The sequence below is a fragment of the Salinifilum aidingensis genome, assembly GCF_054782015.1.
Genome location: NZ_BAAGTH010000002.1, coordinates 1 through 54784, shown reverse-complemented (window position 1 = coordinate 54784; position 54784 = coordinate 1). Strand labels below are relative to the sequence as shown.

Here is a 54784-nt window from a genome sequence, read left to right as displayed (position 1 = left end):
GTAGGTCCCGCGCAGGAACCAGTACCACGCCGCGGCGGTGGCCAGGCGCAGCGCCAGCACCGGCTCGCAGTGGTGGACCGTGGTGGCCAGCGCCGTGCGGAGGTTGGCCGCTTCGGTGTCGAGGCGCTGCAACCAGTGCCGCTGTTCGGGACCGCGCAGCGAGTGGTCGGCCCGCTCGGTGAGATCGGCGTAGTAGCGCGCGTGCCGCAGCTGCACCCGCTCGGTTTCGCCGGCTTCGTCCAGGCGCTCGCGGGCGTAGGCGGCGATGGTTTCGAGCAGGCGGTAGCGGCGTCCCCCTGCGGTGTCCGACACGGCCACGAGCGACCGGTCGACCAGGCGGGCGAGCACCCCCGCCACCTGGTCGGAAGGAACGTCCTCGCCGGCGCAGACCGCCTCGGCGGAATCGAGCTCGCAGTCGCCGCCGTGCGCGGAGAGCCGTCGCAGCACCGCGCGTTCGCCCTCGTCGAGCAGTTCCCAGCTCCAGTCGATCATCGCCCGCAGCGTCCGCTGCCGCGCGGGAGCATCGCGGTGACCGGCGGTGAGCAGCTGGAAGCGGTCGCACAACCGGACGGCGAGGTCGTGAACGCCGAGCGCGCGCACGCGGGTGACGGCGAGTTCCACGGCCAGGGGCAGCCCGTCGAGCTGCCGGCAGATCGAGGTGATCGCGCGCGCGTTGTCCGGGGTGAGCCGGAAACCGGGCACCGCCGCGGCCGCGCGCGCCACGAACAGCTCGACGGCCGCGGAGCGTCCCGCGGCGTCCACCTCGGCCTCGTCCGCCTCGGGCTCCGGAAGCACCAGCGGCGGCACCGGCTGCAGCCGCTCACCGGCGAGGCCCACGGGTTCGCGGCTGGTGGCCAGGACCTGCAACCGCGGCGCCGCGGCCAGCAGCGCCGCGGTGATCCGCGCGACCGGTTCGACGGCGTGCTCGCAGTTGTCGAGCACGAGCAGCACGTGCCGCGGCGCGAGCGCCTGCGCCAGCCGCTCTGCGGCGGGGCAGGGCTCACCCGGCGGGGGAGCGGCCGCGGCCACGTCATCGCGCACCCCGAGGGTGGAACCGACCAGATCGGCCAGCGCGCCGACCGCGTCGGTGTGCGCCGTCGGGTCGAACGCGGCGAGGTCGACGACCCAGACGCCGTCGGGCAGCGCGTCCGGTCGTTCCGCCGCGCGCCGTGCCGCCACCTCCAGTGCGAGGCGCGTCTTGCCCACGCCGCCCGGCCCCGTCAGGGTCACCAGGCGCGCGGAGTCCAGCTCGCGCGACAGCTCGGCGGCGGCCGACTCCCGGCCGACCAGCGGGCCGAGCGGTGCCGGCAGGTTGGTGCGCACCGCCGTTCCGCTGTCCGCTCCGCTGCGCTGCTCGCCCTGCAGGCCCGGGTCGTGGGCGAGGACGGCCTGCTGCAGCTCGGTGAGCTCCGGGCCGGGGTCCAGTCCCAGCTCCTCGGCGAGCCGGGTGCGCAGCCGGCTGTAGGTCTCCAGCGCTTCGGCCTGGCGGCCGCACCGGTACAGCGCCCGCATGTGCGCGGCGTGCAGCCGCTCCCGCAGCGGGTGTTCGTCGAGCAACCGGCCCAGTTCGGGCACGAGCGCGTGGTGCTCACCGAGCGCCAGGCGCGCGTCGACGCGGTCCTCCACCGCGGCCAGCCACTGCTCGGTCAGCTCCTCGATCGCGGCGCGGGCGAAGGCGTCCTCGGTGAACTCGGCGAAGGCGGGGCCGCGCCACAGGGCCAGCGCCTCGCCCAGCGCCGCGGCCCGCTGCGCGGGGTCGGGCAGGGCGCGCGCGGAGGTGAGCAGCGCGGTGAACCGCCCGGCGTCCACGGCTTCCGGCGCGGCGTCCAGGCGGTAGCCGGCGTCGGTGGAGACCACCAGCCCGCGCGCCCCGGCCTCGGCGCTGCCCAGCGCCCTGCGCAGCTGCGAGACCTTGGCCTGCAGGGCCGCGGCCGGGTCCCGGGGTGCCGCGGCTCCCCACAGGTCGTCGACCAGCCGCTCGGCGGGGACACCGCGGCCGGGGCGCACCAGCAGGCAGGCGAGCAGGGCGCGGACCTTGCGGCCGGGCACGGTCACGGCCGCGCCCTCCTCGGTCCACACCGCCAGTGGTCCCAGCACACCGAACCGCATGGGCCCAGGTTACGGCGTGGACCGGCCGCACCGACCGCCGACGTCAGTCGACGAGCAGTGCTCCGCAAGTGCCGGCGCGCACGCTCAGGGGCGCAGTCGACAGCACGGCGAGGGAGGCAGCGATGAGCACTGAGACGGCCGGTGACGGCGCGGTCCGGGTCCTGGGGATCTCCGGGAGCCTGCGGTCCGGCTCCTACAGCACGGCCGTGCTGCGGGCCGCGGCCGCACTGGCGGAGCCGGGCGTGCGGTTGTCGCGGTGGCGGGGGCTCGGGGAGGTCCCGCCGTTCAACGAGGACGACGAGGAGCACCCCGCGGAGGCGGTGCGCCGCATGCGCGCCGCGGTCGACTCCGCGGACGCGTTGCTGATCGCGACCCCGGAGTACAACACCACCGTTCCCGGGCAGTTGAAGAACGCGGTCGACTGGGCATCCCGACCCGAGGGGGAGGGCGTGCTGCTCGGCAAGCCGATCGCCGTGGTCGGCGCGAGCCCCTCCGACTACGGCGCCGCGTGGGCGCAGGCCGCATTGCGCAAGGCGGTGGCCTCCTGCGGCGCGCAGGTGGTCGAGCGGCACCTGTGCCTCGCCCGTGTCGACGAGGCGTTCGGTCCCGGCGAGGAGCTCCGGGACCCGGGGCAGCGGGCGCAGTTGGCGGAGATCCTCACCGAGCTCGGCGCGGAGGCGCGTCGCGCCCTCCGCACTTCCGGTGCCGCGTGAGCGGGGCACGTCCCGACAACGCGAGATGACCAGCACACCGCGCGAAGGAGCAACCATGACCGTCGAGCTCAACCACACCATCATCACCGCCAGCGACAAGGCGGCTTCGGCCGCTTTCCTCGCCGACCTGCTCGGGCTGCAGGTCGGTGAGCCCTACGGCCCCTTCCTGCCCGTGGAAACGCACAACCGGGTCACGTTGGACTACCTCGACGCCGGCCAGGAGCGGATCAGCCCGCAGCACTACGCCTTCCTCGTCTCCGAGGCCGAGTTCGACGTCGTCCTCGACCGCGTCCAGCGGGCGGGCGTGACCTTCTACGCCGACCCCGCGTACGAGCAGCCCGGGCGGATCAACCACGGCGACGGCGGGCGCGGGGCGTACTTCAGGGACCCCGACGGGCACAGCATGGAGATCCTCACCCGCCCCTACGGCAGCGGGCAGACGCAGCGGTGACCCCCGAACAGCGGAGAGGAGGAGACGACGATGCGGCAGATCCGGAACGACCTGTGGGAGACGGAGGCCGAGTACCCGGCTCCCGGACTGAGCACGCACGCCTACCTGTGGCTCGCCCCGGGCGGGAACGTGCTGTTCTACAACACGACCCTGGGCACCGAGCTCGACCGCGTGGCCGAGCTCGGCGGGGTGAACCACCAGTACCTGAGCCACCAGGACGAGATCGCGCCCTCGCTGCGCACGATCAGGGACCGGTTCGGCGCGTCCCTGCACGCCAGCGCGGCCGAGGCGGCCGCCGTGCGGGAGACCTGCCCGGTCGACGACGCGTTCGACGGGCCGCGCACCCGGGACGGGATCGACGTGATCCCCACTCCGGGGCACACCCCGGGCAGCACCTGCTTCCTCGTGCACTCGCCCGCGGGGGAGACCTACCTGCTCACCGGTGACACGATCGTGCGCGACGCCGAGGGAGGGTGGTTCGCGGGCCACATCCCCGGCATGAGCGACCGCGAGGCGCTGGAGCGGAGCCTGGCCGAGCTCGCGGCGCTGCGCCCGGACGTCGTGATCTCCAGCGGTTTCGTCGGGGAGACCGGGGTGACCGAGCTGGGCGAGCGGGCCTGGGCCGACTGCGTCGAGCAAGCGCTGCGGTCGCTGGGCCCCGAGCGCAGCCGGCGGTGAGTTGCCGCGCGCAGCGTCGGCGCGGACCTGCGGTGGCCGGACCGGCCACCGCAGGTCCGCGCACCACCGGTCGAGGCCCGCGGCGGTGCTCCGGTGGAGCCGCACCGCTGCGGGCGGCGATACCGTGGGGCCCGTGATTCCGAGGATTGCGCTACGCGACAGCACGACCATTCCGCAGTTGGGATTCGGCACGTACAAGGTGCCGCCGGAGGAGACGGCGGAAGCCGTCGGCCACGCGCTCGAACTGGGCTACCGCCACATCGACACCGCTCAGATGTACGGCAACGAGCGGGGAGTCGGAGAAGCGATCGCGAAATCCGGCATCCCCCGCGACGAGCTCTACATCACCAGCAAGCTCAACAACGACAAGCACGACCCGGCCGATGTGCGCAGCTCGTTCGACGAGACGCTCGACGCGCTCGGAGTCGACCACCTCGACCTGTTCCTGGTGCACTGGCCGCTGCCCACGCGCTACGACGGCGACTACGTCTCGACGTGGCGGGCGATGGCGGACCTGGTCGGGGACGGGCGCCTGCGCAGCGCCGGGGTGTCCAACTTCCAGCCCGAGCACCTGGACCGGATCGTCGGCGAGACCGGGATCGCGCCCGTGGTCAACCAGATCGAGGTCCACCCCCACTTCCGCAACGAGGCGGCCCGCGCCGCCACGGCCCGCCACGGCGCCGCGGTGGAGGCGTGGAGTCCGCTGGGGCAGGGCACGCTGCTCGACGACGAGGTCATCGGTCGGATCGCCACCGCGCGCGGCAAGGAGCCCTCGCAGGTCGTGCTGCGCTGGCACGTCCAGCGCGGTGACGTGATCTTCCCGAAGTCGGTGCACCGCGAGCGCATGGCCTCCAACACCGCCCTGTTCGACTTCGAGCTCTCCGCCGAGGAGATGTCCGAGATCGACGCGCTGGACCGGGGTGAGAGCGGCCGCGTCGGCCCCAACCCGGACACCTTCGACCGCATCGGCTGAACGCGCCCGGTGCCGGGAGCCACCGCGGAAGGCGCTTCCGGCACCGGTCCGCGGAGCGGGCGCCCGAGCGGCGCCCGCTACTCGCGCCCGCGGACGTGCAGCGCGTCGTGCAGCTTGAGCGCCACGTGCAGGGACGCGGCGCGCCAGCCGTCCTCCAGCACCCCGCCCCCGAGGAGATCGCGGATGCGCTCGAGCCGGTAGTACAGCGTGGACCGGTGGACCGCCAGCGCCCGGCACGTCGGCACGGCGCTGCGCCCGTGGTCGAGGTAGGCCAGCGCGGTCCGCTGCTGCTCCCGCGTGCCCCGGTCCAGCAACCGGGCGGCGTCCTCGCTGAGCTCGCGGACGGTGGCCGGTTCCAGCGGCCAGCCGTGCAGCAGGCGCCACGATCCGAGCTCGGACCAGTCGAGCGCGCGCTCCCGGCCGAGCAGTTCGGCGACGGCGGCCGCGAACCCGGCGCGGGCCGCGGTGCTCTCCACCGCGAGCGGTGCGGCGGCCGCGGCCCGGCCGATGACCTGGACGCGGTAGCCCGCGTTCCGGAGGCGCTGCCGGAGGTGGTTCTCCAGCGCCTCGGCCTCGCGCGGGCAGGTGTGCCGGGCGATCGCGGTGAGCCGGTGCGCGTCGCAGCGGGCGAGGTGCGGCCGGCCGATCGGGGAGCGCGCGAGTTCGAGCTGGGGGTCCGTGGTGAAGCACGTCGCCGCGGGCTGCGGGTGCAGTTCCGCGACGTGCACGACGAGCTCGCCGTCCTCGGGCAGGAGCGCGCGCGCCCGCGCCTCCTCCACCGCGGACTCGGACGTGGCCCGGACCAGCGCCGCGCCGGCGAGGCGCCGCACCTCGTCGGCGCGGTCGCGCAGCGCGGCGTCCTCGGTGCCGATGAGCGGCGCCAGCTGCCGCACGGTGCGGGACGTCGCCTCCCCCTCCTCGGCGGTGACCGGCGGCTCGTCGAACAGCCAGAGGTAGCCGGCGAGGGCGCCCTCCTGGCGGATCGGGAAGCACACCCGCGCGAGCATCCCGTGCTCCTCGTTGTCCGGCAGGCGCACCGGCTGGCGGGCGGTCTCGATGCCGTGGCTGAGGATCCACGGCACCGGGTCGGGCGGTGGTGCCCGGTCGATGATCGCGGCCACGCGCTTGTGGTCGATCGCGCCGATCTGAGCGCTCGCGCAGAGGAACTCCAGCGCCGCGTTGTCCACGACCACGGAGCGCCCCAGCTGCTGGGACAGCTCGTCGACCAAGGACTGCACGCGGCTCAGGTTCTCCCCGACCCCCGGTTTCGACATGTGTCCAACCTAGTTCCGCCCCGTGTTCGGGGACAACTGCGCGTGCGCGGCGCGAGGATGAAATCGGCTCCGGGCACCCCGGGGCGAGATCCGCCTCAGCACACGGGAGGAGGGCTGATGACCACCGTTTCCGCGGCGGTCGCCGAGGTCGTCGCCGAGCACGCCACCGAGGTCTTCGCCCTGATGGGCAACGGGAACGCCCACGTCACCGACGCGCTGGCGCGGCACGGCCGCACCACGATCACCGCGGTGCGCCACGAGGCCGCGACGGTCGCCTCCGCCGACGCCCACCACCGCATCAGCCGCCGCACCGCCGTGGCCACCACCACCTACGGCCCGGGCTTCACCAACGCGCTGACCGCGCTCGCCGAAGCCCGCATGGCCCGCACGCCCCTGGTGTACGTGGTCGGCGACGCCCCCACCACGGGGCCCCGCGCCGCCGACGTCGACCAGCGGGGACTGGCCGCGGCCGTCGGTGCGCCCGCGGTGGCGGTGGATGCGACCGGCCCGCGCGCTGCCGCGCGCCGCGCCTTCGAGATCGCCGCCGCCCGGAGGGTCCCGGTGGTGCTCCTGGTCCCGTACGACATCGCCACGAGCGAAGCCGCCGAGGAGGAACCGCGGGCCGGGATGCCGCTGCCCGCGCCGACCCCGGAGGTGGACCGCGCCGCCGTGGCCGAGGTGGGCTCCGCGCTCGCCGCCGCGCGGCGCCCGCTCGTCCTGGCCGGCCGGGGAGCGCGCCGCGCCGCGGGGCGGCTCGGCGAACTCGCCGACCGCCTCGGCGCGCTGACCGCCAGCACCGCACCCGCTCGGGGAACCTTCGCCGGACGGGAGTGGGACCTGGGCGTGTGCGGCGGGTTCGCCTCGGAGGAGAGCTCCAAGCTCATCCACCAGGCCGACGTGGTCCTCGCCGTCGGAGCTGGGCTGAACCAGTTCACCACCGCGTTCGGCACCCAGTTCGCCCGCGGGGCGACGGTCGTCCAGGTCGACCTCGAACCGGCGTGCCCGCAGGCGCACCGGCACCTGGCCGGCGACGCCGAGGAGGTCACCACCGCGCTGCTGGAGGAACTCGGCGCGGGGGCGCCCCCGGAGGAGCGCTGGGACGGCCTGGCGCAGCACGCCCGCAGCTCGCAGCTGCACCGCAGCCGCGACCGGGGCGAGGAGTGCGCCCAGGACGGGCGGCTCGACCCCCGCAGCGCCATGGCGCGGCTCGACGAGGTCCTGCCGCGCGAGCGCCAGGTCGTCACCGATGGCGGGCACTTCCTCGAGTGGCCCAGCACCTACCTGGACGTGGCCGCACCGGACGAGCTGGCCATGGTCGGCACCCACTACCAGTCGATCGGGCTGGGGTTCCCGTCGGCCCCCGGTGCCGTCCGCGCCCGGCCGGAGGCGACGACGGTCGTGGTCACCGGCGACGGCGGCGGCCTCATGGGACTGCCCGACCTGCACTCGCTCGTGCGCGCGGCGCGCAGCGCGGTCGTGCTCGTCGTCAACGACGCCTGCTACGGCGCCGAGATCCACCAGTACGGCTCGCGCGGGCTCGACGAGCGGGTCATGAACATCGACCGGACCGACTTCGCGGCGCTCGCCCGCGGTTTCGGCGCGAGCGGCGTGACCGCCGCGACGTTGCGCGACCTCGACGCCGTCGAGGACTGGGTGCGCTCCGGTGCGCGCGGCACCCTCGTCGTCGACGTGCTGATCACCCGCACCGTCGTGGCACCGCACATGCGGGAGGTCGTCGAGAAGGCGCTGGCGGGGTGACCGGGACCGGGGACCGCACCCGGCGGCGCCGCGGGATGACCACGCTCAGGAGCCGACCACGGCCAGGACGCTCGGCCCGAGCGCGCAGAAGCGGTGCCGGGCGCCCCCGCTTCACCCGTGCGCAGCAGGATGCTGCCCGTCCTCGACCGGACGAGCGCCGCCCTCCGTCCACTGCGGCGAGGGCAGCAGCTTCGGCGCGGTCTCGCTGATCGTGGACACCGCGGACGTGACCAGCGGGTGCTCGCTGCGGCCGCGCCGCGTCGCGGCGATGATGCGGCGCGCCGGGGCGGGTTCGCCGTGCAGCGGGATCCGCACCACGGGCCGGTCGTGCAGCCGTGCGAGACGCGGGACGAGGATGATGCCGAAACCGTGCGCCACCAGGGCCGTTCCGGTGTCCCACTCGTCGGCGTAGTGGGCGATGTTCGGCGTGAACCCCGCGGACATGCACGCGGTCAGCACCAGCTGGTGGTACGTGCTGCCGATGTTCCCGACGATCCACGGCTCGTCCGCGGCGTCGGCGAGCGTGGCGCGGGACAGCTCCGCCAGCCGGTGCCCGCCGGGCACGACCAGGTCCAGGGGGTCGTCGAGCAGCGGTTGCTGGTCGAAGCGCTCGTCGCTCGTCGACGGCGTGCCGGCGGTGTTGATCACCAGGGCGAGGTCGGCGTCGCCGGACAGCAGCAGGTCGAAGCAGTGCGCCGGTTCGGCCTCGATCACGCGCAGGTGCACCTGGGGGAAGCGCTCCCGCAGATGCGCGGCCGCGGGCGGCAGCAGGTGCGTGGCCGCGGTGGAGAACCCGCAGAGGGTGAACGACCCGGCGGGTTCCTCGGTGGCCGAGGCGAGCTCGGCGTAGGCGCGTTCGGCCTGGGCCTGCAGCGCTTCCGCGTGCCGCAGCACGGTGCGGGCGGCAGCGGTCAGCTGGACGCCCCGTCCGGACTGGACCAGCAGCTCGACGCCGAGCTCCTCGGCCAGCTGGCGCAGCTGGTACGAGACCGCCGAGGGCGTGTAGTGCAGCGCCGCCGCGGCGGCGGTGACCGTGCCGTGGCGGGCGAGCATCTGCAGCACCTTGAGCTTCGCATCAACCATGCAACCATTTTGCACGGTCCACCGGCGAAACGTCTGATTCTCTTCAGCGGTGTTCCGCGGCAAGCTGGACGCGTGATGACGAAGCTGGGGCTTGCTGATGACCGCGGAACCCTCCCGAAAGCGCGCGCCACCGGATGCGAGGAGGTGCGCACCGGGCTGTACGTGCTCGTCGTGCTCACCGCCGGGGCCTACCTGCCGAGCCCGCTGTACCCGGGCTACCAGGAGGCCTTCGGCAGCAGCGATCTCGTGATGACGCTCATCTACGCCACGTTCGCCCTGGTCAGCGCGCCGGCGCTGCTGCTGTTCGGCTCCGCTTCGGACGCGGTGGGGCCGCGCTCGGTGCTGCGGATCAGCCTCCTGCTCGCCGCTGCCGGCTCGGCGGGCTTCGCGTTCGCCTCCGGATCCGCGTGGCTGCTCGCCGCGCGCGCCGCGCAGGGGCTCGCGCTGGGAGCGGTCACCGGGGCGGCGAGCGCGCTGATCAGCACCGGTGCGGGTGACCGGAGCAGCAGCCGGGGGAGCAGCGCAGGTGTGCTGACGAGCACCGCGTTCGTGGCCGGCACGGCCGCCGGCCCGATCGCCGCCGGGGTGCTGGCCGAGTACGCCCCCGCGCCGCACCTGCTGCCGTTCCTGCTGCACCTGGCGCTGCTGTGGACGGCCTGGCTGCGCGTCTCGGCGCTGCCCGCGGTGCGGCGGAAGCGGCGGTGGAAACCGACCCGCCCGCACGTCCCGGCCGGCATGCGCCTGCTGTTCACGACCGCCGCGCTGACCGGGTTCCTGGCCTGGGCGGTGGCCGGGCTGTTCCTGTCGGTCATCCCGACGCTGCTCGGCCGCTCCGACCAGACCAACCTGGCCGTCACCGGCGGAGTCCTCGGCGCGGTGCTGATCTGCTCGGTGCTCACCCAGCCGCTCGTGCCCCGGCTCGGCGTGCGGCGCGCGCAGCTCCTCGGGCTCGCCGCCCTGCTGGCCGGTCTCCTCGTCCTGGCCCTGACAGCGGCGGAGTCGACGGCGCTGACGCTGTGCGCCGCGGTCGTCGCCGGCGCCGGGCACGGACTGGCCTTCGGCGGCGCGGCGGCCGTCGTCGACGAGGTGTCCCCGCAGGAGCAGCGCGGCGCGATCACCGGTGCGCTCTACCTCGCCTTCTACCTCGGTTCCGGGGTCCCCGCCGTGGCCATCGGTCTGATCACGCTCGGCACCTCGCTGGCGGTGGCGACGACGTGGGTCACGGGCGTGGCCGCGGTGCTCGTGCCGCTCGCCGGCGCCGCGGTGGTGCTCACGCGCCACCGGCGGCGCGCGGCGCTCGCGGCCTGACGGGCAGCGCACCGCGGCGCCGGTTCGCCGGTGCCGCGGTGCGGCGGTCGCCCGGTGGCCGGCGGTGGTGCCTCCCGGGCTCCTTCCACAGTGGAACTGCCGCCCGCGGTGGAACTGCGGCCCGGCGCGGCCGCGGACGCGCGGACGGCCGGATCGTTCCGGCTCGTGCCGCTCCTGCTCCGGCCCCGGGGGAGCGCAGCGAACCGGGCAGCAGGGCGAGCGAGCCGGTGAGGAGCGTCACTCCCTCCTCGTCGAGAAATAGTGCGGCTGCTGCGCGGGTTTCGCGAGGGGGACTCTGCAACGGAGTGGTTCGACGATCCCGACGAAAGGCCTGCGTCTATGTCCGTCCCGCTGTCCATCCTCGACCTGGCGACGGTCGGCAAGGGGGAGACCGTCGGTGAAGGCTTGCGCAACAGCGTTGCGCTGGCCCAGCGAGCCGAGGAGCTCGGCTACCGGCGGGTGTGGTACGCCGAGCACCACAACATGCCGTCGATCGCTTCGTCGGCGACGAGCGTGCTCATCGCGCACGTCGCGGCGCACACCGGCACGATCCGCCTCGGTTCCGGCGGCGTCATGCTGCCCAACCACGCGCCGCTGACCATCGCCGAGCAGTTCGGAACGCTGGAAACCCTGCACCCGAACCGGATCGACCTGGGACTGGGGCGCGCGCCGGGCACCGACCAGAACACCCTCCGGGCGCTGCGCCGCGATGCGAGCTCGGCGGAGGGCTTCCCGCGCGACGTGCAGGAGCTGCAGGGCTACCTCGGCGAGCAGACCCTGGTCTCCGGGGTGAACGCGACGCCGGGCAAGAACACCAACATCCCCCTCTACGTGCTCGGCTCCTCGCTGTTCGGCGCCAAGCTGGCCGCTTCGCTGGGGCTGCCGTACTCGGTCGCCTCGCACTTCTCGCCGGACGCGCTCGAGGAGGCCGTCGCTGCCTACCGGTCCGAGTTCCAGCCCTCGCAGCAGCTGGCCGAACCGCACGTGATCGCCGGTGTCAACGTGCTCGCCTCCGACACCCTGGAACAGGCGCGCGCGGACTTCCAGATCGTCAAGCGCGCCCGGTTGAAGATGCTGGCGGGCGGAGGCCGCAGGTTGACCGACGCGGAAGCCGACCAGATCCTGGACTCCCCGCAGGGCAGGCCGGTGACCCAGATGGTCAAGTACTCCGCGGTCGGGACGGCCGGCGATGTCGCGGAGTACCTCGACTGGTTCACCAAGCACGCCGACGCGGACGAGCTCATCGTCGCCCACCAGCCGCCCACGTTGGACAAGCGGCTGCGTTCGGCCGAGCTGCTGGCCGAGGAGTGGGGCCTGCAACCGAGCTGAGTTCCCGCGGGCCGTGAAGCGGTTGCGGCTGCGCGGCAGTCGCTCCGGCGCTCGGCGCAGTGCTCCGCGGACGAGCACGGCTCCGGGGCTGCGGCCCCGCCCGCCGGCAGCGGGACGCGGCCGGACTCCGGGGAACTCGGTGGGGAAGTCGGTGCGGTGCCGAGGGCGTCCCGTGCCCGGAGTCCTTATCGTGCGGCGGTGACTTCTTTCGCGCTGCTGCTCGCCTTCGGGGTGCTGACAGGAGTGACCACCGCGCTGTTCGGCTTCGGCGGGGGTTTCCTCACCGTGCCGGTGGTCTTCGGGTTCACGGCGGCCACCGCCGGTGCCGCGACCATGCACGTCGCGGTCGCCACCTCGACGGCGGTGATGGTGGTGAACTCGCTGACCGCGACCGCGGCGCACGCGCGTGCGGGCCGGATCCGGCGGGAGTACGTGTGGCCGATGACCGCCTTCATCGCCGTCGGCGCGGCGCTCGGCTCGTTGGCCGCCGCACGGATGGAGGACCGGGTGCTGCACGCCGCGTTCGTGGTCTACATGGTGCTCACCATCGTCGATTGCGTGGTGCGCTCCGGTTTCCTCACCCGGAGCGGGGACGGCGCCCCGCGGCCGCTGGGTCCGGTCGGCGGCACGGTCGGCGGCATCGGCATCGGTGCGATCGCGAGCGCCCTCGGCGTCGGCGGCAGCGTGCTCACCGTGCCGCTGCTGCGCCGCAGAGGATTGCCGATGAGCGCGGCCACTTCGATGGCCAGTCCGCTCAGCGCGCCGGTCGCCGTGGTCGCCACGGTCATCTACGCGTGGTCCGGGACCGCGGCATCCCGGGCAGGCCGGATCGGCTACGTCGACCTCGTCGCCGCGGCCGCGTTGCTGTGCGGTTCGATCCCGACGATCGCGCTCCTCCGGAGGCTCCCCGGCCGCATCCCGGATCGCGTGCACGCCGCCACCTACCTCGCCCTGCTCATCGCCGTGACGAGCACGATGCTCGCGATTCCCGCGAGCGGCTGACGTGCCGTCGTATCCGGACACGCCGCGTCGCAGTGCTCGTGCGGCGCTGCCGCCGCTCCGGGTGCGATTCCGACACATCAGCTCAGCCCGAGATGCACGACGACCCGCGCGACCTCGGCGCGGTCGTCACCGGTGAGCTCGCGCACCCGTATTCTGGCCGGGTGACTGGCGAGACGACTCCTGCCGAACCGCGCGCTCCGATCGACATGAGCCTGCTGCCGCGCACCGCCGCAGTGGATGAGCGAGGACGGCTCAGCATCGGGGGAGTGGACGTGCTGGATGCGGCCGCGGAGTTCGGCACCCCGCTCTTCCTGTACGACGCGGCCGAACTGCAGCACAACTTCCGCGAGGCCGTCGAGGTCTTCGGCGAGGGGGTCTCCTACGCCACCAAGGCGTTCCTCACCCCGCACCTGGCCCGGCTGGCGGCGCAGGAGGGGATGTCGTTCGACGTGTCCACCGCCGGCGAGTACGAGTGCTGCCGGCGGGCCGGGGTCCCGGCCTCCAAACTGGTGCTGCACGGGAACAACAAGCAGCCGGACGAGTTGGTCCGGGCCGTCGAGGAGGGCGTCCAGGGGATCGTCGTCGATAACTTCGACGAGCTCGACCGCATCGACGCGATCACCCGCGAGCGGGAGAAGTCGGCGAACGTCATGGTCCGGATCAACCCCGGCATCGAGGTGCACACCCACGAGTACGTGGCCACCGGCAACCGGGAGTCGAAGTTCGGATTCCCCGCGTGGACCGGCGACGCCGACGAGGCGATCGGCCGGGTGCGCGCGGCCCCGTACGCGGAGTTCCAGGGCTTGCACATGCACATCGGTAGCTTTGTGCTCCAGCTCGACAACTTCCTGCAGGCACTGGAGGCCGCTGCGCCGCTGGTGGAGGCGCACGATCCCGACGTGCTCGTGGTCGGGGGCGGACTGGGCCTCCGGTACCTGCACGACGACGAGTGCCCGACCTTCCGCGAGTGGGGCGAGGCGATCGTGTCCTGGGGGCGGCATCGGTTCCCCGGAACCCGCATCCTCGCCGAACCCGGACGCGCGATGGTCGCCCGCGCCGGGATCACCCTGTACACCGCGGGCGTGGTCCAGCAGAAGGGCGATCTGACCTTCGTGGCCGTGGACGGCGGGATGAGCGACAACCCCCGCCCCGTGCTCTACGGATCGGGCTACGAGGTGTTTCACGCCGGTGCCCCGCTGGCCCGGCGGGAGCGGTCGGTGCGGGTGGTGGGCCGGCACTGCGAATCCGGCGACACCCTGCTGGAGCACGGCCACCTGCCCGGTGCGACCGGGGTCGGCGACATCATCTGCACGCCGGTCACCGGCGCCTACGGCTACTCGATGTCCTCGAACTACAACCTCGTCCCGCGCGCGGCCGTCGTCTTCGCCGCGGGCGGTGAAGCCCGGTTGACCACTCGGCGAGAGACCCTCGACGACCTGTTCGCCCGCGAGGTCGGCTGACCCCGCAGGTGGCCCATGTTCCGCGCCCGCTGGCGCGATTCCCGCCGAGGTTCCGCAACGTGTTTGCCACGAGCTCCGTCGCGGAGGCTCACCGGTGCGGCCCGGGCTCGTGCCGCGCGGCGGCGAGTGCTGCTTCGTCGGCGGCGGTGTCGGCTTCGGTCCAGGTGGATCCGGCGGGTGGGTGGGCGAGGTGCCAGCGCACGGATTCGGTGACGCGCTCGGCGGGGGTGGCCGGGGCCCAGTTGAGCAGGACCTGAGCCCGGGCGACCGAGATCAGCAGGTGTTGGGCCGGGGCAGCGGTCAGCGCCAGGTCCGCCGGCAGCGCTGCCTCGGGGACCCGGACGAGTTCGGCCTCGGCCTCGGCGGCCTCGAGGATCTGGGTGAACCACGTGGACAGCGGCCAGGTCTCGGTCTCGCCGAGGTTGATCGTGCTCCCGTCCGCCCTCCGGGAGTCGAGGGCGGCCAGCACACCGGTGGCGAGGTCGTCGACGTGCCCGCGGGTCCACAGCAGGTTGGCCGCCCCCACCGGGATGCGCCGCCGTCCGGCGCGCAGCCGGCGCAGCACGACGTCTTCGCGCCGTTGCCAGTCGTGCGGGCCGTAGACCAGCGGCAGGCGCAGCACGGTGGCCCCGCGGGGCCGCCACCGGTCCTCGACGTCGAGCTTGTCGTAGTCCTCGGGTACGTGGGCGAACCCGGCACCGCGGTAGGGGTAGCGCTGGCGGCGCAGCTCGGCCTCTTCGGTCACGGGAACCGGTGCCTCGCAGCGCCCGCTGCGCAGGCCGGTGTGGGCCTGGTACACGTCCTGACTGGACAGCACCACCGCCGGCACCTCGGGCAGCGCGGGCAGCACAGCCTCGACATCGGCCGCGGTGAACGCGCAGGTGTCCACCACCGCCTGCGGGGCGAACCGGCGCACCGCCGCGGCGTGGTCGGCCAGCTCGCGCCGGTCGGTCCGCAGCTGCTCCACGGGCACCCACGGATCGGGCGCGCTGCGGCCCCGGTGGACGACCAGAACCTCGTCACCGCGCTCGTGCAACCGCTCGACGACGCGGCGGCCCACGAACCACGTTCCTCCCAGCACCAGTACCCGCACCCGCTGACGGTCGCACAGCGGGCCCGCGGAGGACAGTCGCGCTCGCCGACGGCGAACCGCGAACCCGCAGTGCGGTTGCCGATCCTCCGGCGACGTGCTGGCCACGTGCGGTGCTCGTGGTGGCGCGGCCGGGGTGGTGCGCTGCGCCGGGCCGTGCGAAAACCGGTTGCCGGAGCGGTGCGCTCCGCTCGTAGGATTCCGGCGTGAGCGAGAGCAGCGACGTCACCGACCTGATCAGGACCAACCGGCACCACTGGGACGAGCGGGTCCCCATCAACGCCGCGAGCTCGTTCTACGACCTCGACGGGTTCCGGGCGGGTGCCGAGGACCTCGACCAGTTCCAGCTCGACGAACTCGGTGACGTCACCGACCTCGATGTGGCCCACCTGCAGTGCCACATCGGGCTGGACGCCCTGTCCTGGGCCCGCCGCGGTGCCCGCGTGGTCGGCCTGGACTTCTCCGCCCCGGCCACCCACGTGGCGACCGGCCTCGCCGCCGATCTCGGTCTCGGCCACCGGGCCCGATTCGTGACCGCCGACGTCGATGCTGCCGTCGACGTGCTGGGTGCGGGTGCGTTCGACGTCGTCTACACCGGCAACGGGGCGCTGATGTGGCTGCCCGATATCGAGCGCTGGGCCCGCACCGCAGCCGGCCTGCTGCGCCCCGGAGGACGGCTCTACCTCGCCGAGTTCCACCCGCTGACCGACGTGCTCGACGACGACCGCGGTGCGACCGTCACCCGCGACTACTTCCTCCGCGGCGCGCGCACCTACGACTCCCCGGGCTCGTACGCCGACTGGCGGGCCGAGACCGCGCACAACACCGCGACCGAGTGGCACCACACCCTCGGCGACGTCATCAGCGCCGTCGCGGGATCCGGGTTGCGGATCGAGTTCTTCCACGAGCACGGAACGATCCCGTTCCAGCGCTATGCCGCGCTCGTCGCCGAGGGGGCGCGCTTCCGCTACCCCGAGCGGTCTGCACGCCTGCCCCTGATGTACTCGCTGGCCGCTGCGAAGACCGCGCCGTGAAGATCTCGCACTTCGATCCCGGCCCCGTTCGTTCAGCAGCAGCACCCGGCGTCCGAGCGTGGCGCGCGGAGGGGTCGGTGCACGGACGCGGCCTCGGCCGGACCGTTCCGCCGCGTCAGCCCAGCCCGAGCTGCTCGACGACCCGCGCGACCTCGGCGCGGTCGTCACCGGTGAGCTCGCGCACCGGGCGCGGGAGGTTGGGGTGGCCGATCAGCCCGAGCACCTCCGCGACCGCGGAGATCACCCGCAGGCTGCCGTGGCGCGCGAACAGGTCCCACAGCGGTTGCAGGCGCCGCGAGACCGCCATGGCGGTCTCCGGGTCGTGCGCCTGGGCCGCGCGGGTGAGCGCCAAGGCCGGTTCCGGAAGGGTGCCGCCGATGGCGGAGTACCAGGCCTGGCAGCCGCTGGCGAGTCCGGTCGCGGCATCCGGGTCGCCGCTGACTCCGATGGTGACGTCCGCGGGCAGCAGCGAGCGCAGGTGGGAGACGCGCTCCGCGGCCGCTTCCGGGCAGGTCGGCACACCGGGGATCTTGATCGAGGCCACGCGCGGCAGCTCGGCGATGCGGCCGTGGAGCTCGCCGGTGAAGGTGAAGTGGGTCGTGCCGGGATTGTCGTAGACCACCAGCGGCACCGACAGGTTGGCGGTCACGTCGGCGTAGAGGCCGAAGACCTCCTCGTCGGTCAGCGCCTGGTACGACACCGGGGCGAGCAGGACGGCCGCGGCGCCGGCGTTCTGCGCGTCCTCGGCCAATTCGAGCACGTGCCGTGTGGACAGCGCGCCGATGCCGGCGATGACGGGGACGTCCCCCGCGTGCTCGACGGCCAGGCGCGTGGTGCGGGAGCGCTGCTGCCGGGTGAGGTACGGGTACGAGCCCGTGGAACCGAGCGCGGTGATCGAATCGACGCCCGCGGTGGCGAGCCGTCCGACGAGGCCGGTGAACGAGGCTGCGTCGATACCGTCGGCGGTGAGCGGCGTGAGCGGGAACGCGCTGAGTCCGGTGAACACGCGGGTCGCCTCCACGGAGCGGGAGCGGGCGGACAACGTTCAGCACACTCTGCCACCTCGTGCGAGCGGTGGCCGGTGCGGTGCCCGCGCGGAACCGGGTGGCTCCGGTGCACCGCCCACGGTGCCGGCGGTCGCGCAGCGCCGTCACGGGCCCGGAATCGGAGGCGCCCGGACCCGGGTGCTGCGCCCGGGATCTCCTCGTCCTCATCCGCGTTCGCGCGGCCAGGGGTTGCCCTCGAGCTCCTCGATGCTGAGGTTGAAGCTGGTGAGCAGCTCGGTGAAGGTGGCTATCCGCTCCTGCGGCCAGTCGGCGACGACCATCTCCACGCCCTCGCGGTTGCGTTCGCGGTCGGTGGCGAGCTGCGCCAGTCCCTCCCGGGTGGGGCGCAGCCTGCGCACCATGCCTCCCTCCGGATCGGCGAACCGTTCGAGCAGTCCCCGTTGCAGCGGAGCGCGGCGGCAGCATCGTCAACTTCGCCTCCGGGGCGGGGCTGAACGGGCAGCCCCACCAGGCTTCCTACGCCGCGGCGAAGGAGGCCATCCGGGGGATCAGCAGGGTCGCGGCCCACGAATGGGCCCCGGACGGCATCCGCGTCAACCTGATCTCCCCCATCGCCCGCACGCCGGGGGTGGAGGCCTGGGCGCAGACCCACCCCCAGCAGCACGAGCAGGTGCTGGCCGGGATCCCGCTGGGCGGGATGGGCGATCCCGAGCACGACATCGCTCCCGTCGTGGTCTTCCTCGCCAGCGACGACAGCCGCTACATGACCGGGCAGACCCTCATGGCCGACGGTGGTTCGATCATGCTGCGCTGAACCACCGCGGGTCAGCCCAACAGCGAGCGCGCCATGACCATGCGCTGGATCTGGTTGGTGCCCTCGTAGATCTGGGTGATCTTGGCGTCGCGCATCATGCGCTCCACCGGGAAGTCGCGCGTGTAGCCGGCGCCGCCGAGCAGCTGCACGGCGTCGGTGGTGACGTCCATGGCCACGTCGGAGGCGTAGCACTTGGCCGCGGCGGAGATGAACCCGAGATCGCCCTCCCCGCGCTCGGCTCGCGCGGCGGCGACGTAGACCATGTGCCGCGCGGCCTCGGTGCGCATCGCCATGTCGGCGAGCATGAACTGCACGCCCTGGAAGTCGGAGATCGGCTTGCCGAACTGGCGGCGCTCCTGCACGTAGTTCGTGGCCTCGTCCAGCGCCCCCTGGGCCAGACCCACGGCCTGCGCGCCGATCGTCGGGCGGGTGTGGTCGAGCGTCTTCAGCGCGGTCTTGAAGCCGGTGCCCGGTTCGCCGATGATCCGGTCACCGGGGATGGTGCAGTCCTCGAAGTGCAGCTCGACGGTGGGCGATCCCTTGATGCCGAGCTTCTTCTCCTTGCCGCCGACGACGAAGCCGGGGTCGTCGCGGTGCACGGCGAACGCGCTGATGCCGTTGGCGCCCTTGTCCGGATCGGTCACGGCCATGACCGTGTACCAGGCCGACTCGCCGCCGTTGGTGATCCAGCACTTGGTGCCGTTGAGCACCCAGTTGTCGCCGTCGGCGTGCGCCCGCGTCTTCATCGAGGCGGCGTCGGAACCGGCCTCCCGCTCGGACAGGGCGTACGAGGCGGTGGCCGCGCCTGAGGCGATGTCGCCGAAGACGCGCTGCTTGAGCTCCTCCGAGGCGGACAGCAGCATCGGCACCGTGCCGAGCTTGTTCACCGCGGGGATGAGCGAGGAGGAGCCGCACACCCGCGCGACCTCCTCGATGACGATGCAGGTCGCCACGGAGTCGGCGCCCTGGCCGCCGTACTCCTCCGGGATGTGCACGGCGTTGAACCCGGCCCGGGTCAGCGCGTCGCGCGCCTCGTGCGGGTAGCGCTCCTGCTCGTCGACCTCCGCCGCGTGCGGGGCGATCTCCTTCTCGGCGAGAGCGCGGATCGCCTGGCGCAGCTCCTCGTGCTCCTCGGCGAGCTGGTAGGTGTCGAATTCGGGGTTCACCGGGGCCTCCGTAAGTTCACCGCCGCGCGACCGCGTCGCGGCGCGCGAATCCTGCACACGTTGCGATGCCAGCGATGTTAGCGGCACTGAGTGCCACGAACAACCGGAGTCGGTGCTACGGTGCGCCCATGTGCGCGGCGACCGACCACGACCCTGCACCGGGTGCGCGGGCCGAGCGGGCCGAGCGGGTGCGGCGCGCCCTCACGCTGGCCGCCCTGCAGCACTTCGACGAGCAGGGGTTCGAGGCGACCACGGTGGACCAGATCGCGGCCACGGCGGGAGTGGGGCGGCGGACGTTCTTCCGCTACTTCCGTTCCAAGGAGGACGCGGTCTTCCCGGGGCACGACCAGTGCGTGCGGGAGGTCTCGGAGATGCTCGACGCGGCCGACCCCGAGGCGGACCCGTGGGCGGTCGTCACCCGGGCCAGCGAGCGAGTGCTGGAGATGTACCTGGCGGAGCCGGAGATCTCGCTGCGGCGGTTCGCGCTGACCAGGGCGGTGCCCTCGCTGCGGGAGAGGGAGATCACCGGCACCGACCAGTACCAGCGGGTCTTCGGACGGTTCCTGCGCGGGCGCTTCGCCGGGCGCAGGCGGGGTGAGCTGTGGGGGACCGTGGCCGCGTCCGCGATCGTGACCGGGCACAACCACGTGCTGCGGCAGTGGCTCAAGAGCGGGGGAGAGGTCGACGCGCGGGCGCTGCTGCACGAGGCGCTGGCCGAGCTCGGGGAGGTTTTCGCGGCGGTGGGTGCGGAGGAAGCGGCCGAGCAGCGGGACGACGAGGTGATCGTCGGCGTCGTGCGCACGTCCTCGACCGGCGGTGCGGTGCTGCGGAAGGTCCGCGAGGCGCTGCGCGAGGCCGCGACCGACTGAACCCGAGCAGCCGGAAGGGGGCGGCACTCGATGCCATCTTTGCGTGTTTATTGCATTGATTACTTCAGTGTTGAATGAAATTAAATCCCGATCCTGCTCCGGAACCACAGCAACGACGGAGAAGAGGCCCGCCCGGGCCCCGCTGGGAGTGCCGGTAGCGCACGCCGATCTCGCTGAGTCGAGCGCTCCGGACCAGATCGCGCGGGCAGCGTGTCGTTGAGCTGTTCAGGCGTTGAGGAAACGCCGGGTCAGCCCCGGGGCCAACCAGGGGCGTCGGCCCCACGCGGTCACCCTGCCGGTCAGGGCCGGCCGGATCGGCCCCACGCGGCCGTAGCTGAGCAGCAGCTGCGTGACCGGTTCAGCACTGATGTGCACGTCAACACCGACATCGCCCGGCGGATCGACGTCGAGATGCCCCTCGGTGAAGCGGTACACGTAGTGCTCGTAGCCGCGCAGCCTGAGCTCGTACGTCGCGCTGTGGCCCTCGGCCTCGTCCGGGTCCACCCACCCCGGAAGCACCTGGTGCAGCCCTGCCATCACCAGCGGGACGTGGGCGGGGTCGATGGGCCAGGGGCGGCGCAGGACCGCACCGATGTCGTGGCCGTGGACGATGAACTCCCCCAGCAGCGTGCAGCGTGCCCAGTGCGAGGTCGGAGCGGATTTCCTGATTCCCGTCGAACATCATCGTTGAGGCGCCGCCGTCCTCGTTCCGCGCCAACAGCTTGTCCGTGTCCCGCAGCAGGATGGTGCTGAGCTCGCCGAGGTCGCGGGTAGGCAGGTCACGAACCTGCCTGTCGTTGAACGCCGGCAGATCGCGGACTCGAGCGGGCCAATCCCCCTCGCCGCGACTCAGCGCAAGGTAGCGCCCTGGTTCCGAGGCGACGTGCCCCACCACATCGGTGATGCTCCAAGCCGGGGTGGCAGGTACTCGCTCGTCCGGATTCGGCACGGACATCACGAGCTCGCAAAAGCGACGCGACATCGAAGCGGTCGCTGCGGCGAGACGAGGGATCACGGACTCCATGAACCGAAGGATATTCAGCCCCCGCATCTGGCAAGTCGACCGACACACCGAGGCCTGGCTCAGCGCCCGCAAGTACCTGGGCCCTGGCAGCGAGAAGTGGCCAGATCGGTTCCGCGAGGCGTTCGACGATCCGACAGCGCGTCTCATCTCACTGGTGCCGACCCGCCCTCGGCCGAAGCGCGGGACATGGCCCGCGAGTGGATGGAACTGCTGGAGCAGTTCCACGGTGGCGACGAAGGACTGCGTGACTCCCTGGACCGCATGCATGACGACAACGCCGCCGATGGCCAGCAGCAGTACGGCGGGCCCACCCCGCAACAGATGGAGTTCATCCAGCGCGCCAACGCGGCAAGCACTTGAAGCGCCCGCTCGAGCGGGCACTTCTCCGTCTCCCGGTCGACCGCACCCCGCAGCGGGAATCGACTTCAGCCGCGGGACCGGGCGTTGGCGGTGTGGGGCGTGGTGTTGCGCGGATCGCGGCCTTCGGCGGAGCGCTCCGGCGTCACCGCTCGGTGCTCGCCTCCGCGCGCGGGGAGTCGAACACGGTCGCGCCGGTGCGCTGCGTCCGCTCGTGGGTGATGCCGAGGTCGATCCCGGGGCGGTCGCGCAGGCACAGCACGGCCGCGGTGGCGAGCACGAACATCACCACCAGATACGTGGCGACGGCGAGCACCGTGCCGGTGGACTGCACGAGGAAGGCGGCGATCGTCGGCGCGAACGCGCCCCCGAGGATCGAACCGAGCGCGTAGGCGATCGCCACACCGGAGTAGCGCACCGAAGCCGGGAACAGCTCGGCGTACCAGGCGGACTGCGGACCGTAGGTCAGTCCGAGGCCGAGGGTGAACAGGGCGAGTCCCAGCATCAGCAGACCGGCGCTGCCGGTGGCGGTGAGCAGGAACAGCGGGAAAACGGTGATCAGCAGCGCCGCGTAGCCGTACAGGTAGGAGCGCTTGCGCCCGAGGAGGTCGGCGGTGATGCCGGACAGGTACGTCGTGATCAGCCACAGGAAGGCCGTGGCGGACACGATCAGCAGCACGGGCGTGCGGTCGAGCCGGGCCGGGCCGCTCGGATCGGTGGCGTAGTTGGTGATGAACCCGCCGGTGACCATGTAGCCGGCCGCGTTGTTGCCCGCGAAGACCAGGGCGGCCAGCAGTACCAGCAGCCAGTGGTGCCGCGCCAGCTGCAGCACCGGTGCGGTGGTCCGGCGCCGCCGCTCGGCGAGGTCGGCGAAGACGGGGCTCTCGTCCACGGCGCGGCGCACGACGTAGCCCACGCCGATGAGCACGATGCTGAGCAGGAACGGCACTCGCCAACCCCACTGGAGGAACTGCTCACCGGGGGAGAGGACGCCGGTCATGAGCGCCATCACCCCGGAGGCCAGCAGCATGCCCAGCGGCACGCCGAGCTGGGGCACGGCACCGGAGCGGCCCCGGCGGTGCGGATCGGCGTGCTCGACCGCCATGAGCACCGCACCTCCCCACTCGCCGCCGGCGGAGATGCCCTGCAGCACGCGCAGCACGATCAGGGCGACGGGGGCGAGCACGCCGATGCTGCCGTGCGTGGGCAGCAGGCCGATGAGGCTCGTGGCGCCGCCCATGAGCAGCAGCGTGATCACGAGCATCGCGCGCCGGCCGATGCGGTCGCCGAAGTGCCCGGCCAGGAACGCGCCCAGCGGGCGGAAGACGAAGCTGATGCCGACCGTGGCGAACGACAGCAGCAGCCCGATCCGCTCGCCGGCCGGGGCGAAGAACAGGTCGGTGAACACCAGGGCGGCGGCCGTGCCGTAGATGAAGAAGTCGTACCACTCGATCGTCGTGCCGATGACGGTCGCTGCCGCGACCCGCCGCTGGTTGGTCGCTGCCCGGTGGTGTGCCTGCTCCGCGGTCATCGTGCCCCTTGCTCGGCTGCGCTTCCGTTCGGCGCCCACCCGGGCGAACCGGGCGGAGATCGCGTGGCGGATGAGCCTGGCAACGCCGCGGGACGGCGTGAAGAGCGCTCCTTCGCCCAGCGGAAGGCGCGGCGGCCCGCTCGTCGCCGCCCCGGGCGCCGCGGCCCCAGGGGCGGCCGGTCCGCCGCGTTAGGCTGCGTGCATGGACTGGATCACCACGCCCCTGTCCGCGGATCTCGTGCGCGGCGCGTTCGAGCTGGAGACCACCGAGCGCGGGGTGCTGCCGCACCGGCTGCCCGCGTGGGCGCGCGCCCAGTGCGGCGATCCGCAGCTGGCGAGGGCGGAGGCCCAGCCGTCCGGGGTGCGGTTGGTGCTGCGCACTCGCGCGACCGCGGTGGAGCTGGACACGCTGCGCACGCGGATCGCCTATCGGGGCGTGGGGCCGCGCCCGGAGGGCGTGTACGACCTGCTCGTCGACGGGGAGTTGGTGGCTCGGGCGAGCACGACCGGCGGTGACGTGGAGACCGTGGACATGACCACCGGGGCCGTGGACAGCGAGTCCGGAGCGGTCGGCACGGTCCGGTTCACCGGTCTGCCCGCGCGGGACAAGGACGTGGAGGTCTGGCTGCCGCACAACGAGCTGACCGAGCTGGTCGCGTTGCGCAGCGACGCGCCGGTCGAGCCCGTGCCGCGGGGGCGGCGCCGGGTGTGGGTGCACCACGGCAGTTCGATCAGCCACGGCTCCGATGCGGCGAGTCCGACGACGACGTGGCCGGCGGTGGCCGCCGCGCGCGGCGGGGTGGAGCTGGTCAACCTCGGGTTCGGCGGCAGTGCGCTGCTCGATCCGTTCATCGCGCGCACGCTGCGCGACACCCCGGCGGAGCTGATCAGCCTCAAGCTCGGCATCAACCTGGTCAACATCGACCTGATGCGGCTGCGCGCCTTCGGGCCCGCCGTGCACGGTTACCTCGACACCATCCGCGAGGGCCATCCTGCCACGCCGCTGCTGGTGGTCTCGCCCCTGTACTGCCCGATCCACGAGGACACGCCGGGGCCGGGCGCGCCGGACTTCAGCGGGGAGCAGATCCGGTTCCGCGCCACGGGAGATCCCGCGGAGCGCGCCGCGGGCAAGTTGACGCTGGGCGTGATCCGGGAGGAGTTGGCCCGCGTCGTCAAGCAGCGGGCGGACGACGATCCGAACCTGCACTACCTCGACGGGCGCGAGCTCTACGGGGAGGCGGACTTCGCCGACCTGCCGCTGCCGGACCAGCTCCACCCGGATGCGGCGGCGCACCGGCGCATCGGCGGGCGTTTCGCGGAGTTCGCCTTCGGCGCGGGCGGCCCGTTCGGAGGGTGAGCAGGGGCCTCGCTGGCTCCGCTGCGGCCCGGCTCGATGTGACCGGCTTCGAACTGGTGGCGGGTCGCGGCAGGGGTGAGCGCGTCCGAAGGCCGGGCGCGGGGGAGCGCCGCGCGGTGTTCGGGTGCACGGTGCGGACGACGGGCGCGTCACCCAGCGACGCGCCGCTGTCCGGGGCGGAGACCGCTGGCTCAGTCGTAGCCGCGGATGAGGTGGTGCTCGTCCTCGGCGTCGGCCAGACGGGAGTGGGGGAGCTGGCGGGGCAGTTGGGGCGGGTGCGCCGGGGCCTCGGGGTCTCCGGCGGGGCTCGTGCTCCGCCGGTGGGTCAGCTGTGCGGTTTCCGCCTCCGTGGTTCGCATCGTTCGGCTCCTCTCGACAACGCTCGACGCTCCTCATGATGGTGGCGCAGGCCACAGAACGCATGCTTTCTCCCCCGTCCTGGCGTGCCATCAATATATTTTCCTCTGTCATTTCAGTGTTGACTAAAATAAAATCGAACACAGGTGCTCGGCCTCACCCGCGGTACAGGAATTTCGCACGGAGGAGAGGGTTGATCCGGGCAGGTTGCCTTGCGAGTCGAGCAGGAGGGTCGTGTGCACGGGGAGTACAAGGTTCCGGACGGGAAGCTCGTGAAGGTCGACGCCGCCGTCGTCGACGGGCGGTTGAGCGAGGTGCGGGTCAGCGGTGACTTCTTCCTGGAGCCGGACGACGCGCTGGAGCAGCTCAACCGGAGCTTGACGGGCGCGTCCTCCGACGCGGAGCTGGGCGAGCTCGTGGAGCGGATGCGGTCCGGGCTGCCCTCCGACGCGCGGCTGGTGGGGTTCTCGCCGGAGGCGGTGGCGATCGCGGTGCGCCGCGGGGTCACGCAGGCGTCGCAGTGGACCGACCACCGGTGGGGCGTGGTGCACGAGGCGGCACGGCCGCCGCTGATGCACATGGCGCTGGACCAGGTGCTCGCCGAGGAGGTCGCCGAGGGGCGCCGCGCGCCCACGTTGCGGATCTGGGAGTGGTCCCGGCCGTCGGTGATCCTGGGCAGTTTCCAGTCGGTGAGCAACGAGGTCGACCTGGAGGCCGCCGAGCGCTACGGCATCGAGGTGGTCCGCCGCATCACCGGGGGCGGGGCGATGTTCACCGAGCCGGGCAACGCGGTGACGTATTCGCTGTACGCGCCGGTGTCGCTGGTGGCGGGCATGCCGTTCGCCGAGTCGTACGCGTTCCTGGACGACTGGGTGCTGCAGGTGCTGCGCGAGCTGGGGTTGAACGTCTGGTACGAGCCGCTGAACGACATCGCCTCGGACGGCGGCAAGATCGGTGGTGCGGCGCAGCGGCGCGTGGCCTCGGGAGCGGTGCTGCACCACGCGACGCTGTCCTACGACGTCGATGTCGACAAACTGGGCGACGTGCTGCGCGTCGGCGGGGAGAAGCTGTCGGACAAGGGCGTGGCCAGCGCGAAGAAGCGGGTGGACCCGTTGCGGCGGCAGACCGGGTTGGAGCGGTCGGTGATCATCGACCGGCTCGTGGACGGGTTCCGCAGCCGGTACGGGCTCAGCGACATGCCGGTCACGGCGGCGGAGGAGAAGCGGGCCCAGGAGCTGATCGAGGAGAAGTTCGCCACCGGGGGTTGGTTCTACCGCGTGCCCTGAGACGGGTGCTGCGGCGGCACCGCTCTCTCGGGGGAGACGTCCGGGTCGTTCCGGATGGTGCGGCGGTGCTGCGGAGCGATGCTGGGGGCATGGATCGGTGCAACGGTGCTTCCTGGCCGCTGGCCCTGGCGCTGGGCGCGTTCGCCCTGGTGCGGCCGCTGCTGTCGATGACCGGGGTGATGGATGACCTGGGCAGGCCGGTGGCTCCGCTCGCGGTCACCGCGGTGATCTCAGCGGTGTGGATCGTGGTGGTGGGCCTCTCGCGGGTGCGGCACCCGGTGGTCACGCTCGTGGGGGCGGGGCTGGTCTACGGCGTGCTGGCGGTGGTGTTGAGCGCGGTCTGGTCCCTGCTGCTGACGGGGCAGCTGCAGGGGCCGTTGACCACGCCGTGGGGAGTGGGCGTGGTCGCCACGCTGGTGGTCAACGTCGTCTGGGGCGCGGTGACGGGCGTGTTCGCCGCGCTGCTGCAGCAGGGCCTGCACCGGCGGCCGGTGCGGCGCTGACGTGGCCGGTGAGCACGGCGCCACCGCGCCGGGGAGCGCTGCTCGGGTCAGGGCAGGGGGTTGGCGACCCCGGGGCTCCCGGCCTTGCGGCGCAGCCAGACCTTGCGGGTGCCGTCGGCGTAGAGCAGCACGCGGGAGAGCTCCCAGTCGGCGAACTCGGCGTGCACGGACAGCTGGGTCGCTGCGCTGAGCCGGGTCGTCCCGGGCGGCAGGCGCAGCGGTTGGTATTCCCACTTGGAATCGGCCTCAGCGGCGTCCTGGGGGTTGTTGCGTCTCACGGTTCCACCACCTGTACTCCGGCGCCGCCCGCGGAGGTGATGTAGGCGGCGCCGGTTCGGGAGTCGACGGCCACCGTATGCGGTTGGGCCACGGTGCGGAACCGGTGGCGCAGTTCGGGTTCTCCGCCGGCCACGTCGTAGGCGAGGACTTCGTTGCGGTCGGTGAGGGTGATCCAGGCGAGGTCGCGGCGCGCGTCGTAGGCGATGCCGTAGGGGCTGCCGGGCAGCGGGTAGCGCTGCTTGAGGATCAGGTTGTTGGTGTCGAAGGCGAGCAGTTCGTTCTTGCGGGTGTCGACGGTGAGTACCCGGCCGTAGCGGTCGGCGACGCCGTTGGTGGCGCCTTGCCCGGCGCGCAGCGCCTCGCCCTCGTCGCCGGTGCGGGGGTCGACGGAGGTCAGCGAGGTGGTCAGCCGGTCGAGCACCTGGATTTCGCCGTTCTGCGCGAACAGGCGCGCCGGCCCGTCGAACTCGCCGGTGGTGCGGGGTCGCCCGTCGCCGTGGATGGTGATCGAACCGGCGTCGCGCTGGGCCACGGCCAGGGCGCCGTCGTCGAGGCGGATCGCGTCGACGGGCCCGCCGGGGACGGGGGTGGTGCCGGTGCGGTGGCCGGTGCGGATGTCGATGTGGGCGATCTCGCCGCGGTCGGGCACGGCTACCAGGGCGGTGCCGCCGTCGGCGGTGACGTTGGCGGCGGGTGCGCCGAGCGGGACGGTGCGCTGCTGGTTCGTGCGCGGGTCGAGGAGGGTCAGCCCCTGGTCGCCGGCCAGCAGCAGGGTGCCGGTGGTGGTGTCGAACGCGCTGGTGCCGGCGGCGGGTGCGGGCCGGACGGTGCCCTGCGGATCGGCGGGGGCGCGTGCGGGTGCGGGGGTGGCGGCGCTGAGCTGGTCGGTGGCTTGCAGCGGGTCACCTGCGTCCATGCTGCCGCATCCGGCGAGCAGGGTGGCTGCCAGGCAGGTGATCAGTAGCCGACGCAACGCGTACCTCCCGTGCGGTGCGCCGCGCCGCGGGCGGCGCACGTGGTGTTGGCCCGTGCCCAGCATCCCCGACGGAGGTGCGGGCGTGGTGGGCGGGTTGGGCGTGCGGTCGGTGCGGGTGTGGTCCGGCGCGCGCGGTGGGTGACTACCCTCGCGGGGCGTGGCGACTCTGGTTCTGGTGCGGCATGCGCGGTCGACGTCGAACGGGTCCGGCACGTTGGCCGGGCGCACTCCGGGTGTGGAGTTGGACGAGACCGGTCGGGGGCAGGCGGCGGGTCTGCCGGGGCGGTTGCGGGGATTGCCGTTGCACCGGGTGGTGGCTTCGCCGTTGCGGCGGTGCGGCGACACGGTGCGGGGGGTGGCCGCCGAGCGCGGGTTGCGGGTGGTCACCGACGAGCGGTGGTCTGAGGTGGACTACGGCGACTGGACGGGGTGCCGGTTGGCGGAGTTGACCGAGCTGCCGCTGTGGAGGGTGGTGCAGCAGCAGCCGGCGGGGGCGGTGTTCCCCGGTGGTGAGGGGTTGGCGGCGATGCAGGCGCGGGCGGTGGCGGCCGCGCGCGAGTGCGACCGCTCGTTGGAGTCCGAGGTCGGTGAGCACGGGGTTGCGGTGGTGTGTTCGCACGGTGATGTGCTCAAGTCGGTGCTGGCCGACGCGCTCGGTGCGCACCTGGACCTGTTCCAGCGGATCGTGGTGGAGCCCGCGTCGGTGAGCGTGGTGCGCTACACCGCTTCGCGGCCGTTCGTGCTGCGGCTCAACGACACCGGTGGTGACCTGTCCGGGTTGGCGCCGCAGGAGGGGTCGAGTGGTGGTGAGGCCACTGTGGGGGGTGACACCGGTCGGGCCGGGGGTACCTCGGGGGCGTGACCGGGTGGCTGTTTCCGCTGCGGTGCGCCGGCGGCGACAATGGGGGCGTGTACTTCTCGGTGACGGATGTGCGGCGGTTCCTGGTGGGGGACTGGTCGTTGGAGCGCGAGATCGTGGACACGAGCGGTGGTCCGGCGGGGGATTTCTCCGGTGCTGCGCAGGCGCGGGTCGAGGGCGGTGTCGTGGTCTACCGGGAGCGGGGTCGGATGCGGCTGGGCGGGCACGAGGGCCCGGCGTCGCGGTGCTTGCACTACCACGTCACGGGGCCGGGGCAGGCGCGCGTGTTCTTCGACTACGGGGACTTCTTCCACGAGTTGGATCTGCGCAGCGGGTACGCCACGGCGCGGCACCCGTGCCGGGCGGACGTGTACCGGGGTGAGTTCGGCGTGGTGGACGTGGACCACTGGTGGCAGCGGTGGGTGGTCACCGGGCCGGAGAAGAACCACGTGATCACCACGCGGTTGTGCCGCGTCGGCTGAGGTGCTGGAGGCGCAGGTGTACACGACGGTGCCGGGTGGGCGCGTGCCGGTCCGGTTGTGGGTGCCGCCGGAGGAGGTCGAACCGGCGGCGATGGGCCAGTTGCGGGCGGCTGCGGCGTTGCCGTGGGTGCACGGGGTGGCGGCGATGCCGGATGTGCACGTGGGCAAGGGCGCCACGGTCGGCAGCGTGCTGGCGTTGCGGGGTGCGGTCGCTCCGGCCGCGGTGGGGGTGGACATCGGTTGTGGTGTGGACGCGGTGCGGTTGGGCCTGTCCGCGGAGGATCTGCCTGCTGATCTGGGGCGGTTGCGGCGGCGGATCGAGAGGGCGGTGCCGGTGGGGTTCGGCATGCACTCCGATCCGGTGGATGCGGAGCGGTGGGGCGTGCCGGGCGGGTGGAACCGGTTCTGGGACGCCTTCGACGCGTTGGACTCGGCGGTGGCCGATCGGCGGGCGCGGGCGCGGTGCCAGATGGGCACGCTCGGCGGTGGCAACCACTTCCTTGAGGTGTGCGCCGAGGAGGAGGGGCCGCGGCCGGGGCGGGTGTGGCTGGTGCTGCACTCCGGATCGCGCAACATCGGCAAGGAGTTGGCCGAGCGCCACATCGAGGTGGCCCGCGGGTTGCCGCACAACCGGGATCTGCCGGATCGGGACTTGGCGGTGCTGCTGGAGGGCACCGAGCAGATGCGGCAGTACCGGCACGACCTGTTCTGGGCCCAGGAGTACGCCTGGCGCAACCGGGCGGTGATGATGGCGCTGCTGCGGGAGTGCGTGGTGGGGGAGTTCGGTGCGGCGCCGGTGGAGGAGTCGGTCTCGTGCCACCACAACTACGTCGCCGAGGAGGTCCACGACGGCGTGGAGGTGCTGGTCACGCGGAAGGGCGCGATCCGCGCCGGTGCCGGCCAGGCCGGGGTGGTGCCGGGCAGCATGGGGGTCGGTTCGTACGTGGTGCGTGGTCGGGGCAGTGGTGAGTCGTTCTGCTCGGCCGCGCACGGGGCGGGGCGGCGCATGTCGCGGGCGAAGGCGCGCAAGACGTTTTCCACCGCCGATCTTCAGGGCCAGACCCGCGGGGTGTGCTGCCGCACCGACCGGGGTGTGCTGGATGAGATTCCCGCTGCGTACAAGGATTTGGATGCGGTGATGGCCGCGCAGCGGGACCTGGTGGATCCGGTGGCGCGGGTGCGGCCGCTGGTGTGCGTGAAGGGCTGACGCGCGTGTTGGCCGCACGGTGGGGCGCGGTGGCCGGTCGTCCGGTGGAGTGGAAGACCCCGGAGGAGCGTGTGCGGGTGTGCGCCGCGGGGCGCGTGGTGGCTGCGGCGTTGGCCGCTGCCCGGGAGCGGGTGGCGGCCGGGGTGGAGCTCGTCGAGGTGGACGCGGCGGCTGCGGCGGTGGTGGCCGAGCACGGTGCGACGCCGGTGGGGCCGGGGTTGCGGCCGGGTGGGGCGTTGTCCGCGTCGGTGGGGGAGGTGCTGGTGCGGGGCGTGCCGGACGGGCGGCGGTTGGCCGCGGGGGAGGTGGTGTCGCTGTCGTGCGCGGTGCGCTGCGGCGGGTGGCACGCGTTGGCGGCGGAGACGGTGCCGGTCGGCGCCGTGGGCGAGGTCGGGCGGGGTTTGCTCGGGGCGGTGGAGCAGGCGCTGGTCGACGGGGTGGCGGCGGTGCGGCCGGGTGGCGCGGTGGCGGATGTGGCCTACGCGGTCGGCGTGCCGGGGCTGCTGTGCGGGCACGGCGTCGGTCGGGAGTTGTGGGAGCCGCCGGTGGTGCCGAGCGAGGTCGACGCGGCCGGGCGGGTGCCGTTGCGGCCGGGTGTGGTCTGCACCGTTGAACCCGTGCTCGTCGCCGGTGGCGATGCGGCGGTGACCTGGGGCGGTGACGGGTCGGTGCGATCGGGTTCGGGCGCGTGGGCGGCGCACGCGGCGCACACGGTCGTCGTCACCGAGGACGGGCCGGTGGTGGCCACCCGGGTGTAGGCCGTTCAGCTGCGCCAGTACTCGCCCACGCGGTCGGGGGTGTAGGCGCCGCGGTCGGTGACGATGGTGGTGACCAGTTGCGGGTCGGTCACGTCGAATGCCGGGTAGAGCCCGGTGGCGCGGTGGCTGGCGGTGCGTGTGCCGAGGGCGTGCAGCACGTCGTCGCCGTCGCGGTATTCGATGGGCACGTCGGCGCCGGTGGCGGCCTGCGGGTCGGGCGCGTGGCACAGGGCGTGGAAGGGCACGTCGAAGGTGTGCGCGGCGGTGGCCAGCTGCAGCGTGCCGACCTTGTTGATGACGTGCCCGTCGAGGGTGACGCGGTCGCTGGCGGTGACGAGCGCGTCGATCTCGCCGGCGCGCATGAGCGCGGCCGGCATGCCGTCGGTGACGACGGTGACCTCGGTGCCCATTTCGGCCAGGGTTTCGGCGGTCAGCCGGGCGCCTTGCAGGTAGGGGCGGGTTTCGGTGCAGGTGAACGCGGGGGTTTTGCCGGCCTGCTGGGCGGCGCGGACGGTTTCGACCAGGTACAGGTCGCCCCAGCAGTGGGTGAGCACCCGGCCGGTGTGCGGCAGCAGCGCGGCGGCGGCCCGGCCGAGGGCGGCGCTGCGGTCGCGGTAGTCGGTCTCGCCGGCGTGGGCGCCGCGGGCCGCGGCGGTGAGCACGTCCGCATCGGTGTCCTCGGCCAGGGCGGTGTCGACGGTGTCGAGCACCCACCCGGCGGCCAGCCGCGGTTGTTCGTTGGTGGGGCGGGTGGCGATGAGCCGGTCGGCCGCGGCGGCCAGGTGGGCGCGGGCGTGCTGCGGTGGTTGGCCGGTGGTGTCGCGGGCGGCCAGCACCAGGCCGGCGAGCACGGCGAAGTAGGGCCCGGAGGACTGGGTGACCATGTCCTCGATGGCGCGGGCGACGTCCTCGACGGTGCGCGCGTGCACCCACCGGTGTTCGAAGGGGAACACGCGCCGGTCGAGCAGGTGCACGCCGTCGTCGTCCAGCTGCACGCTGCGCGCCAGGGCGGGGGCGGTGTCGGTGGTGGTCATGGGTGGTCCTCGCCGGTCGTCGCTGCCGCGGGTGGGTGCTGCTTCCAGGTTACGGGGCGGGCGGGTGCGCTCGGGCGCGCCGGTATTCGTGGTGCGGGCGGCCGTGGGTGCTGCGGGTGCGGTGGTAGGTGAAGCCGAGCTTGTCCAGCACGCGGGCCGAGGCGGTGTTGCGCGGGTCGACCAGGGCGTAGACCTCGGGCAGGTCGAGGGTGTGGAACGCGTGCTGCAGGCAGGCGCGGGCGGCTTCGGTGGCCAGGCCGCGTCCCCACGCCGCGCGGGCGAGGGTGTAGCCGAATTCGACGCCGTGCGTGGTGGTTTCGAAGCCGATGTCGCCGGTGATGCCGCCGGTGCCGCGGTCGAGCAGGGCCCACACGGCGAAGCCGTGCTCGCGCTGGTGGCATTCGGCGTGTTCGAGCAGCGCCGTGGTCTGCTCCGCGGTCATCGGCCGGCCGTGGCCGACGTAGCGCATGACGCGCGGGTCGGCGTAGACGGCGTGGATCGCCGGTTGGTCGTGCGGGGCGAACGGGCGGATCAGCACGCGCGGCGTGCGCAGGGGAAACGACGTGTCCACCAGGCCAGTGTGCCCGAGCGGGGCAACGGGTTTCCGCCGGTGGTGCGGGGTTCAGGTCGTGCGGGATCCGGTGAAGACGATGCGGTTGCCGTCCGGGTCGGTCAGTACCAGCAGCCGCACCGTCGTCGCTTCCTGCGGACCGTCGTAGGGGATGCCGGCGCGGTCCAGGTCCGCGGCGCGGGCGTCGAGGTCGGACTCGTGCAGGACCATCGAGGAGCGTCCGGCCCGGTCCGGTTCGGCCCACACCTGCACACCGAAGGTGTCGGCGAGGTGCCACTCGACGAGGCCGTCCATCGGGCGGGTGTCCGGCTCCCGGTGGAACAGCTTCGCGTACCACGCCGCCGCCGCGTCGAGGTCGGTCACGGTCATCTGCGCCAGCACGTTCTCGATCGTCATTCCGCGATCTCCTCCGGTGGGGGAGCCCTGCGGTGTCCCGTCCTCGAGGAGCTTACGAGGGTTTCCGGCGCGGGCGCACGGCGGTTCGGCCGGCCGCGGCGCCTCTCGTAGGCCACGGACACGCCGAGCAGCACCAGTCCGGTGCCGGCCAGGGCCGCGCCGGCGAGGTTCGGGGAGGCGTAGCCGTAGCCGGCGGCGATGGTCAGCCCGCCCAGCCACGCCCCGAGCGAGTTGGCGAGGTTCGCCCCGGACTGCAGCGCGGCCGACACGAGGGAGGGGGCGTCGCGGGCCTGGTCGAGCAGGCGGGTTTGCACCGCGGGGCCGAGGGAGAGGCTGAACATGCCGATGGCGAACAGCAGCGGCACGGCCAGCCACGGCACCGGTGCGGCGAGGGTGAGCGCGCACAGCGCGGTGACCACGCCGACGAGCCCGGTGGTGAGGGTGCGCAGCGGGCTGCGGTCGGCCAGGCGGCCGCCGACGTAGGAGCCGACGGTCATGCCCAGGCCGATGACCACCAGCAGCGCGGTGATCGCGTCGGCGGGGAACCCGCCGACGCGGGTCATCATGGGGGTGATGTAGCTGTAGCAGGCGAACAGTCCGCCGAAGCCGGTGATGATCACCGCCAGTGACAGCAGCACGCGCGGCCGCACGAGCGCGCCGACTTCGGCGCGCAGCGAACCGGTGGCGGCGCGGCCGGCGTGGGCGGGGATGAGGGTGAGCACGGCGAGGGTGGCTGCGGCGCCGAGCACGGCGACCATGCCGAAGGTCCAGCGCCAGCCGAGTTGTTGGCCGATGAGCGTGCCGGCGGGCACGCCGATGACGTTGGCGATGGTCAGGCCGAGGAACATCATGGACACGGCGCTGCCGCGGCGGCGGGGTGGTACGAGGCCGGCGGCGACGACGGCGCCGACGCCGAAGAACGTGCCGTGCGGCAGGCCGCTGACGAATCGGGCGGCCAGCAGCAGGGTGAACGTGGGGGCCAGGGCGGAGGCGAGGTTGCCGAGGGTGAACAGCCCCATCAGTCCGATGAGGACGCGTTGCCGGGGCAGGCGCACGGTCAGCACCGTCAGCAGCGGTGCGCCGAGGACGACGCCGAGGGCGTAGCCGGAGATGAGGCCGCCGGCGGTGGGGATGTCGACGTGCATGCCGCCGGCGACGTCGGGCAGCATGCCCATGATCACGAATTCGGTGGTGCCGATGCCGAATCCGCCGAGCGCGAGGGCGATCAGGGCCATCCGCACGGTCCCGGCCGGGGGGTGCCCGGCCTGTGCACGCGTGCTCATACCTCTCCTGGTCCGCTGCGCGGTCGCCGCGGCCGGTCTAACCGCCGCGGGATGCGGCGGCGGGGCCGGTGGGCGGGTGACGGCGGCGGGATTTCCGCGCCGTCCGCGGCGGGAAACCACTGCGCGGCGGATGTGGCCGAGGACACGGCCTGCGGAGTGCGACGTGCCCTCACGCGTTCGGTGTTGTGGTTGTTGCCGGTGCCGGCCGGCTCGGCGCTGCAGCACCGCCCCGGCTGCGGGGGTCTCGTGCGGCAGCGCCCCGCGGGGTCAGGAGCGCTTGGCGGGTTTGGGCGGGTCCTTGCGCAGCAGGTCGGGGCCGATGATCGCGCGCACGGCGCGGCGCAGCCAGCTCTTGCGCGGCCGGGCCTCGGGGGTGGGGCCGTCGTGCTGGGGCGTGGTGTCGATCGTGGTTTCGGCGGTCGGCTCGGCCACCGGAACAGCCGGAGCTGCCGCTGGGGCGGTGGTGGCCGCCGGGGAGTGCGGGGCGGCCGGTGGCGGCGGTGGGGGCGTGTCACCGCGCGGGTCGGGGTTGAGGCGTTTGGCGAATTCCGGCTGCTCGTTGCGGATCGCGGGGATGTAGGGCTGGGTCACCTCGACCTGGTCGACGGCGTGGCCGTCGGCCGGGGCCGCCGCGGGGGCGGGGGCGGACGTGGCGGTCGGGGGGTGCGCCGCGTCCTCGAAGGACAAGTTCCCCTCGATGCGGGTGGTCAGCGGTCCGGTCGCGTCCGATCCGCTGTCCGGGGAAGGGTGCGGGTGCTGCGTGCGGGCGGACTCCGACGGCAGCACCGGTTGGAACCACGGTCGGGTGAGATCGTCTTGAACAGTCATCCCTGATCGACTTTACGGGGGCGTGTTGGTCACTGTCACCGGCCGGGGTGGTCCGGTTGGATCTAGACCCTACCGGTAACGGTGCGATAAAGCTCAACCCTCTCCGGCATCGGAAACCGCGTGCGACATGCCACCTTCCGCTGCTCGGGGGAGGCGGGTCGGCACGCTCCGTGGCCGCCCTGGTGGAATTGCGGTCGCCGTCCCCGCCGGAGTGCACGCATCGTGATCACACCGGTGGGATGCGCAGCACGCAGCGACGCGGCGCCGGTGTGATCAACGCTACTCCCGAACCGCGCGGCGCCGCGCGTTGCGCACCCCGCGCGGTTCCGCGCGGCGGGTGGAGCACCCCGCTCAGGCGGGCTGGCCCTCGGCGGCGCGCTGCAGCGCTGCGATGTCCAGCTTGCCCATGCCCAGCATCGCCTCGGTGGCCCGCCGCGCACGCTGCGGATCCGGATCGGTGACGAGCTCTTCGAGCACCGTGGGCACGATCTGCCAGGACAGGCCGAACCGGTCGGTCAGCCAACCGCACGGGCCTCCCCGGCCACCTTCGGTGAGCCGGCGCCAGTAGTAGTCGATCTCGTCCTGGGTGGCGCACGGCACCTGGAACGACACCGCCTCGTTGAAGGTGAACTCCGGCCCGCCGTTGAGGGCGATGAACCGGTGGCCGTCGAGGACGAATTCGACGGTCATCACCGACCCCGCCGGCCGCGGCGCGCCCTCGGGGAAGCGGGTCACCGCCACCACGCGGGAGCGGGGGAACACGCTGGTGTAGAAGTGGGCGGCCTGCTCGGCCTGCCCGTCGAACCACAGATTGGGGATCACCGACGTCGTCATGACGACCCTCGCCTTTGCCGAGGCGCCGCCGGGCGGCGGCGCTGCAGGATGGGCTTTCCCCCACGGTGCTTCGCCGATGGCGGCGCGGACAGGGAACAACGTCCCGTCCGCACGCGCTCGCCCCCGCGTCGGGGTTGGGATCGCCCGCGTCAGTGCGCGTCGGGCAGAGCGGTGGCGGTGGTGATGAGGACTTCCGCGGCGGCGTCGATGCGGGGGATGTCGCCGGTGACGATGCGGTCCGGGCACAGCCCGCGCAGTCCGGAGATGAGCAGGCTGGCGCGGGCGCGGGCCTCGCGGTCGTCGAAACCGAGATCGCGGTAGATGGGCACGAGCGGTTCGACCGACCTGCAGCCGGGGCGGGCTGCGCGGTGGGGTTCAGGCGTCGCCGGAGTGCTGCTCGGCGCGGCGGGCCGCGGCGCGCTCGGCGTGCGAGGGCGGGTCGGAGGGCACGTGCGCGGGCCGGCGGGACTCCATCTCCTTGCGTAGCACGGGCACGACGTCCTCGGCGAGGTGGTCGATCTGCTCGAGCACGGTCTTCAGCGGCAGTCCGGCGTGGTCGATGAGGAACAGCTGGCGCTGGTAGTCGCCGACCTCGTCGGCCATGGCCGCGTAGCGCTCGATGACCTGCTGCGGGCTGCCCACGGTCAGCGGCGTGGTGGTGGTGAAGTCCTCCATCGTCGGCCCGTGGCCGTAGACGGGGGCGTTGTCGAAGTACGGGCGGAACTCGTTCCAGGCGTCCTGGGAGTTGCGGCGCATGAACGCCTGCCCGCCCAGGCCGACGATGGCCTGGTCGGCGCGGCCGTGGCCGTGGTGCTCGAACCGCTGGCGGTAGTGCTGGACCATCTTCCTGGTGTGGTGCAGGGGCCAGAAGATGTTGTTGTGGAAGAAGCCGTCGCCGTAGTAGGCGGCCTGCTCGGCGATCTCGGGGCTGCGGATCGAGCCGTGCCAGACGAACGGCGGCACCCCGTCCAGCGGCCGCGGGGTGGAGGTGAAGCCCTGCAGCGGGGTGCGGAACGTGCCCTGCCAGTCGACGACCTCCTCCTCCCACAGCCGCCGCAGCAGCGCGTAGTGCTCGACCGCCAGCGGGAGGCCCTGGCGGATGTCGTAGCCGAACCACGGGTAGACCGGGGCGGTGTTGCCGCGGCCCAGCATCAGGTCCATCCGCCCGTCGGCGAGGACCTGCAGCATCGCGTAGTCCTCGGCGATCTTCACCGGGTCGTTGGTGGTGATCAACGTCGTCGAGGTGGACAGCACGATGTTCTCGGTCGTGCCGGCCAGGTTCCCGAGCAGCGTCGTCGGCGACGAGGCGACGAACGGCGGGTTGTGGTGCTCGCCGGTGGCGAACACGTCCAGGCCCGCCTGGTCGGCGTGCTGGGCGATGGTCCGCATCGACTGGACGCGTTCGGTGTCGTCGGGGGTGCGGCCGGTGGTCGGGTCCGGGGTGACGTCGCTGACGGTGAAGATGCCGAACTGCATCGCGTGCCTCCGTGGTCGGGCGCCGAGCTAATCTCTCGCGTAGAAACATTTTGCGCGCGAGATGCATTCCCCAGCCTAGCGCCCGCCCCGCCGACCGGGGACAACCGGGCTCCCCGGTGTTCCTCCCCCGAACCCGCCGGGCCCGGGGAGGAACACAGCGCACCCGCCGCGGCGACGCCCACCGCCGAAGCGGCCCCCGCGGACGCGCTCACTCCGGCCAGGAGGAATTCTTGATGACCTCGACGAAGTCGTCGCGGACGAACCCGGGGACGCAGTGGGCCAGCACGTCGGCCTTGACGTTGCCGAAGGTGGTCCCCGGGCGGTCCTTGATGCCCTCGGTGAACGCGGCCAGGATCCGGTTTTTGAAGTCCGGGCGGGGGTGCGCGGCGACCACGGCCGCACGCTGCTCCGCGGAGACCGCGTCGTAGCCGATGCCCAGCACGTCCAGCTCCACCCCCCGGGTGACCAGGGCGACCTCGGAGGCCATGTGCAGCGGGATCTCCGGGGTGGTGTGCAGCGCGATCGCCGTCCACACCCGGTCGGCCTGCTCACCTGTGACGCCGCGGGCGCGCAGGAAACGGTGGGCCTCGTCGGCCCCGTCGACCTCGAAGCGCTGGTCGGTGCGGCGGAACCGCTCGGTCAACCCCAGGTCGTGGAACATCGCCCCCACGTACAGCAGCTCCGCGTCGAACCGGAGCCCCTGCTCGTGCCCGCGCAGCGACGCCCACAGGAACACCCGGCGGGAGTGGTCGAACAGCAGCGGCGGCGCCGCCTCCCGCACCAGCTCGGTCGCCTCCCGCGCTAGGGCGCTGTCCGGGATCCGCACCCCCGCGATCGTTTCGCTCACGCTCTCTCCTCATCCCGTCTCGGCACTGCTGCCTCCAGCATCGCCGGGCGCGTAGCCTGGCGCCATGTCCGTTCCGACAGAGAAACCACGGATCCGGCCATGACGCACCGCGTGGGGATCGTCGTGTTCGACGGCGTGACCCTGCTCGACGTCAGCGGCCCCTCGGAAGTCCTGCACCAGGCGGACCGGCTCGGCCACCACTACGAACCGGTGCTGATCTCCGCACGCGGCGGGGAGGTCACCACCGCGGCCGGACCGGCGCTGAGCGGCACCGTGCCGGCGGCCGAGGCCGGCCGGCTCGACACGGTCCTCGTCGCCGGCGGCGACCGCCTGGCCGAACAGCCCCTCGAGGCGGAACTGCTGGCGGTGAGCCGGGCGGTGGCGGCACGAGCGGCGCGGGTCGCCGCGGTGTGCACCGGCGTGTTCGTCCTGGCCGAGCTGGGCCTGCTCGACGGGCGCCGGGCGAGCACGCACTGGCGGCACGCCACCGCGCTGGCCCGCCGCCACCCCCGGGTGCGCGTCGAACCGGACGCCATCCACGTCCGCGACGGGCGCTTCGTCACCTCCGCGGGGATCAGCGCGGGCATCGACCTGACGCTGGCCCTGGTCGAGGACGACCACGGAGCCGAGGCGGCCCGCCGCATCGCTCGCGAACTGGTCGTCTTCCTGCACCGCCCCGGCGGGCAGGCGCAGTTCACCACGGCCACCACTCCGCCCGCGCGCACCGAGGCGCTGCGCACCCTGATCAACTCCGTGCTGGCCGACCCGGCCGCCGAGCACGACCTGCCGTCCATGGCCCGCGCCGCGGCCGTCAGCCCCCGGCACCTGACCCGGCTGTTCCGCAGCGAACTGGGCACCACCCCCGCCCGCTGGGTCGAGCGGATCCGGCTCGACCAGGCGCAGCAACTCCTCCTCGACGGGCACAGCGTCACCTCGGCGGCCCGGCGCAGCGGACTCGGCAGCGACGAAACCCTCCGCCGCGCCTTCGCCCGCCACCTCGGCACCACCCCCACCACCTACCGCCACCGCTTCACCACCACCGGCCCGCCCCGCCGCGGCGCCCGGGCCGGGGCGGGCACGGCGGAGGAGCAGGAACGCGACCCCGGCTGAGCAGGAGACCGGAACAGGAGCCGGCTCCGCGCTGAGCACGCGACGACGAACCCGAGAACGACGAACACGGGGGGAGCACCGTGGCGACAACGACCGACGACTGCCCGTTCTGCGAGATCGTGCGGGGCGCCGCGCCCGCAGCGGTGGTCCGCGAGACCGAGCGCGTGCTCGCCTTCCGCGACCTGCACCCGCAGGGGCCGTGCCACGTGCTGGTGGTCCCGAAGGAACACCACCCCGACCTCGTGTCGCTGCGGGCCGGTGGAGGCGCACTCGCCGGCGAGCTGATCCTCGAGGCGCACCAAGTCGCGCTGGACGAGGGCATCGCGGACAGCGGTTACCGCCTCGTGTGCAACACCGGCCGGGACGGTGGCCAGACCGTCTCGCACCTGCACTGGCACGTGCTCGGCGGACGCCGGTTCAGCTGGCCACCCGGCTGACGGCGCGCACGACGCGCCGCCGCCGGCCGCGCTCAGATCGTGAAGGCGAGGTGCTCGGCCAGGCGATTGCCCAGCTCGGCGTCGCCGTCCACCGCGATCGCCGCGCGGTGCTCGGCCGCGGTGGTGCGGCCCCCGACCAGCCGGGCGAACAACACCGCGTCCAGCCGCAGCGCGGCCGTGGCGGGACCGTCCAGCGCGGGCACGACCGCCGCGCGGCCGTCGACGGCCACGTGCAGCGTGCGCGCGGCCGCGCCGGTGAGTTCCAGCCGCACCCGCGCCCCGTCGGGCGCCTGGGCGCGCTTGCCGACGAGGTAGCCCAGCGCGCCGGTGATCTCCTCGAAGGCCGCGTCGACGACGGGGCCGCCCTCGTGGCCGGGGCGGCCGAGCGCGTGGCGGATGTCCTGCTCGTGCAGCCAGCAGTCGAACACGCGGATGCGCATGAACCGGCCGTAGGAGGCCTGGCCGACGGGGGTGGGCACCGCGGCGGCGAAGTCGTCGGTGCCCATGGCCTGCAGCGCCTCCAGCCGCCGGGCGGTGACTTCCCGGAACGCGGCCAGCACCGCCGCGGGGGAGTGCCCGCGCAGCGAGCGCACCCAGCACTCGTTGCGCGCGGCGATGTCGTTGTGCACGTGCGGCAACGTGGAGGGGTCCACCTCGACCTGCGGGGTGGGCTCACCGGAGAGCATCCGCTCGGTGCCGATGATGTGCGCGGCCACGTCCTGCACGCTCCACCCGGGCAGTCCGCTGGGGGCCGACCACTCGTCCTCGCGCAGGTCGGCCAGCAGCGCCTCGAGCGCCCGCCACTCCTGCTGCAGCGCGGGAACCAGGCGCTGCGGGGACAACTCGTCGTTCACGGGGCCTCCTCGGTGGTGGGGACGTCGACGACCTCGCCGCGGTTGATGCTCACCCAATCCCGCCCGGCCAGGTACGGCCGCAGCGCCCGGTGGATGGTCTCCTGGTCGGCGGGCGATTTCGGCCGCTGCAGTTCGTAGACCGTGCCGAACTCGAGCATGCCGGTGACCACGTGCCACAGCCGTTCGGCCGCCGCACCGGTGGGCGGGTCGACCAGCACCGGGCCGAACAGGCACTGCCCGTCGGCGAAGAACAGCGTCGGCACGCCGAAACCGCCCGCGGCGGTGACGCGCTGGTGGTCGGCCCACACGTCGTCGTGGGTGGACGCATCGGCCAACGCGGCGTCGAGTTCGCCCGGTGCGAGGCCGAGGTCGGTCAGCAGCTGCCGCGCCGTGTCCGGCTCGTGCGGCTTGCGGCCGTGCTCGTGCAACGCCGAGCCGATCTGCTGCAGCCACGCATCGCACAGCGCCGCGTCGCGGCGGCGCAGCCACGCGGAGATGCGCATCAGCGACCAGCCGTAGGACCAGTCGCGCTGCCACGGGTGCTTCTGGCTCTCGGCCCGGTTGACCTCCTCGAGGCTGAAGAACCGCCAGTGCACCACCAGGCCGAGCCGTTGCCGCAGTTCGCGGATCCACCGGGCGGTCTGGAACGCGAACGGGCACATCGGATCGAGGTGGAAGTCCACCTCGTGCTGCGCCGCGTCGATCACGGCCGCGCACGCTACGAGCAGCACCCCGCCCGGTCAAGCACGGCCCCTCGGCCCAGGCGCGGTCGGCCGCCGCCCGTACCCGGTTCCGCGCGGGACTGTCACTCCTCGGCGAGGGAGCGCACCCCGTGGACGGGGTGGTAGCCGAGATGGCGCGCTGCGGCGGTGGAGTCGTAGACGCGGTCGAGGCGGTCCGGCAGCGGCCAGCCCTGCCGCCGGAACACCGCCACCTCCCGCGGTGCGCGCTCGGCCAGCACCGACGCCGCGTCGTGCCGCAGCGCTGCCGCGTCGCTGCGGTGGAACAGCAGCGGTCCGGCGATGACGAACACCCCGCCGACGTCGGTGTGCTGCACGGCCAGGCGGTGGGCCCGCGCGACGTCGTCGAGCGCCACGCCCCGGTGCAGCCGGTGCGCAGCTGCCGCGGCCGCCGGTTCGGGGAAGCACCGGGCGATGCGCAGCACCACTGTGGACAGATCACTGCCGTGGGCGGCGCCGACCAGCTGCTCCGCGGCGCGTTTCGTCTCGTCGTAGACGTCGCGCGGCCGCGGTGGCAACTGCTCGTCCACCCACACCGCCCGGCCGTGCGGCACCAGCGCGTGGCCGTAGACCGAGGTGCTGCTGGTATGGACGAACCGCCGCACCCCGCGAGTGCGCGCCGCGCGCAGCAGCGCGGCGGTCGCGGAGACGTTGACCGCGTGGAACTCGTCCTCCGCGGCATTTCCCACGTGCGGGGCGTGCAGCGCGGCGGTGTGCACCACGGCGTCGGCCCCGTCGAGCAGGCGGCGCCGCAGCGCCGCCTCGCGCACGTCCCCCCGGTGCGCGGTCCACACGCCGGGGCGCAGGTCCCAGCCGCGCACGTGGTGGCCCGCCGCGTGCAGCTCGCGGCTGATCGCCGTGCCGACCGCGCCGGACGAGCCCGTCACCACAACGCGTTGCACGGTCCGGCAGCCTAGCCCGCCTCCTGCGCCGCGCGCCCCGTGCCGCTGGGGGAACCGGGCTCGGCGGGCGGTCGGTCCGTGGCGCGGAACCGAGATCACTCGAGCGAGCGGTGCGGGGCCTGCTGGGGGTGCTCGTCGGTGAGCGCCGCGCGTCCGCGGGCGAGGACGCGGTGCGGGTGGCGCAGCACGGCGAGGTCGGCGCGGGGGTCGCCGGGGACGACGAGGAGGTCGGCGGCGTAGCCCGGGGCGATGCGTCCGGCGGAGTCGCCGAGGCCGAGTGCGGTGGCGCTCGTGGTGGTGGCCATCTCGAGGATCGCCGCGGGGGAAAAGCCCAGGTATTCGTACAGTTCGAGGGCGCCGACGACGTCGTCGAACACCGAGCCCGGCAGGCCGGCGTCGGTGCCGGTGATGAGCGGTACGCCGAGGTCGGCCATCCACGTGAGCCGGCCGTAGATGGCCTGCGCCTTCTCCGGTCCGGCCTTGTCGGCGAGGGCGCGCCAGTTGCGGGAGCTCGCGGCGCAGGCGTAGATGCCGGTCCGCGCCATCGTCGTGGCGACGTCCTCGCGGCGGTCGGGCCCGTCGGCTCCCATCCAGGTGCAGTGCTCCACGGTGCTCACCCCCGCGTCGACGGCGGCGGCGATCGCGTCGCTGCCGTGCGCGTGCGCGGCCACGGGCAGGCCCATCCGCGTGGCCTCGTCCACGACCAGGGCCAGTTCGGCGGGGGTGAACTGGGACTGCCACATGGGGGGTGATTCGGGGGTGAGCTGGCCTCCGGAGGCCATGACCTTGATGACGTCGGCGCCCTGCTCGGCGGTGCGCTGGATGCGTTCGCGGATGTCGCGTTCGTGCTCGACGACGCCGCCGAGGAACCAGCAGTGCCCGCGGGGCACGGTCAGCGGGGCTCCGGCGGCGACGATCCGCGGGGCGGTCAGGTCCTCGCGGGTGATGGCCTCGCGCAGCCGGAAGGCGGCGCCGTCGCGGTCGCCGAGGTCGCGCACGGTGGTCACCCCCGCCGCGAGTGCCTGCTGCGCGCGTTCGAGCATGCCGGCCAGCAGGCTGGGCTCGTCCCGCTGGTGCAGCGCGGTGACGGGCTCGGTGCCGCCGTCGAAGGCCAGGTGCACGTGCGCGTTGACCAGTCCGGGCAGCACGGTCGCGTGCGGGTGGTCTTCCCGGGTGGTTCCGGCGGGGGCCTGCTGCGCGAGTTCGCTGCGCGGCCCGACCGCGCGGATGCGGTCGCCGTCGCAGAGCACCGCACCGTCGTGCAGGTTCTGCCCGGCGGGGCCGAGCAGGACGCGTTCCGCCGTGATCAGTCTCATGAACTGGCCTTTTCGCGTGTTTCGGGATGGTTGGCCACGGCCTGCGACAGGGTCAGCAGCTGGTGGAGGTCGGCGTCCGCGTCGGTGCTGGTCAGCACCGGCACGGCGGCGCGCAGGTCGGGGGTGTGCTCGGCGCAGGCGCGCTGCTGGCGCAGCGCGGTGCGCATGGCTTCCGCGCGTTGTTCCACGGGCGCTCGCGGGTCGTAGCCGGCGCGGGACAGGTGCGGCTGCCGGGCGGCCAGCTGCCGCTGCACGGCCTCGTGCAGCGCTGCGGCCTGCGCCCGCGGCGGGTCCTGCGGGTCGTACCCCGCGGCGGCGAGGTCGGGGCTGAGCTGCACGATCCCGTCCCGGCACTCGACGTAGCGGCGCCAGAAGCGGCGGTGCACGCGCGCCGCGCGCCACCGGTCCCCGGCGGAGGGGGCCTGCGGGTCCAGGGTCGCCTCGGGGTAGAGCGGGTGCAGCACGTCCCACAGCGGCCGCAGGGCGTACCAGTGGCGCCGGTGGCGCAGCCACGTGCGCAGCCGGGCGAGCTGCGTGAGCACGAGCGCCAGCAGCAGCCCGGCGAGGAACAGCGGGTTGGCGATGATGAGCATCGCCAGGGCGGTGGTGTTGACCGGTTCGGGGATCGTGCCGCCGGAGGAGCGCACCACCACGAACACCGCGCGCAGCAGGCTGGCCGCGGCCTGCAGTGCCAGTCCGACGGCGGCGGTGCGCAGCCCCGCGCGCAGCCGCCGGTCGGATTCCGCGCCGTAGAGCCAGGACCACCGGGCGGCCGCGCCGGTGATGTGGATGAAGTACCCGCCGGCGATGAGGTAGAACGCGGCGATGGGTGCCACCTGCATGTCCGCGGTGGAGAAGGAGTGGTCGCGCAGCGGTGGCGGGGTCAGGTACATCGCCGTGGTGATGAGGGCGGCGGTGACCGCCAGCAGGGCGCCTTCCCGCTTCGCGCGTCGCCGGGCGCGGTCCCCGCCGACCGAGAGCAGGAAGAACAGCGCCAGCGCGTAGTACTTCGCGTGCAGCACCACGTTCTGGGCCAGTTTGGCCGCGCCGTGGCCCGCTTCGGGGTTCGCGGCGGCGAGGTAGGCCAGCTGCTGCAGCCCGTAGCCGCCGGCTTGCAGCAGCAGGCAGGCCACCACCGCCCACAGGGCGCGGTTGCCGGGGGCGCGGACGAGGCGGACGAGGAACACCGCCAGCACCGCGCAGACGACGAGGTTGGTGACCGGCCAGAGCATCACGGCCACCGCGTCCCGTGGCTGAGTGCTTCCTGCGCGCGCTGCGCGCGGGACGATCCGGTGGGCAGTGCCACTTCGGTGCGGGTGCGCGCGGTCTCCAGCAGCAGCGTGGCGGCGGTCTCGGCCTCGTGTTCCTGGGTGGTGTCGTAGGCGGTGCGGCGCAGCGTTCCCCAGTCGAAGGCGTCGGTGTCGACCCCGTCCGCGGGGTGGATCGGGTCCGGGCGGTGACCGCAGAGGATGTGGCCGAGTTCGTGGGCGATGATGTGCTGCTGGTGCAGGGGAGTGGTCCGCTGCTGGTACAGGATCCATTCGGCCTTGCGGCCCGGGATCCACAGTCCGAACGGGCCGTTGGCCGCCAGCGGGTACGCGGTGGCGTGGATCGGCCGGCTGCGTCGCTGCGAGAGCCGGTGGCACACCTCCAGCATGTCCATCGGGTGGTCGATGCCGGCGGTGCGCAGCGTGGCGCGCAGCGCGCGCCGCAGGCGTCGTTCGCGGCCGCGCCGCGCCCGCGCTCCTTCTCCGTTCAGCGCTGCTCACCTCCGCTGGCGGTGCACGTCCGGGGCGGCCCGTGCAGGTCTGTGCGGGTCTGTGCACCGCGGGACATCATTGCGGTTCCTCGCTGTTGCGGTCCATCTGGGATTCGAGGAACCGGATGTACTGGGCGAGGTGGGCCAGCTGCTCGGGCGGGAGTTCGCCGGCGCGGTACAGCGCTGCGGGCAGTTCGGGATCGGCGGTGCGTCCGCTGAAGGTCTCCACGCTCACGCCGAAGACGTCGGCCAGCGCGTCGACGAGGGCGAAGCTCGGTTGCGCTCCGCCGCGCACCAGTTTCCAGACGTGCTGCCGGGAGACGGGGTGGCCGGCGGCGGTGAGGGCTTTCGCCACCGCCCCCGGGGTCCACGGCCGTCCGTCCGGTTGCGGGCAGGTCTGCATGAGCCAGCGCAGCCGTTCGCCGAACGCGGCCCGGCTGTCTGCGGTGTCGTCGCTCATGGCCCCTCCTCGCCAGTGTCGACCGCGGTCGGCAGCATGACGTGCTGTCGCGTGCCGTTGACGGAGTCCGTTGACTGCGTGGCGCGCTGACAGTACTGTTGCCGTGCCATCGTAAACTATAGATGACACCTTTGATCTCCTCAATCGCCGAGGTGATCCGCGGGTGCACGACGGCGGCGTGCGGCCGGATCCCGTGCCGCCGAAGCCTCCGACACCGGCGCGGCGAGGCCCCTTCCTGGGGGTAGGGGCCTCGCCCGCCCGGGCGGTGCGCCACCCGGGCCTGCGGTCCGCACCGGGCCGTGCGCTTCAGCCGAGGTAGCCGGCGATCTGGTCGACGGCGAGCACGGCGAACAGCACCAGGCACAGCGCCAGCACCGCGTTCGACAGCCACCGCGAGCGGTGCGCGGCGGGCACGAACCGCGAGTTGAGCAGCACCAGCAGCGTGCCCGACAGGAAGGGCATGAACAGCGCGCCGAGCACGCCGTAGACGATGGTCACCTGGAACGGCTTGTCCAGGAACAGCAGGCTCATCGGCGGGAACGTCAACCACAGCAGGTACACCCGGAACGGGCGGCTGTGCTCGCCGGCGTGCTCCGCATAGGCGTCGACGGTCTCGGCGGGAGCCTGCCGGGGCGTGCGCCAGGTGCGCCACCAGTCGGAGAACAGCAGGCTCACCCCGTTCCACACGCCGATCAGCGAGGTCATCGTCACGGCGAAAAAACCCACCAGGAACGGCAACCGCGCCCACTGGCCGTAATCCGCGGCCAGCGTCGCGCCCAGCTGCAGCAGCCCTTCGTCGCCGTCGACGACGGGCCGGCCCAGCAGCAGCTCCGCGGCGATGATCATCATCGCGACGACGAAAACGCCCATCATCGTGTAGCCGAGGGCGTTGTCCAACCGCATGAACGGCAGCCAGCGGGGCGAGCGCCAGCCCTTGGCCAGCGTCCAGTACCCGTAGGAGGCCATGGTGATGGTGCCGCCGACACCGCCGATCAGGCCGAGGACGTAGGCCAGCGACCCCTCCGGCAGCGAGGGCACCAGCCCGCCGGCCAGCAGCGTCAGGTTCGGCGTCACGAGCACGGCGGTGCCCACGACGGTGACGAACATGACCCCCACCAGCACGGTCATGATCCGCTCGAGCACGGCGTAGCGGCCGAACCACACCAGCCCCAGCCCGGCCAGTCCGCACAGCACCGCCCACGACCGCACCGACAGGGCGGGGAACAGCGCGTTCAGCGGCAGCGCGGAGGCCGACATGGCCGTGGCGCCGTAGATGAAGCCCCAGATGACGATGTAGACGCCGAAGAACCCGGTGGCCCACCGGCCGAGAGCCCGCCACCCGGCCAGCATGGTGCGGTTCGACGCCAGGTGCCACCGGCCGACGGCCTCGCCGAGGCCGAGCTTGAACACGGTGCCCAGCACCACCGCCCACAGCAGGGTGTAGCCGTACTGGGAACCGGCGACCATGGAGGCCACCAGGTCACCGGCGCCGACACCGGTGGCCGCGGCCATGATCCCGGGCCCGATCTGCTTGGCCTTGGCCCGCCACCCGATCGGCGGGTCGGGGATCTCGGGCTGCGTTCCGTGCTGCTGCGGTGCGCTCATGGCAGTCCTCGATTCGCCGTGGACGGAGAACGGAGCGGGAAACGACGGGTTTTCCGGGAGCGGGCGGTCGTCGGAACGAGCGGAGCGACGGGGACGGTGGTCAGTCGCCGGTGGCGCGCAGGTCGCGGGCCAGCCCGGGCAGGTCGAGCTGTTCGCAGACGTCGGCGGCGATGCGCCGGCCGATGGGCAGGCTGGCCGTGGCCGCCGGTGACGGCGCGTTGAGCACGTGCACCGCGCCGGGCGAGTGGTCGAGGACGAAGTCGTCGACGAGCCGCCCGTCGGCGGTGATCGCCTGCGCCCGCACGCCCGCCCCGTGCGGGCGCAGGTCCCGCGCGGTCAGCGCCGGCAGCAGCCGGCGGGCCTCGCGCACGAACAGCGGCGGCACCAGCGACCGGGCCACCTCGGCCAGACCGGAGCGCCAGTACCGGCGCGCCAGTCCGCGCAGCGCCGGATCGCGTGCCAGCTCGCCGAGCAGGTGCGGGTCGACGTCGCGCCACCGGTAGCCCTGCCGCGCCAGCGCGGGCACCGCGTTCGGTCCCACGTGCACCGCGCCGTCGAGCATCGGGGTGATGTGCACGCCGAGGAACGGCAGCTCCGGGTCCGGCACGGGGTAGACCGGGTTGGTGATCAGATCGCGCCGCTGCGGCGCCACGGCGGCGTACTCCCCGCGGAAGGGCATGACCCGCGCCGGCGGCCGCGCGCCGGCGGCCGCGGCGATGCGGTCGCTGTGCAGCCCGGTGCAGTTGACCAGCAGCCGCGCGCGCAGCTCGCCGCGGTCGGTGCGCACCACCGTGCGCCCGCCGGCGCGGGTGATGCCGCGGGCCGCGGTGCCCAGGTGCAGCTCGGCGCCGCTCGCGGCGACCTCGGCGGCCAGGGCGCGGCAGACCGCGCCGAAGTCGGTCATCGCCGTGTCCTCCACGGCCAGGGCGGCGATGCCGGCCACGTGCGGCTCGCGGGCGGCGATCTCGGCGCGGTCCAGGCGGTGCGCGGTGACCCCGTTGGCCGCGCCGCGGCGGGCGAGTTCGGCCAGGCGGGGCAGTTCCGCGTCGCGGGTGGCGACGACGAGCTTGCCGGTGCGCTGCACGGGCACGCCGTGCTCGCGGCAGTGGTGGATCATCTCCTCGCCGCCGGTGCGGGCCAGGCGGGCCTTGAGGCTGCCCGGGGCGTAGTACAGCCCGCTGTGGATGACGTTGGAGTTGTGCCCGGACTGGTGCGCACCCCAGCGGGACTCCTTCTCCAGCACGGTCACCGACGCGGCCGGGTGGGCGCGGCGCAGCGCACGTGCCGTGGCCAGGCCGAGGATGCCGCCGCCGAGGATCGCGATGTCGGTGTCGACGGCCATCCGGATCTCCCCTCGCCGCAGTGGGCAGCGAGTGTATACAGACGCTGCGTCCGGTTCAACCAGTATTCTCGCGCCCGTGATCCGTGCTGCCCACACGCCCCACAGCGCCGCGGCCATCGCCGAGCAGTTGCGCAGCTGCATCCGCAGCGGGCAGCTGCCGCCCGGCACGCGGCTGATCCAGCAGCACCTCGCCGCCGAGCTGGAGGTCAGCCGCATCCCGCTGCGGGAGGCGCTGCACGCCCTGGCCGCCGAAGGACTCGTCGAGGTGCACCCGCGCGGCATGACCGTCGCTGAGCTCAACGGCGACGACATCGCCGAGCTGTTCGACCTGCGCCGGCAGCTCGAACCCGGACTCGCCGAGGACGTCGTGCGCGGCTGCCGCGACCGCGACCGCGAGCAGCTGCAGCAGCTCGCCGACCGGATGCGCGCCCAGGGCGCCGACGCCGACGCGCGGGCCGCGGTGAACTACCGGTTCCACCGGCACATCTACGAGCTGGCCGACCGGCGGTTGACGCTGCGGTTCGTCGACCAGCTGCTGCACCTGGTCGAGCCCTACAGCCGCCGGTGGGTGCGCTCCGGGCACGATCTGCAGCGCATCGACGAGGAGCACCAGCGCATGGTCGATGCCCTCGCGGCGCGCGACGCCGAAGCGCTGCGGCAGGTGATCACCGCGCACATCGACGGGGCCCGCGCTCACGTGCTCGCCGCCCACCAGCGGTGACGCGGCAGCGGCGCCGGGCACGGGACACCACCGGTGACCGCGCAGCCCCGGGTGCTCCGGCGAATGTGGGCAAGCTTACCGCGGCCACGCGTAAGCCACGGGGTTGGTTAGCCGATATAACCATTGGAGGTGCGTGACGTCGAGCGGGAGGAGAGGCAGTGTCCCGGCCACGGCCGCCGCAGCAGCGCGAGCACAACCGTGCGAGCACTCGTTCTTGGCTGATCTGGATCGTCGGGGCGCTGATCTACCTGCTCTCCGTGTTCCACCGGACCTCGTTCGGCGTGGCGGGCCTGTACGCGACCGAGCGCTTCGCGGTGGGTCCCGCGGCGCTGGGCACGTTCACCGTGCTGCAGGTCGGCGTGTACGCGGCGATGCAGATCCCCACCGGGGTGCTGGTCGACCGCTTCGGGCCGCGCAAGGTGCTCACGGCGGCGCTGCTGTTCCTCGGCCTCGGCCAGGTGCTGCTGGCCGCGGCGCAGTCCTACCCGACGGGGCTGCTCGCCCGCGGGGTGCTCGGCTTCGGGGACGCGCTGACCTTCGTCAGCGTGCTGCGGTTGATCGCCGCGCACTTCTCCGGCAGGCGCTACCCGCTGGTCACCTCGCTGACCACGGCCATGGGCTACGTCGGCAACCTCGCCGCGACCGTCCCGCTCGCGATGGCGCTGGCAGGTCAGGGCTGGACGCCCACGTTCCTCGTGGTGGGCCTGTGCACGGCCGCCTTCGCCGCGGTCGCCGCGCTGAGCCTGCGGGACGCGCCGCGCGCGGCGACCGCGCGCGCGACGCGGTCCGAGGAGGGGAGCGCTTCCGGTTCGCTGCTGCAGCAGGTGTCGGGTGCCTGGCGGGTGCCCGGCACGCGGCTGGGCTTCTGGGTGCACTTCTCCACGATGTTCGCCCCGAACGTGCTCACCCTGCTGTGGGGCGTGCCGTTCCTGGTGCAGGGCCAGGGATTCGAGCCCGCCGCGGCCAGCGCCATGCTGATGGTGTTCGTGTTCGGCTCCATGTTCGGCGGTCCCGCGGTGGGGGCGGTGATCGCGCGCAAGGCGTGGGTGCGCATGCCGCTGACCGCTGCCTACCTGATGGGGGCGCTGCTGGTGTGGGCGGTTCTGCTCAGCTGGCCCGGTTCGATCCCGCTGGGGGTGCTGCTCCCGGCCTTCGCGCTGCTGTCCTTGGGCGGCCCGGTGTCCACGGTGGGCTTCATGCTGGCCCGCGACTACAACCCGATGCACCGGGTCGGCACGTCGACCGGCGTGGTCAACGTGGGCGGCTTCGTGGCGACGACCATCGCCTCCTTGCTGGTCGGGATGCTGGTGCAGGTCTCCGGCGGGCAGTACCGCGTGGCGCTGCTCGCCGTCGTGGCGGTGCTGCTCGTCGGCGCCTGGCGCGTGCTGGTGTGGTGGCGCCGGGCGCGCGGTGCGGTGTTCGCCGCCATCGACCGCGGCGACGAGGTCCCGGTGCGGATTCGGCGGCGCTCCTGGGACCTGTCCTCCGCCGAGTCGGAGCTCTCGCCGCTGTAGGGCGGTGAGCTCGGCGGACGGGCCGCCGCGCTCACCGCAGCAGTTCGGAGAGGTCGGTGGCGAACTGCATCGCGCGATAGGGCCAGTTGGTGCTGGTGTTCCACTGGCTGACCACCAGGTGCAGGTTGTCCACAGTGGATCCGGGTACGACGTAGCCGCCGTAGAGCTGCGCCACCCGGCCGGTGGCGTGGTCCTCGCCGTCCCAGGCCGTGCCCGCGAGCGCGGCGGCGCGCGGCGCCTCGTGCAGGTTCGCGTTGGGCCGGTCGAGCAGCAGCGCGTCGATGCGGTAACCACCGGCGTCGAAGAACACCAGCAGCCAGTGCCGCCGCCCGTCCGGTCCGGGCACCCGCCGCAGGCACAGCTCACCGTGCGCGCCGGGCAGGGTCACCGTGGCCGCGTTGCCCCAGGCCCACCGGCCCTCGGCGAAACCCCACGGCTGCCAGGCGCGCGCGTCGGTGAGCGCCTCGGCCGGCACGCGGTGCAGCAGCAGCCCGGCGTTGCGCTGGAACCCGGTGGTGTAGGCGTAGACGTAGCCGTCGTCGGCCAGCTCCCACGTGAGCATCTGGAACAGCCCGCCGCAGGCCGACCCGGGCCATTCGACGCCCGCCCGGCGCCAGGTCTCGCCGTTGTCGCGCGAGACCAGCACGTCGGTGAAGAGCACGTTGCCGAGCCCGCGGCAGGCCATGACGTGCAGGTACATCGCATCACCGAGCGTGAGCACGTCGGTGGGCAGGATCGTGGAGCACCGCGGCCGGCGCAGCAGCCCGGCCCTGGGGTAGGTGAGGAGTTGCCGCGCGCGGGCGGTGCGGTCGCCGCCGGATCCGGTCCACCGCAGTCCCTCCAGCGCGCTGCCGGCCTCGGCGAAGAGCACCACCGGCGAGCGCCAGCCGGGCCCGCCCACCGTGGCGTGCTCGAACGTGTCGCCGAACACGGCCACCAGCCGCCCGTCCGGGGCCGTGGTCACCACGCCGAGGTCCGTACCGCCGATGCCGAACGCGTCGGTCAGCCCGGGCCCGGTGAGATCGGCGATCTTGCGCGTGCGCACCATGCCCCCACTGTGCCGCAGTCGTGCCACCCGTGTTGCCGCCGCGGCCGCGCAGGCCGCAGCATGACCTCGCGCCGGGCGCGGCACTGCGCCCGCCGCCCGGAAAGCAGCATTGCCGCAGCGAAAGGTGCCCCTGTGACCAGCGAGCCCGTGGACCCCTCCGCACTGCCCGAGGTGGACACCTCCACCCCGAACATCGCCCGGATGTACGACCACCTGCTGGGCGGGTCGGCGAACCTGCCCGTGGACCGCGAGGCCGTGGCGCAGCTGCTCGCCGCCTTCCCCGGCAACCGGGCGTGGGTGCAGATCAACCGCGCGTTCCTGCTGCGCGCCGTGCGCGCGCTGTGCGACCGGGGCATCGACCAGTTCCTCGACCTGGGCTCCGGCATCCCCACCGAGGGCAACGTGCACGACATCGCCGCAGCGGCCGACCCGGCCGCGCGGGTGGCCTACGTGGACATCGACCCCACCGCGGTGGCCCACGCGCGACACCTGCTGCAGGACGCCTCCCACGTCACGGTCACCCGGGCCGACCTGCGCGAACCGCGGAGCGTGCTGCAAGCCCCCGGGGTGAGCGGGCTGCTGGACTTCACCCGGCCCGTGGCGGTGCTGGCCGTGGCGGTGCTGGACATCGTCGAGGCCGACCCGACCGCGCTGCTGGCCACCTACCGCGCCGCGTGCGCGCCCGGCAGTGCCCTGGTCGTCTCGCACAGCGCCGACCTGGAACTCACCGACGCCGAACGCGACGGCGCCCAGCAGGTGTTCTCCCGCACCAGCACGCCGCAGCTGCACCTGCGCGACCGCGACGAGATCGCCGCGTTGTTCACCGACTACACCCTGCTCGAGCCCGGAGTCGTGCCCAGCGCCGCCTGGCGCCCCGACGCGCCCGTCAGCGACGCGCAGGCCCGCCGGTCCAACAGCTACGCCGCCGTCGGCGTGCTGCAGTGAGCCCGGTCGATCTCCTCGCCCCAGCGAGCCGTCGCGGCTGAATCTCCGGGTCAGTTCCCGGATCGAGCTCAAGGACATCGATCGACCGACGCCAGTGGGGTCCGTCAGAACCAGCTGACAGTCCCGCGCACGTCCTCGCGCGCTCGGTCGAACCTCGGCGGGCGCTCGCGGTTGCTGTTCATCCCACGATGATCACGTCTCGGCGGCGGGTGTGCACCACCGGCTGGCGACTACTGCCGCCTGGCGGGCTCGTCGAGGGGGAACAGCGCCAGCTCGGGCTCGGGTTCGGTGAAGGTGAAGGCCATCTGCCCGTCTTCGTCGTGGGAGGGGCATGTGCGGCAGGTGACCGCCGCGTCGACCGCGTGCAGCTCGCCGAGGACACCGAGGAGGCGGTGCGCCGGGTGCGTGGCGGCGCACGTGATGCGTGCGGGCGATTTTTGTGGTTTTCCCTCGCGCGAGTGGGGCGGTCTGGCATCCTGATGATCAGAGTTCAAGATCGAACTCTGCCCGGGTGACTGGGGGACAACTGGGGAAGGACAACGATGGGGGAGGAACACCCGTGAGCGAAGCAGTGACCGAGTTCGACGCCGACGCGGTCGGGAGCAAGCTGGAGTCCGTGCCGGCTGATGCGACGCCCGAGCAGGCCGCTGAGTACTTGTTTCCGGACGACGAGGAGTTGCGCGCCGAATTCCTGCGTCGGGAACAGGCCCTGCGCGATGGGCTGGCCCAGGCGCAGGCCGAGGTCGAAGGACCGTCCGCCAAGGCCCTGCCCGCCATCGTCGCGGCGGCGTTGCCTGTCATCGCCCGGTGCGTGTGGGGATCGCTGTCTGGGGCTGTGATCGGCCAGATCAGCAACTACGTCAAGAACAATGAGCTGGGCAAGGCCGAGGACCTCGTCGTTGACGCCTGCGTGGGCTGCATTACCGGCGTGGTGCCGTTCATCAGCAAGCCGGTGGCTCGCAAGATCAGCGGCGAGGTCGCCGGGGCCATCATCTGGTTGATCGTCCAGATGGGCCCGAAGTGATGGGCGGCGGACCGTGACGGAAGAGGACCGAGTCTCGCCTGGGCATGCCGCGTTTTGGGAAGCGCTCGGGCTGACGCTGTTGATGTATCTGGTGTTTGCCCTGCGCGACGGCCTCGGAATGACGTGGCTGCTGGCTGGTGCGTTGGTGGCGTTGTTCTTGGTGGGGTGGGGCTTGCTGTACCTGGCCAACCGGTTCACGCGCAAGCGGCGCACCCCGCCGGCTGGGTAACAGCACCTCGTACGACGGTGGCCCGCGCCGGACCGGTGCGGGCCACCGAGGCTGTCCTGAGGCGGGGTGCCGGTAAGGAACGGGTCATGAGCCGCCATTCGTTTCGGTTCGGGTGCTCGGTAGCGTTCGTGCATGGCGCGGAGTTGGATCAGGACGAGCTGGTCGAGCACTGGACGCTGATCGGTGACGATCTGGACCGGGTGGCGGGCAAGCGTGGCGCGGCGAAGCTGGGTTTTGCCCTGTTGCTGAAGTTCTTCGCTGCCCGTGGTCGGTTTCCCGTGGGCGCAGTGGTCTTGCGGACGCGTTTCGGGATGAGGATGTCCCGGTTTCTGGCCAGTCAGCGCTCGTCTTCGGTGGGGCGGTGATGTACGTACTCGACCACCGTGCCGTCAGGGTGGCGTGCGTTGAACGCTGC

The 54784-nt window shown here is 73.2% G+C and carries 59 protein-coding genes and 2 pseudogenes (1 of these 61 cut by a window edge); 28 read left to right on the top strand and 33 right to left on the bottom strand.

What is annotated here, in order from left to right; genetic code table 11:
• A protein-coding gene (locus tag ACYVJE_RS03360; protein WP_461143212.1) for a BTAD domain-containing putative transcriptional regulator crosses the window boundary here: on the bottom strand, nt 1–2109 show its 5' portion. The gene continues 1179 nt to the left of window position 1, outside the view; 2109 of the gene's 3288 nt are visible here — the first part of the coding sequence; its start codon is at nt 2107–2109; its stop codon lies beyond the left edge, outside the window.
• Nucleotides 2110–2231: 122 nt separating this feature from the next.
• On the opposite strand from ACYVJE_RS03360, the gene ACYVJE_RS03355 reads away from it, so the two are divergent.
• The 4 genes from ACYVJE_RS03355 to ACYVJE_RS03340 all read left to right on the top strand — a co-directional run bounded on the left by ACYVJE_RS03355 (nt 2232) and on the right by ACYVJE_RS03340 (nt 4924).
• Nucleotides 2232–2822, top strand: a complete 591-nt coding sequence (locus tag ACYVJE_RS03355; RefSeq protein WP_461143211.1) for an NADPH-dependent FMN reductase — start codon at nt 2232–2234, stop codon at nt 2820–2822.
• A gap of 55 nt (nt 2823–2877) precedes the next feature.
• Entirely contained in the window at nt 2878–3273 is a 396-nt protein-coding gene (locus ACYVJE_RS03350) for a VOC family protein (protein ID WP_461143210.1), read from the top strand.
• A gap of 30 nt (nt 3274–3303) precedes the next feature.
• Entirely contained in the window at nt 3304–3951 is a 648-nt protein-coding gene (locus tag ACYVJE_RS03345; protein ID WP_461143209.1) for an MBL fold metallo-hydrolase, read from the top strand.
• Nucleotides 3952–4084: 133 nt separating this feature from the next.
• Nucleotides 4085–4924 carry an aldo/keto reductase gene (locus ACYVJE_RS03340; RefSeq protein WP_461143208.1) on the top strand — a complete coding sequence of 280 codons (840 nt, stop codon included), beginning with the start codon at nt 4085–4087 and terminating at the stop codon, nt 4922–4924.
• Nucleotides 4925–5001: 77 nt separating this feature from the next.
• Here the strand turns inward: ACYVJE_RS03340 and ACYVJE_RS03335 are convergent, their stop codons facing one another.
• On the bottom strand, nt 5002–6198 hold the full coding sequence (locus tag ACYVJE_RS03335; RefSeq protein WP_461143207.1) for a PucR family transcriptional regulator: 1197 nt from the start codon (nt 6196–6198) through the stop codon (nt 5002–5004).
• 117 nt (nt 6199–6315) lie between these two features.
• Here ACYVJE_RS03335 and ACYVJE_RS03330 point away from each other — a divergent pair, with 117 nt between their 5' ends.
• Nucleotides 6316–7956, top strand: a complete 1641-nt coding sequence (locus ACYVJE_RS03330) for a thiamine pyrophosphate-binding protein (RefSeq protein WP_461143206.1) — start codon at nt 6316–6318, stop codon at nt 7954–7956.
• Between the two features lie 111 nt (nt 7957–8067).
• Here ACYVJE_RS03330 and ACYVJE_RS03325 read toward each other — a convergent pair whose 3' ends face one another.
• Nucleotides 8068–9039: a LysR family transcriptional regulator gene (locus tag ACYVJE_RS03325; protein WP_461143205.1), complete on the bottom strand. Its 972-nt coding sequence runs from the start codon at nt 9037–9039 to the stop codon at nt 8068–8070.
• A gap of 75 nt (nt 9040–9114) precedes the next feature.
• Here ACYVJE_RS03325 and ACYVJE_RS03320 point away from each other — a divergent pair, with 75 nt between their 5' ends.
• From ACYVJE_RS03320 to lysA, 4 genes are all read left to right on the top strand, one after another.
• Entirely contained in the window at nt 9115–10347 is a 1233-nt protein-coding gene (locus tag ACYVJE_RS03320) for an MFS transporter (RefSeq protein ID WP_461143522.1), read from the top strand.
• A 339-nt stretch (nt 10348–10686) separates the two neighbouring features.
• A complete protein-coding gene (locus ACYVJE_RS03315; protein ID WP_459159811.1) occupies nt 10687–11676 on the top strand; it encodes an LLM class flavin-dependent oxidoreductase in 990 nt (329 codons plus the stop codon).
• Nucleotides 11677–11874: 198 nt separating this feature from the next.
• Complete coding sequence (locus ACYVJE_RS03310) at nt 11875–12678, top strand: sulfite exporter TauE/SafE family protein (protein ID WP_461143204.1); 804 nt, start codon at nt 11875–11877, stop codon at nt 12676–12678.
• 92 nt (nt 12679–12770) lie between these two features.
• Nucleotides 12771–14138 carry a diaminopimelate decarboxylase gene (gene lysA / locus ACYVJE_RS03305; RefSeq protein ID WP_461143203.1) on the top strand — a complete coding sequence of 456 codons (1368 nt, stop codon included), beginning with the start codon at nt 12771–12773 and terminating at the stop codon, nt 14136–14138.
• A gap of 88 nt (nt 14139–14226) precedes the next feature.
• Here the strand turns inward: lysA and ACYVJE_RS03300 are convergent, their stop codons facing one another.
• Nucleotides 14227–15231: an NAD-dependent epimerase/dehydratase family protein gene (locus tag ACYVJE_RS03300; RefSeq protein ID WP_461143202.1), complete on the bottom strand. Its 1005-nt coding sequence runs from the start codon at nt 15229–15231 to the stop codon at nt 14227–14229.
• A 203-nt stretch (nt 15232–15434) separates the two neighbouring features.
• On the opposite strand from ACYVJE_RS03300, the gene ACYVJE_RS03295 reads away from it, so the two are divergent.
• Nucleotides 15435–16262 (top strand): class I SAM-dependent methyltransferase, encoded by an 828-nt coding sequence (locus tag ACYVJE_RS03295; protein ID WP_461143201.1) that lies wholly within the window; start codon nt 15435–15437, stop codon nt 16260–16262.
• 115 nt (nt 16263–16377) lie between these two features.
• Here ACYVJE_RS03295 and ACYVJE_RS03290 read toward each other — a convergent pair whose 3' ends face one another.
• Nucleotides 16378–17268: a dihydrodipicolinate synthase family protein gene (locus ACYVJE_RS03290; protein ID WP_461143200.1), complete on the bottom strand. Its 891-nt coding sequence runs from the start codon at nt 17266–17268 to the stop codon at nt 16378–16380.
• A 204-nt stretch (nt 17269–17472) separates the two neighbouring features.
• Nucleotides 17473–17670, bottom strand: a complete 198-nt coding sequence (locus ACYVJE_RS03285) for a hypothetical protein (RefSeq protein WP_461143199.1) — start codon at nt 17668–17670, stop codon at nt 17473–17475.
• Between the two features lie 38 nt (nt 17671–17708).
• Here ACYVJE_RS03285 and ACYVJE_RS03280 point away from each other — a divergent pair.
• Nucleotides 17709–18083, top strand: a pseudogene (locus tag ACYVJE_RS03280) (SDR family NAD(P)-dependent oxidoreductase); the annotation flags it as partial.
• An 11-nt stretch (nt 18084–18094) separates the two neighbouring features.
• Here ACYVJE_RS03280 and ACYVJE_RS03275 read toward each other — a convergent pair.
• Nucleotides 18095–19249, bottom strand: coding sequence for an acyl-CoA dehydrogenase (locus ACYVJE_RS03275; RefSeq protein WP_459159822.1), 1155 nt, complete (start codon nt 19247–19249; stop codon nt 18095–18097).
• Nucleotides 19250–19377: 128 nt separating this feature from the next.
• Between ACYVJE_RS03275 and ACYVJE_RS03270 the strand changes: the two genes are divergently transcribed.
• Entirely contained in the window at nt 19378–20118 is a 741-nt protein-coding gene (locus ACYVJE_RS03270) for a TetR family transcriptional regulator (RefSeq protein WP_461143198.1), read from the top strand.
• Between the two features lie 225 nt (nt 20119–20343).
• Here ACYVJE_RS03270 and ACYVJE_RS03265 read toward each other — a convergent pair whose 3' ends face one another.
• Nucleotides 20344–20655 carry a hypothetical protein gene (locus tag ACYVJE_RS03265; RefSeq protein ID WP_461143540.1) on the bottom strand — a complete coding sequence of 104 codons (312 nt, stop codon included), beginning with the start codon at nt 20653–20655 and terminating at the stop codon, nt 20344–20346.
• Between the two features lie 232 nt (nt 20656–20887).
• Nucleotides 20888–21073: pseudogene (locus ACYVJE_RS03260) on the bottom strand (maleylpyruvate isomerase N-terminal domain-containing protein); the annotation flags it as partial.
• Nucleotides 21074–21328: 255 nt separating this feature from the next.
• Between ACYVJE_RS03260 and ACYVJE_RS03255 the strand changes: the two are divergent.
• A complete protein-coding gene (locus ACYVJE_RS03255; protein ID WP_461143197.1) occupies nt 21329–21502 on the top strand; it encodes a hypothetical protein in 174 nt (57 codons plus the stop codon).
• 142 nt (nt 21503–21644) lie between these two features.
• On the opposite strand, the gene ACYVJE_RS03250 is transcribed toward ACYVJE_RS03255, so the two are convergent.
• On the bottom strand, nt 21645–23030 hold the full coding sequence (locus ACYVJE_RS03250; RefSeq protein ID WP_461143196.1) for an MFS transporter: 1386 nt from the start codon (nt 23028–23030) through the stop codon (nt 21645–21647).
• A 202-nt stretch (nt 23031–23232) separates the two neighbouring features.
• On the opposite strand from ACYVJE_RS03250, the gene ACYVJE_RS03245 reads away from it, so the two are divergent.
• Complete coding sequence (locus ACYVJE_RS03245; RefSeq protein WP_461143195.1) at nt 23233–24387, top strand: GDSL-type esterase/lipase family protein; 1155 nt, start codon at nt 23233–23235, stop codon at nt 24385–24387.
• Between the two features lie 191 nt (nt 24388–24578).
• Here the strand turns inward: ACYVJE_RS03245 and ACYVJE_RS03240 are convergent, their stop codons facing one another.
• Nucleotides 24579–24746, bottom strand: a complete 168-nt coding sequence (locus tag ACYVJE_RS03240; RefSeq protein ID WP_461143194.1) for a hypothetical protein — start codon at nt 24744–24746, stop codon at nt 24579–24581.
• A 234-nt stretch (nt 24747–24980) separates the two neighbouring features.
• On the opposite strand from ACYVJE_RS03240, the gene ACYVJE_RS03235 reads away from it, so the two are divergent.
• Both ACYVJE_RS03235 and ACYVJE_RS03230 read left to right on the top strand, forming a co-directional pair.
• Nucleotides 24981–26030 (top strand): lipoate--protein ligase family protein, encoded by a 1050-nt coding sequence (locus ACYVJE_RS03235; protein ID WP_461143193.1) that lies wholly within the window; start codon nt 24981–24983, stop codon nt 26028–26030.
• An 89-nt stretch (nt 26031–26119) separates the two neighbouring features.
• Nucleotides 26120–26533 (top strand): hypothetical protein, encoded by a 414-nt coding sequence (locus ACYVJE_RS03230; RefSeq protein ID WP_461143192.1) that lies wholly within the window; start codon nt 26120–26122, stop codon nt 26531–26533.
• A 47-nt stretch (nt 26534–26580) separates the two neighbouring features.
• Here ACYVJE_RS03230 and ACYVJE_RS03225 read toward each other — a convergent pair whose 3' ends face one another.
• Nucleotides 26581–26811 (bottom strand): DUF5703 family protein, encoded by a 231-nt coding sequence (locus ACYVJE_RS03225; RefSeq protein WP_461143191.1) that lies wholly within the window; start codon nt 26809–26811, stop codon nt 26581–26583.
• Nucleotides 26808–27785: a YncE family protein gene (locus ACYVJE_RS03220; protein WP_461143190.1), complete on the bottom strand. Its 978-nt coding sequence runs from the start codon at nt 27783–27785 to the stop codon at nt 26808–26810. Before ACYVJE_RS03220 ends, ACYVJE_RS03225 begins: the two co-directional genes overlap by 4 nt.
• 160 nt (nt 27786–27945) lie before the next feature.
• Here ACYVJE_RS03220 and ACYVJE_RS03215 point away from each other — a divergent pair, with 160 nt between their 5' ends.
• The 4 genes from ACYVJE_RS03215 to ACYVJE_RS03200 are packed head-to-tail and all read left to right on the top strand — an operon-like array spanning nt 27946 to nt 31094.
• On the top strand, nt 27946–28650 hold the full coding sequence (locus tag ACYVJE_RS03215) for an MSMEG_4193 family putative phosphomutase (protein ID WP_461143189.1): 705 nt from the start codon (nt 27946–27948) through the stop codon (nt 28648–28650).
• Between the two features lie 47 nt (nt 28651–28697).
• A complete protein-coding gene (locus tag ACYVJE_RS03210) occupies nt 28698–29129 on the top strand; it encodes a DUF6314 family protein (RefSeq protein ID WP_461143188.1) in 432 nt (143 codons plus the stop codon).
• Nucleotides 29130–29145: 16 nt separating this feature from the next.
• A complete protein-coding gene (locus tag ACYVJE_RS03205; RefSeq protein ID WP_461143187.1) occupies nt 29146–30336 on the top strand; it encodes an RtcB family protein in 1191 nt (396 codons plus the stop codon).
• Between the two features lie 29 nt (nt 30337–30365).
• A complete protein-coding gene (locus ACYVJE_RS03200) occupies nt 30366–31094 on the top strand; it encodes a M24 family metallopeptidase (RefSeq protein WP_461143186.1) in 729 nt (242 codons plus the stop codon).
• Nucleotides 31095–31099: 5 nt separating this feature from the next.
• Here the strand turns inward: ACYVJE_RS03200 and ACYVJE_RS03195 are convergent, their stop codons facing one another.
• From ACYVJE_RS03195 to ACYVJE_RS03155, 9 genes are all read right to left on the bottom strand, one after another.
• Nucleotides 31100–32128, bottom strand: a complete 1029-nt coding sequence (locus ACYVJE_RS03195) for a translation initiation factor eIF-2B alpha/beta/delta subunit family protein (RefSeq protein ID WP_461143185.1) — start codon at nt 32126–32128, stop codon at nt 31100–31102.
• A 49-nt stretch (nt 32129–32177) separates the two neighbouring features.
• The gene (locus ACYVJE_RS03190) at nt 32178–32699 is read right to left on the bottom strand and encodes a GNAT family N-acetyltransferase (RefSeq protein ID WP_461143184.1); all 522 of its coding nucleotides are present in this window, start codon (nt 32697–32699) and stop codon (nt 32178–32180) included.
• Nucleotides 32700–32750: 51 nt separating this feature from the next.
• The gene (locus tag ACYVJE_RS03185; protein WP_461143183.1) at nt 32751–33095 is read right to left on the bottom strand and encodes a VOC family protein; all 345 of its coding nucleotides are present in this window, start codon (nt 33093–33095) and stop codon (nt 32751–32753) included.
• Nucleotides 33092–34336, bottom strand: coding sequence for an MFS transporter (locus ACYVJE_RS03180; RefSeq protein WP_461143521.1), 1245 nt, complete (start codon nt 34334–34336; stop codon nt 33092–33094). The genes ACYVJE_RS03185 and ACYVJE_RS03180 overlap by 4 nt, the downstream gene beginning before the upstream one ends.
• A 309-nt stretch (nt 34337–34645) precedes the next feature.
• A complete protein-coding gene (locus ACYVJE_RS03175) occupies nt 34646–35206 on the bottom strand; it encodes a hypothetical protein (RefSeq protein ID WP_461143182.1) in 561 nt (186 codons plus the stop codon).
• Between the two features lie 351 nt (nt 35207–35557).
• Nucleotides 35558–36040: a VOC family protein gene (locus tag ACYVJE_RS03170; protein WP_459159840.1), complete on the bottom strand. Its 483-nt coding sequence runs from the start codon at nt 36038–36040 to the stop codon at nt 35558–35560.
• 149 nt (nt 36041–36189) lie between these two features.
• On the bottom strand, nt 36190–36369 hold the full coding sequence (locus ACYVJE_RS03165) for a hypothetical protein (protein ID WP_461143181.1): 180 nt from the start codon (nt 36367–36369) through the stop codon (nt 36190–36192).
• Nucleotides 36370–36415: 46 nt separating this feature from the next.
• Nucleotides 36416–37516, bottom strand: a complete 1101-nt coding sequence (locus ACYVJE_RS03160) for an LLM class flavin-dependent oxidoreductase (protein ID WP_461143180.1) — start codon at nt 37514–37516, stop codon at nt 36416–36418.
• A 208-nt stretch (nt 37517–37724) separates the two neighbouring features.
• On the bottom strand, nt 37725–38363 hold the full coding sequence (locus ACYVJE_RS03155) for an HD domain-containing protein (RefSeq protein WP_459159843.1): 639 nt from the start codon (nt 38361–38363) through the stop codon (nt 37725–37727).
• A gap of 99 nt (nt 38364–38462) precedes the next feature.
• Here ACYVJE_RS03155 and ACYVJE_RS03150 point away from each other — a divergent pair, with 99 nt between their 5' ends.
• Both ACYVJE_RS03150 and ACYVJE_RS03145 read left to right on the top strand, forming a co-directional pair.
• Complete coding sequence (locus tag ACYVJE_RS03150; RefSeq protein WP_461143179.1) at nt 38463–39473, top strand: GlxA family transcriptional regulator; 1011 nt, start codon at nt 38463–38465, stop codon at nt 39471–39473.
• Between the two features lie 80 nt (nt 39474–39553).
• A complete protein-coding gene (locus tag ACYVJE_RS03145) occupies nt 39554–39910 on the top strand; it encodes a histidine triad nucleotide-binding protein (RefSeq protein ID WP_461143178.1) in 357 nt (118 codons plus the stop codon).
• A gap of 32 nt (nt 39911–39942) precedes the next feature.
• Here ACYVJE_RS03145 and ACYVJE_RS03140 read toward each other — a convergent pair whose 3' ends face one another.
• The 9 genes from ACYVJE_RS03140 to lhgO all read right to left on the bottom strand — a co-directional run bounded on the left by ACYVJE_RS03140 (nt 39943) and on the right by lhgO (nt 48888).
• Nucleotides 39943–40764: a maleylpyruvate isomerase family mycothiol-dependent enzyme gene (locus ACYVJE_RS03140; protein ID WP_459159992.1), complete on the bottom strand. Its 822-nt coding sequence runs from the start codon at nt 40762–40764 to the stop codon at nt 39943–39945.
• Nucleotides 40761–41471, bottom strand: a complete 711-nt coding sequence (locus tag ACYVJE_RS03135) for a DsbA family oxidoreductase (protein ID WP_461143177.1) — start codon at nt 41469–41471, stop codon at nt 40761–40763. The genes ACYVJE_RS03140 and ACYVJE_RS03135 overlap by 4 nt, the downstream gene beginning before the upstream one ends.
• Before the next feature lie 98 nt (nt 41472–41569).
• Nucleotides 41570–42406: an NAD-dependent epimerase/dehydratase family protein gene (locus ACYVJE_RS03130; RefSeq protein ID WP_461143176.1), complete on the bottom strand. Its 837-nt coding sequence runs from the start codon at nt 42404–42406 to the stop codon at nt 41570–41572.
• 95 nt (nt 42407–42501) lie between these two features.
• Complete coding sequence (locus ACYVJE_RS03125; RefSeq protein ID WP_461143175.1) at nt 42502–43722, bottom strand: amidohydrolase family protein; 1221 nt, start codon at nt 43720–43722, stop codon at nt 42502–42504.
• Nucleotides 43719–44954: an MAB_1171c family putative transporter gene (locus ACYVJE_RS03120; protein WP_459159849.1), complete on the bottom strand. Its 1236-nt coding sequence runs from the start codon at nt 44952–44954 to the stop codon at nt 43719–43721. The genes ACYVJE_RS03125 and ACYVJE_RS03120 overlap by 4 nt, the downstream gene beginning before the upstream one ends.
• Nucleotides 44954–45385, bottom strand: a complete 432-nt coding sequence (locus tag ACYVJE_RS03115; protein WP_459159850.1) for an ImmA/IrrE family metallo-endopeptidase — start codon at nt 45383–45385, stop codon at nt 44954–44956. Before ACYVJE_RS03115 ends, ACYVJE_RS03120 begins: the two co-directional genes overlap by 1 nt.
• Before the next feature lie 172 nt (nt 45386–45557).
• The gene (locus ACYVJE_RS03110; RefSeq protein WP_459159851.1) at nt 45558–45941 is read right to left on the bottom strand and encodes a helix-turn-helix domain-containing protein; all 384 of its coding nucleotides are present in this window, start codon (nt 45939–45941) and stop codon (nt 45558–45560) included.
• A gap of 306 nt (nt 45942–46247) precedes the next feature.
• Nucleotides 46248–47546, bottom strand: a complete 1299-nt coding sequence (locus tag ACYVJE_RS03105; protein ID WP_461143174.1) for an Nramp family divalent metal transporter — start codon at nt 47544–47546, stop codon at nt 46248–46250.
• A gap of 100 nt (nt 47547–47646) precedes the next feature.
• Nucleotides 47647–48888: an L-2-hydroxyglutarate oxidase gene (gene lhgO / locus ACYVJE_RS03100; RefSeq protein WP_461143173.1), complete on the bottom strand. Its 1242-nt coding sequence runs from the start codon at nt 48886–48888 to the stop codon at nt 47647–47649.
• A 76-nt stretch (nt 48889–48964) separates the two neighbouring features.
• Between lhgO and ACYVJE_RS03095 the strand changes: the two genes are divergently transcribed.
• Entirely contained in the window at nt 48965–49609 is a 645-nt protein-coding gene (locus ACYVJE_RS03095) for a GntR family transcriptional regulator (protein WP_459159854.1), read from the top strand.
• A 158-nt stretch (nt 49610–49767) separates the two neighbouring features.
• Nucleotides 49768–51123: an MFS transporter gene (locus tag ACYVJE_RS03090; protein ID WP_461143172.1), complete on the top strand. Its 1356-nt coding sequence runs from the start codon at nt 49768–49770 to the stop codon at nt 51121–51123.
• A 31-nt stretch (nt 51124–51154) separates the two neighbouring features.
• On the opposite strand, the gene ACYVJE_RS03085 is transcribed toward ACYVJE_RS03090, so the two are convergent.
• Nucleotides 51155–52171, bottom strand: coding sequence for a DUF4185 domain-containing protein (locus ACYVJE_RS03085; protein WP_461143171.1), 1017 nt, complete (start codon nt 52169–52171; stop codon nt 51155–51157).
• Nucleotides 52172–52303: 132 nt separating this feature from the next.
• Here ACYVJE_RS03085 and ACYVJE_RS03080 point away from each other — a divergent pair, with 132 nt between their 5' ends.
• Complete coding sequence (locus ACYVJE_RS03080; protein WP_461143170.1) at nt 52304–53116, top strand: SAM-dependent methyltransferase; 813 nt, start codon at nt 52304–52306, stop codon at nt 53114–53116.
• A gap of 230 nt (nt 53117–53346) precedes the next feature.
• Here ACYVJE_RS03080 and ACYVJE_RS03075 read toward each other — a convergent pair whose 3' ends face one another.
• A complete protein-coding gene (locus tag ACYVJE_RS03075; protein ID WP_461143169.1) occupies nt 53347–53610 on the bottom strand; it encodes a hypothetical protein in 264 nt (87 codons plus the stop codon).
• A 65-nt stretch (nt 53611–53675) separates the two neighbouring features.
• On the opposite strand from ACYVJE_RS03075, the gene ACYVJE_RS03070 reads away from it, so the two are divergent.
• From ACYVJE_RS03070 to ACYVJE_RS03060, 3 genes are all read left to right on the top strand, one after another.
• Nucleotides 53676–54140, top strand: coding sequence for a hypothetical protein (locus ACYVJE_RS03070; protein ID WP_461143168.1), 465 nt, complete (start codon nt 53676–53678; stop codon nt 54138–54140).
• Between the two features lie 13 nt (nt 54141–54153).
• Nucleotides 54154–54369, top strand: a complete 216-nt coding sequence (locus tag ACYVJE_RS03065) for a hypothetical protein (protein ID WP_461143167.1) — start codon at nt 54154–54156, stop codon at nt 54367–54369.
• Between the two features lie 86 nt (nt 54370–54455).
• Nucleotides 54456–54734, top strand: a complete 279-nt coding sequence (locus tag ACYVJE_RS03060; protein WP_461143166.1) for a DUF4158 domain-containing protein — start codon at nt 54456–54458, stop codon at nt 54732–54734.
• Nucleotides 54735–54784 lie beyond the last annotated feature (50 nt).

Coding starts and splice junctions, on each gene's coding strand:
- ACYVJE_RS03105 (WP_461143174.1), bottom strand. CDS start 47,546: ATGAGCGCACCGCAGCAGCACGGAACGCAGCCCGAGATCCCCGACCCG.
- ACYVJE_RS03355 (WP_461143211.1), top strand. CDS start 2,232: ATGAGCACTGAGACGGCCGGTGACGGCGCGGTCCGGGTCCTGGGGATC.
- ACYVJE_RS03285 (WP_461143199.1), bottom strand. CDS start 17,670: ATGGTGCGCAGGCTGCGCCCCACCCGGGAGGGACTGGCGCAGCTCGCC.
- lhgO (WP_461143173.1), bottom strand. CDS start 48,888: ATGGCCGTCGACACCGACATCGCGATCCTCGGCGGCGGCATCCTCGGC.
- ACYVJE_RS03335 (WP_461143207.1), bottom strand. CDS start 6,198: ATGTCGAAACCGGGGGTCGGGGAGAACCTGAGCCGCGTGCAGTCCTTG.
- ACYVJE_RS03150 (WP_461143179.1), top strand. CDS start 38,463: ATGACGCACCGCGTGGGGATCGTCGTGTTCGACGGCGTGACCCTGCTC.
- ACYVJE_RS03345 (WP_461143209.1), top strand. CDS start 3,304: ATGCGGCAGATCCGGAACGACCTGTGGGAGACGGAGGCCGAGTACCCG.
- ACYVJE_RS03060 (WP_461143166.1), top strand. CDS start 54,456: ATGAGCCGCCATTCGTTTCGGTTCGGGTGCTCGGTAGCGTTCGTGCAT.
- lysA (WP_461143203.1), top strand. CDS start 12,771: ATGCACGACGACCCGCGCGACCTCGGCGCGGTCGTCACCGGTGAGCTC.
- ACYVJE_RS03255 (WP_461143197.1), top strand. CDS start 21,329: ATGGCCCGCGAGTGGATGGAACTGCTGGAGCAGTTCCACGGTGGCGAC.
- ACYVJE_RS03315 (WP_459159811.1), top strand. CDS start 10,687: ATGTCCGTCCCGCTGTCCATCCTCGACCTGGCGACGGTCGGCAAGGGG.
- ACYVJE_RS03350 (WP_461143210.1), top strand. CDS start 2,878: ATGACCGTCGAGCTCAACCACACCATCATCACCGCCAGCGACAAGGCG.
- ACYVJE_RS03325 (WP_461143205.1), bottom strand. CDS start 9,039: ATGGTTGATGCGAAGCTCAAGGTGCTGCAGATGCTCGCCCGCCACGGC.
- ACYVJE_RS03170 (WP_459159840.1), bottom strand. CDS start 36,040: ATGACGACGTCGGTGATCCCCAATCTGTGGTTCGACGGGCAGGCCGAG.
- ACYVJE_RS03160 (WP_461143180.1), bottom strand. CDS start 37,516: ATGCAGTTCGGCATCTTCACCGTCAGCGACGTCACCCCGGACCCGACC.
- ACYVJE_RS03245 (WP_461143195.1), top strand. CDS start 23,233: ATGGACTGGATCACCACGCCCCTGTCCGCGGATCTCGTGCGCGGCGCG.
- ACYVJE_RS03175 (WP_461143182.1), bottom strand. CDS start 35,206: ATGACTGTTCAAGACGATCTCACCCGACCGTGGTTCCAACCGGTGCTG.
- ACYVJE_RS03330 (WP_461143206.1), top strand. CDS start 6,316: ATGACCACCGTTTCCGCGGCGGTCGCCGAGGTCGTCGCCGAGCACGCC.
- ACYVJE_RS03085 (WP_461143171.1), bottom strand. CDS start 52,171: ATGGTGCGCACGCGCAAGATCGCCGATCTCACCGGGCCCGGGCTGACC.
- ACYVJE_RS03110 (WP_459159851.1), bottom strand. CDS start 45,941: ATGAGCGACGACACCGCAGACAGCCGGGCCGCGTTCGGCGAACGGCTG.
- ACYVJE_RS03195 (WP_461143185.1), bottom strand. CDS start 32,128: ATGACCACCACCGACACCGCCCCCGCCCTGGCGCGCAGCGTGCAGCTG.
- ACYVJE_RS03185 (WP_461143183.1), bottom strand. CDS start 33,095: ATGACGATCGAGAACGTGCTGGCGCAGATGACCGTGACCGACCTCGAC.
- ACYVJE_RS03230 (WP_461143192.1), top strand. CDS start 26,120: ATGGATCGGTGCAACGGTGCTTCCTGGCCGCTGGCCCTGGCGCTGGGC.
- ACYVJE_RS03115 (WP_459159850.1), bottom strand. CDS start 45,385: ATGGACATGCTGGAGGTGTGCCACCGGCTCTCGCAGCGACGCAGCCGG.
- ACYVJE_RS03250 (WP_461143196.1), bottom strand. CDS start 23,030: ATGACCGCGGAGCAGGCACACCACCGGGCAGCGACCAACCAGCGGCGG.
- ACYVJE_RS03240 (WP_461143194.1), bottom strand. CDS start 24,746: ATGCGAACCACGGAGGCGGAAACCGCACAGCTGACCCACCGGCGGAGC.
- ACYVJE_RS03265 (WP_461143540.1), bottom strand. CDS start 20,655: ATGGCAGGGCTGCACCAGGTGCTTCCGGGGTGGGTGGACCCGGACGAG.
- ACYVJE_RS03125 (WP_461143175.1), bottom strand. CDS start 43,722: ATGAGACTGATCACGGCGGAACGCGTCCTGCTCGGCCCCGCCGGGCAG.
- ACYVJE_RS03120 (WP_459159849.1), bottom strand. CDS start 44,954: ATGCTCTGGCCGGTCACCAACCTCGTCGTCTGCGCGGTGCTGGCGGTG.
- ACYVJE_RS03320 (WP_461143522.1), top strand. CDS start 9,115: ATGACGAAGCTGGGGCTTGCTGATGACCGCGGAACCCTCCCGAAAGCG.
- ACYVJE_RS03270 (WP_461143198.1), top strand. CDS start 19,378: ATGTGCGCGGCGACCGACCACGACCCTGCACCGGGTGCGCGGGCCGAG.